Source organism: Amaricoccus macauensis (assembly GCF_049800915.1).
In the GTDB taxonomy this organism is placed as follows: Bacteria; Pseudomonadota; Alphaproteobacteria; order Rhodobacterales; family Rhodobacteraceae; genus Amaricoccus; species Amaricoccus macauensis_A.
Map to the genome: position 1 here is coordinate 170,183 of NZ_JBNAFY010000006.1, position 54,078 is coordinate 224,260.

General features: G+C 63.7%; 61 protein-coding genes and 1 tRNA gene (2 of these 62 only partly in view). 33 read left to right on the top strand and 29 right to left on the bottom strand.

What is annotated here, in order from left to right; genetic code table 11:
• The 3 genes from ACP15W_RS15930 to ACP15W_RS15940 all read left to right on the top strand — a co-directional run.
• A protein-coding gene (locus tag ACP15W_RS15930; protein ID WP_424933908.1) for an ABC transporter permease crosses the window boundary here: on the top strand, positions 1 to 145 show its final stretch. The gene continues 1,556 nt to the left of window position 1, outside the view; only the last 145 of its 1,701 coding nucleotides appear in the window; its start codon lies off the left edge, out of view; the stop codon is at positions 143 to 145.
• A complete protein-coding gene (locus ACP15W_RS15935) occupies positions 139 to 780 on the top strand; it encodes an ATP-binding cassette domain-containing protein (protein ID WP_424933909.1) in 642 nt (213 codons plus the stop codon). Before ACP15W_RS15930 ends, ACP15W_RS15935 begins: the two co-directional genes overlap by 7 nt.
• Before the next feature lie 125 nt (positions 781 to 905).
• The gene (locus tag ACP15W_RS15940) at positions 906 to 2,486 is read left to right on the top strand and encodes a Na/Pi cotransporter family protein (RefSeq protein WP_424933910.1); all 1,581 of its coding nucleotides are present in this window, start codon (positions 906 to 908) and stop codon (positions 2,484 to 2,486) included.
• Positions 2,487 to 2,622: 136 nt separating this feature from the next.
• Here the strand turns inward: ACP15W_RS15940 and map are convergent, their stop codons facing one another.
• Positions 2,623 to 3,438, bottom strand: coding sequence for a type I methionyl aminopeptidase (gene map / locus ACP15W_RS15945; protein WP_424934055.1), 816 nt, complete (start codon positions 3,436 to 3,438; stop codon positions 2,623 to 2,625).
• Between the two features lie 177 nt (positions 3,439 to 3,615).
• Between map and ACP15W_RS15950 the strand changes: the two genes are divergently transcribed.
• The 8 genes from ACP15W_RS15950 to ung all read left to right on the top strand — a co-directional run bounded on the left by ACP15W_RS15950 (position 3,616) and on the right by ung (position 10,829).
• Positions 3,616 to 4,434, top strand: a complete 819-nt coding sequence (locus ACP15W_RS15950) for an alpha/beta hydrolase family esterase (protein WP_424933911.1) — start codon at positions 3,616 to 3,618, stop codon at positions 4,432 to 4,434.
• Positions 4,435 to 4,480: 46 nt separating this feature from the next.
• Positions 4,481 to 5,161: a YdcF family protein gene (locus ACP15W_RS15955; protein WP_424933912.1), complete on the top strand. Its 681-nt coding sequence runs from the start codon at positions 4,481 to 4,483 to the stop codon at positions 5,159 to 5,161.
• 412 nt (positions 5,162 to 5,573) lie between these two features.
• Complete coding sequence (locus tag ACP15W_RS15960; protein ID WP_424933913.1) at positions 5,574 to 6,005, top strand: DUF1801 domain-containing protein; 432 nt, start codon at positions 5,574 to 5,576, stop codon at positions 6,003 to 6,005.
• 96 nt (positions 6,006 to 6,101) lie between these two features.
• Positions 6,102 to 6,716 (top strand): 3-isopropylmalate dehydratase small subunit, encoded by a 615-nt coding sequence (gene leuD, locus ACP15W_RS15965; protein WP_424933914.1) that lies wholly within the window; start codon positions 6,102 to 6,104, stop codon positions 6,714 to 6,716.
• A gap of 35 nt (positions 6,717 to 6,751) precedes the next feature.
• Entirely contained in the window at positions 6,752 to 7,888 is a 1,137-nt protein-coding gene (locus tag ACP15W_RS15970) for an endonuclease/exonuclease/phosphatase family protein (protein ID WP_424933915.1), read from the top strand.
• A 529-nt stretch (positions 7,889 to 8,417) separates the two neighbouring features.
• Positions 8,418 to 8,948 carry a PRC-barrel domain-containing protein gene (locus tag ACP15W_RS15975; RefSeq protein WP_424933916.1) on the top strand — a complete coding sequence of 177 codons (531 nt, stop codon included), beginning with the start codon at positions 8,418 to 8,420 and terminating at the stop codon, positions 8,946 to 8,948.
• A 112-nt stretch (positions 8,949 to 9,060) separates the two neighbouring features.
• Positions 9,061 to 10,167 carry a 3-isopropylmalate dehydrogenase gene (gene leuB / locus ACP15W_RS15980; protein ID WP_424933917.1) on the top strand — a complete coding sequence of 369 codons (1,107 nt, stop codon included), beginning with the start codon at positions 9,061 to 9,063 and terminating at the stop codon, positions 10,165 to 10,167.
• Positions 10,164 to 10,829 carry a uracil-DNA glycosylase gene (gene ung, locus ACP15W_RS15985; protein WP_424933918.1) on the top strand — a complete coding sequence of 222 codons (666 nt, stop codon included), beginning with the start codon at positions 10,164 to 10,166 and terminating at the stop codon, positions 10,827 to 10,829. The genes leuB and ung overlap by 4 nt, the downstream gene beginning before the upstream one ends.
• On the opposite strand, the gene ACP15W_RS15990 is transcribed toward ung, so the two are convergent.
• The 7 genes from ACP15W_RS15990 to ACP15W_RS16020 all read right to left on the bottom strand — a co-directional run bounded on the left by ACP15W_RS15990 (position 10,830) and on the right by ACP15W_RS16020 (position 16,011).
• Positions 10,830 to 11,774 carry a CAP domain-containing protein gene (locus ACP15W_RS15990; protein ID WP_424933919.1) on the bottom strand — a complete coding sequence of 315 codons (945 nt, stop codon included), beginning with the start codon at positions 11,772 to 11,774 and terminating at the stop codon, positions 10,830 to 10,832.
• Between the two features lie 75 nt (positions 11,775 to 11,849).
• The gene (locus tag ACP15W_RS15995; RefSeq protein ID WP_424933920.1) at positions 11,850 to 12,203 is read right to left on the bottom strand and encodes a hypothetical protein; all 354 of its coding nucleotides are present in this window, start codon (positions 12,201 to 12,203) and stop codon (positions 11,850 to 11,852) included.
• Positions 12,204 to 12,239: 36 nt separating this feature from the next.
• Entirely contained in the window at positions 12,240 to 12,716 is a 477-nt protein-coding gene (gene rnhA / locus ACP15W_RS16000; RefSeq protein WP_424933921.1) for a ribonuclease HI, read from the bottom strand.
• 64 nt (positions 12,717 to 12,780) lie between these two features.
• The gene (locus tag ACP15W_RS16005; protein WP_424933922.1) at positions 12,781 to 13,242 is read right to left on the bottom strand and encodes a DUF3429 domain-containing protein; all 462 of its coding nucleotides are present in this window, start codon (positions 13,240 to 13,242) and stop codon (positions 12,781 to 12,783) included.
• The gene (ispH, locus tag ACP15W_RS16010; protein WP_424933923.1) at positions 13,239 to 14,186 is read right to left on the bottom strand and encodes a 4-hydroxy-3-methylbut-2-enyl diphosphate reductase; all 948 of its coding nucleotides are present in this window, start codon (positions 14,184 to 14,186) and stop codon (positions 13,239 to 13,241) included. Before ispH ends, ACP15W_RS16005 begins: the two co-directional genes overlap by 4 nt.
• Before the next feature lie 134 nt (positions 14,187 to 14,320).
• Entirely contained in the window at positions 14,321 to 15,316 is a 996-nt protein-coding gene (locus ACP15W_RS16015; RefSeq protein WP_424933924.1) for a glycosyltransferase family 8 protein, read from the bottom strand.
• Between the two features lie 131 nt (positions 15,317 to 15,447).
• Positions 15,448 to 16,011 carry an NYN domain-containing protein gene (locus tag ACP15W_RS16020; RefSeq protein WP_424933925.1) on the bottom strand — a complete coding sequence of 188 codons (564 nt, stop codon included), beginning with the start codon at positions 16,009 to 16,011 and terminating at the stop codon, positions 15,448 to 15,450.
• 134 nt (positions 16,012 to 16,145) lie between these two features.
• Here ACP15W_RS16020 and folK point away from each other — a divergent pair, with 134 nt between their 5' ends.
• The 5 genes from folK (at position 16,146) to ACP15W_RS16045 (ending at position 21,086) form a co-directional block, all read left to right on the top strand.
• Complete coding sequence (folK, locus tag ACP15W_RS16025; RefSeq protein WP_424933926.1) at positions 16,146 to 16,715, top strand: 2-amino-4-hydroxy-6-hydroxymethyldihydropteridine diphosphokinase; 570 nt, start codon at positions 16,146 to 16,148, stop codon at positions 16,713 to 16,715.
• A gap of 273 nt (positions 16,716 to 16,988) precedes the next feature.
• Complete coding sequence (rpoZ, locus tag ACP15W_RS16030) at positions 16,989 to 17,339, top strand: DNA-directed RNA polymerase subunit omega (RefSeq protein WP_424933927.1); 351 nt, start codon at positions 16,989 to 16,991, stop codon at positions 17,337 to 17,339.
• 59 nt (positions 17,340 to 17,398) lie between these two features.
• On the top strand, positions 17,399 to 19,549 hold the full coding sequence (locus ACP15W_RS16035; RefSeq protein ID WP_424933928.1) for a RelA/SpoT family protein: 2,151 nt from the start codon (positions 17,399 to 17,401) through the stop codon (positions 19,547 to 19,549).
• 49 nt (positions 19,550 to 19,598) lie between these two features.
• On the top strand, positions 19,599 to 20,291 hold the full coding sequence (locus tag ACP15W_RS16040) for a DUF2062 domain-containing protein (RefSeq protein ID WP_424933929.1): 693 nt from the start codon (positions 19,599 to 19,601) through the stop codon (positions 20,289 to 20,291).
• A gap of 12 nt (positions 20,292 to 20,303) precedes the next feature.
• A complete protein-coding gene (locus ACP15W_RS16045) occupies positions 20,304 to 21,086 on the top strand; it encodes a pyridoxine 5'-phosphate synthase (RefSeq protein WP_424933930.1) in 783 nt (260 codons plus the stop codon).
• On the opposite strand, the gene ACP15W_RS16050 is transcribed toward ACP15W_RS16045, so the two are convergent.
• Positions 21,083 to 21,775, bottom strand: a complete 693-nt coding sequence (locus ACP15W_RS16050; RefSeq protein ID WP_424933931.1) for an ArsR/SmtB family transcription factor — start codon at positions 21,773 to 21,775, stop codon at positions 21,083 to 21,085. The two genes, ACP15W_RS16045 and ACP15W_RS16050, sit on opposite strands and share 4 nt — an antisense overlap.
• Before the next feature lie 157 nt (positions 21,776 to 21,932).
• Here ACP15W_RS16050 and ACP15W_RS16055 point away from each other — a divergent pair.
• From ACP15W_RS16055 to ACP15W_RS16070, 4 genes are all read left to right on the top strand, one after another.
• Positions 21,933 to 22,009: transfer RNA gene (locus tag ACP15W_RS16055), tRNA-Pro, on the top strand.
• A gap of 60 nt (positions 22,010 to 22,069) precedes the next feature.
• Positions 22,070 to 22,834: a glycosyltransferase family 2 protein gene (locus ACP15W_RS16060; protein ID WP_424933932.1), complete on the top strand. Its 765-nt coding sequence runs from the start codon at positions 22,070 to 22,072 to the stop codon at positions 22,832 to 22,834.
• Positions 22,831 to 23,142 (top strand): lipid-A-disaccharide synthase N-terminal domain-containing protein, encoded by a 312-nt coding sequence (locus ACP15W_RS16065; RefSeq protein ID WP_424933933.1) that lies wholly within the window; start codon positions 22,831 to 22,833, stop codon positions 23,140 to 23,142. Before ACP15W_RS16060 ends, ACP15W_RS16065 begins: the two co-directional genes overlap by 4 nt.
• Complete coding sequence (locus ACP15W_RS16070; protein ID WP_424933934.1) at positions 23,117 to 24,553, top strand: ArnT family glycosyltransferase; 1,437 nt, start codon at positions 23,117 to 23,119, stop codon at positions 24,551 to 24,553. Before ACP15W_RS16065 ends, ACP15W_RS16070 begins: the two co-directional genes overlap by 26 nt.
• Positions 24,554 to 24,623: 70 nt before the next feature.
• Here the strand turns inward: ACP15W_RS16070 and ACP15W_RS16075 are convergent, their stop codons facing one another.
• The 9 genes from ACP15W_RS16075 to ACP15W_RS16115 all read right to left on the bottom strand — a co-directional run bounded on the left by ACP15W_RS16075 (position 24,624) and on the right by ACP15W_RS16115 (position 32,189).
• The gene (locus ACP15W_RS16075; RefSeq protein WP_424933935.1) at positions 24,624 to 25,043 is read right to left on the bottom strand and encodes a DUF779 domain-containing protein; all 420 of its coding nucleotides are present in this window, start codon (positions 25,041 to 25,043) and stop codon (positions 24,624 to 24,626) included.
• Between the two features lie 117 nt (positions 25,044 to 25,160).
• Positions 25,161 to 26,702: an aldehyde dehydrogenase gene (adh, locus tag ACP15W_RS16080; RefSeq protein WP_424933936.1), complete on the bottom strand. Its 1,542-nt coding sequence runs from the start codon at positions 26,700 to 26,702 to the stop codon at positions 25,161 to 25,163.
• Positions 26,703 to 27,133: 431 nt separating this feature from the next.
• Positions 27,134 to 27,397, bottom strand: coding sequence for a hypothetical protein (locus tag ACP15W_RS16085; protein WP_424933937.1), 264 nt, complete (start codon positions 27,395 to 27,397; stop codon positions 27,134 to 27,136).
• A gap of 29 nt (positions 27,398 to 27,426) precedes the next feature.
• Positions 27,427 to 27,759 carry a DUF1491 family protein gene (locus ACP15W_RS16090; RefSeq protein WP_424933938.1) on the bottom strand — a complete coding sequence of 111 codons (333 nt, stop codon included), beginning with the start codon at positions 27,757 to 27,759 and terminating at the stop codon, positions 27,427 to 27,429.
• Positions 27,759 to 28,679 carry a GTPase Era gene (era, locus tag ACP15W_RS16095; RefSeq protein ID WP_424933939.1) on the bottom strand — a complete coding sequence of 307 codons (921 nt, stop codon included), beginning with the start codon at positions 28,677 to 28,679 and terminating at the stop codon, positions 27,759 to 27,761. Before era ends, ACP15W_RS16090 begins: the two co-directional genes overlap by 1 nt.
• A complete protein-coding gene (gene rnc, locus ACP15W_RS16100; protein WP_424933940.1) occupies positions 28,676 to 29,359 on the bottom strand; it encodes a ribonuclease III in 684 nt (227 codons plus the stop codon). The genes era and rnc overlap by 4 nt, the downstream gene beginning before the upstream one ends.
• On the bottom strand, positions 29,356 to 30,141 hold the full coding sequence (lepB, locus tag ACP15W_RS16105) for a signal peptidase I (RefSeq protein ID WP_424933941.1): 786 nt from the start codon (positions 30,139 to 30,141) through the stop codon (positions 29,356 to 29,358). Before lepB ends, rnc begins: the two co-directional genes overlap by 4 nt.
• Before the next feature lie 57 nt (positions 30,142 to 30,198).
• The gene (gene acpS, locus ACP15W_RS16110; protein WP_424933942.1) at positions 30,199 to 30,636 is read right to left on the bottom strand and encodes a holo-ACP synthase; all 438 of its coding nucleotides are present in this window, start codon (positions 30,634 to 30,636) and stop codon (positions 30,199 to 30,201) included.
• 68 nt (positions 30,637 to 30,704) lie between these two features.
• Positions 30,705 to 32,189 carry a pyruvate kinase gene (locus tag ACP15W_RS16115; protein WP_424933943.1) on the bottom strand — a complete coding sequence of 495 codons (1,485 nt, stop codon included), beginning with the start codon at positions 32,187 to 32,189 and terminating at the stop codon, positions 30,705 to 30,707.
• A 167-nt stretch (positions 32,190 to 32,356) separates the two neighbouring features.
• Between ACP15W_RS16115 and ACP15W_RS16120 the strand changes: the two genes are divergently transcribed.
• Both ACP15W_RS16120 and ACP15W_RS16125 read left to right on the top strand, forming a co-directional pair.
• Entirely contained in the window at positions 32,357 to 32,989 is a 633-nt protein-coding gene (locus tag ACP15W_RS16120; protein WP_424933944.1) for a LysE family translocator, read from the top strand.
• 7 nt (positions 32,990 to 32,996) lie between these two features.
• Complete coding sequence (locus tag ACP15W_RS16125) at positions 32,997 to 33,629, top strand: trimeric intracellular cation channel family protein (protein ID WP_424933945.1); 633 nt, start codon at positions 32,997 to 32,999, stop codon at positions 33,627 to 33,629.
• Here the strand turns inward: ACP15W_RS16125 and fmt are convergent.
• Both fmt and def read right to left on the bottom strand, forming a co-directional pair.
• Positions 33,622 to 34,530 (bottom strand): methionyl-tRNA formyltransferase, encoded by a 909-nt coding sequence (fmt, locus tag ACP15W_RS16130; protein WP_424933946.1) that lies wholly within the window; start codon positions 34,528 to 34,530, stop codon positions 33,622 to 33,624. The two genes, ACP15W_RS16125 and fmt, sit on opposite strands and share 8 nt — an antisense overlap.
• A 45-nt stretch (positions 34,531 to 34,575) precedes the next feature.
• Positions 34,576 to 35,094 (bottom strand): peptide deformylase, encoded by a 519-nt coding sequence (gene def / locus ACP15W_RS16135; protein WP_424933947.1) that lies wholly within the window; start codon positions 35,092 to 35,094, stop codon positions 34,576 to 34,578.
• Positions 35,095 to 35,197: 103 nt separating this feature from the next.
• On the opposite strand from def, the gene ACP15W_RS16140 reads away from it, so the two are divergent.
• The 4 genes from ACP15W_RS16140 to ACP15W_RS16155 all read left to right on the top strand — a co-directional run bounded on the left by ACP15W_RS16140 (position 35,198) and on the right by ACP15W_RS16155 (position 39,252).
• Positions 35,198 to 36,370 carry a MalY/PatB family protein gene (locus ACP15W_RS16140; RefSeq protein WP_424933948.1) on the top strand — a complete coding sequence of 391 codons (1,173 nt, stop codon included), beginning with the start codon at positions 35,198 to 35,200 and terminating at the stop codon, positions 36,368 to 36,370.
• A gap of 213 nt (positions 36,371 to 36,583) precedes the next feature.
• Positions 36,584 to 37,558 carry an HpcH/HpaI aldolase/citrate lyase family protein gene (locus tag ACP15W_RS16145; protein ID WP_424933949.1) on the top strand — a complete coding sequence of 325 codons (975 nt, stop codon included), beginning with the start codon at positions 36,584 to 36,586 and terminating at the stop codon, positions 37,556 to 37,558.
• Positions 37,559 to 37,791: 233 nt separating this feature from the next.
• Entirely contained in the window at positions 37,792 to 38,049 is a 258-nt protein-coding gene (locus ACP15W_RS16150; RefSeq protein ID WP_424933950.1) for a YjhX family toxin, read from the top strand.
• Between the two features lie 243 nt (positions 38,050 to 38,292).
• Positions 38,293 to 39,252, top strand: coding sequence for an acetyl-CoA carboxylase carboxyltransferase subunit alpha (locus ACP15W_RS16155; RefSeq protein WP_424933951.1), 960 nt, complete (start codon positions 38,293 to 38,295; stop codon positions 39,250 to 39,252).
• Here the strand turns inward: ACP15W_RS16155 and cueR are convergent.
• Together cueR and ACP15W_RS16165 are read right to left on the bottom strand one after the other, a co-directional pair.
• Positions 39,238 to 39,654: a Cu(I)-responsive transcriptional regulator gene (gene cueR, locus ACP15W_RS16160; RefSeq protein WP_424933952.1), complete on the bottom strand. Its 417-nt coding sequence runs from the start codon at positions 39,652 to 39,654 to the stop codon at positions 39,238 to 39,240. The two genes, ACP15W_RS16155 and cueR, sit on opposite strands and share 15 nt — an antisense overlap.
• Positions 39,651 to 41,903, bottom strand: a complete 2,253-nt coding sequence (locus ACP15W_RS16165; RefSeq protein ID WP_424933953.1) for a heavy metal translocating P-type ATPase — start codon at positions 41,901 to 41,903, stop codon at positions 39,651 to 39,653. Before ACP15W_RS16165 ends, cueR begins: the two co-directional genes overlap by 4 nt.
• A gap of 242 nt (positions 41,904 to 42,145) precedes the next feature.
• Here ACP15W_RS16165 and ACP15W_RS16170 point away from each other — a divergent pair, with 242 nt between their 5' ends.
• Positions 42,146 to 42,607 (top strand): nucleoside deaminase, encoded by a 462-nt coding sequence (locus tag ACP15W_RS16170; RefSeq protein WP_424933954.1) that lies wholly within the window; start codon positions 42,146 to 42,148, stop codon positions 42,605 to 42,607.
• A gap of 16 nt (positions 42,608 to 42,623) precedes the next feature.
• Complete coding sequence (gene codB, locus ACP15W_RS16175; protein ID WP_424933955.1) at positions 42,624 to 43,919, top strand: cytosine permease; 1,296 nt, start codon at positions 42,624 to 42,626, stop codon at positions 43,917 to 43,919.
• 39 nt (positions 43,920 to 43,958) lie between these two features.
• On the opposite strand, the gene pncB is transcribed toward codB, so the two are convergent.
• The 4 genes from pncB to ACP15W_RS16195 form a co-directional block, all read right to left on the bottom strand.
• The gene (pncB, locus tag ACP15W_RS16180; protein ID WP_424934056.1) at positions 43,959 to 45,248 is read right to left on the bottom strand and encodes a nicotinate phosphoribosyltransferase; all 1,290 of its coding nucleotides are present in this window, start codon (positions 45,246 to 45,248) and stop codon (positions 43,959 to 43,961) included.
• An 18-nt stretch (positions 45,249 to 45,266) separates the two neighbouring features.
• Complete coding sequence (gene pncA, locus ACP15W_RS16185; protein ID WP_424933956.1) at positions 45,267 to 45,899, bottom strand: bifunctional nicotinamidase/pyrazinamidase; 633 nt, start codon at positions 45,897 to 45,899, stop codon at positions 45,267 to 45,269.
• Between the two features lie 132 nt (positions 45,900 to 46,031).
• Positions 46,032 to 46,910: a phasin family protein gene (locus ACP15W_RS16190; RefSeq protein WP_424933957.1), complete on the bottom strand. Its 879-nt coding sequence runs from the start codon at positions 46,908 to 46,910 to the stop codon at positions 46,032 to 46,034.
• A gap of 89 nt (positions 46,911 to 46,999) precedes the next feature.
• On the bottom strand, positions 47,000 to 47,815 hold the full coding sequence (locus tag ACP15W_RS16195) for a ChaN family lipoprotein (protein ID WP_424933958.1): 816 nt from the start codon (positions 47,813 to 47,815) through the stop codon (positions 47,000 to 47,002).
• Between the two features lie 252 nt (positions 47,816 to 48,067).
• On the opposite strand from ACP15W_RS16195, the gene hemP reads away from it, so the two are divergent.
• Positions 48,068 to 48,247 (top strand): hemin uptake protein HemP, encoded by a 180-nt coding sequence (hemP, locus tag ACP15W_RS16200; protein ID WP_424933959.1) that lies wholly within the window; start codon positions 48,068 to 48,070, stop codon positions 48,245 to 48,247.
• A gap of 24 nt (positions 48,248 to 48,271) precedes the next feature.
• Here the strand turns inward: hemP and ACP15W_RS16205 are convergent, their stop codons facing one another.
• From ACP15W_RS16205 to ACP15W_RS16215, 3 genes are all read right to left on the bottom strand, one after another.
• Positions 48,272 to 49,141 (bottom strand): C40 family peptidase, encoded by an 870-nt coding sequence (locus tag ACP15W_RS16205; RefSeq protein ID WP_424933960.1) that lies wholly within the window; start codon positions 49,139 to 49,141, stop codon positions 48,272 to 48,274.
• Entirely contained in the window at positions 49,126 to 50,520 is a 1,395-nt protein-coding gene (locus tag ACP15W_RS16210) for a leucyl aminopeptidase family protein (RefSeq protein ID WP_424933961.1), read from the bottom strand. Before ACP15W_RS16210 ends, ACP15W_RS16205 begins: the two co-directional genes overlap by 16 nt.
• A gap of 202 nt (positions 50,521 to 50,722) precedes the next feature.
• Positions 50,723 to 51,112: a hypothetical protein gene (locus ACP15W_RS16215; protein WP_424933962.1), complete on the bottom strand. Its 390-nt coding sequence runs from the start codon at positions 51,110 to 51,112 to the stop codon at positions 50,723 to 50,725.
• Positions 51,113 to 51,260: 148 nt separating this feature from the next.
• Between ACP15W_RS16215 and ACP15W_RS16220 the strand changes: the two genes are divergently transcribed.
• The 4 genes from ACP15W_RS16220 to ACP15W_RS16235 form a co-directional block, all read left to right on the top strand.
• Positions 51,261 to 51,914 (top strand): carbonic anhydrase, encoded by a 654-nt coding sequence (locus ACP15W_RS16220; RefSeq protein ID WP_424933963.1) that lies wholly within the window; start codon positions 51,261 to 51,263, stop codon positions 51,912 to 51,914.
• 222 nt (positions 51,915 to 52,136) lie between these two features.
• The gene (locus tag ACP15W_RS16225; protein WP_424933964.1) at positions 52,137 to 52,583 is read left to right on the top strand and encodes a c-type cytochrome; all 447 of its coding nucleotides are present in this window, start codon (positions 52,137 to 52,139) and stop codon (positions 52,581 to 52,583) included.
• A gap of 9 nt (positions 52,584 to 52,592) precedes the next feature.
• Positions 52,593 to 53,510, top strand: a complete 918-nt coding sequence (locus tag ACP15W_RS16230; protein WP_424933965.1) for a c-type cytochrome — start codon at positions 52,593 to 52,595, stop codon at positions 53,508 to 53,510.
• Between the two features lie 191 nt (positions 53,511 to 53,701).
• On the top strand, positions 53,702 to 54,078 hold the beginning of the coding sequence (locus ACP15W_RS16235) for a DMT family transporter (protein ID WP_424933966.1). 523 nt of this gene lie beyond the right edge of the window; the window shows 377 of its 900 coding nt (coding positions 1-377); the start codon lies at positions 53,702 to 53,704; its stop codon lies beyond the right edge, outside the window.

Sequence of the window (54,078 nt, forward strand, 5' to 3'; positions counted from 1 at the left end):
CGCGCTGGCAGCGGGGGGCGACCGGCGCCTGATCGGGGTCTATGCCCTGCTGCAGGCGGCACTGCCTTTTCTGGGTTTCGCGCTGGCGCTCGGTCTGCCGGCGCTGATCTGGCGCAATCGCCGCGCAATGAGGGCCGGATGGTGACGGACGCTCTGATCTTCGAGAAGGTGCGTATCCACAGAGGCGATGCCTTGCTGATCGCGCTCGATGCCGAGGTTCCGCCCGGCGACGTGCTGACGATCATGGGACCATCGGGGTCCGGCAAGTCGACGCTCCTCGCCTTCGCCACCGGAACGCTGCCCCGCGGGTTCCGGGCGGAGGGGCGGGTTCTGCTTGGTGGCCGCGATATCACGGCCCTTTCCCCGCAGGAGCGACGCATCGGCATGATGTTCCAGGAGGACGTGCTGTTCCCGCATCTCTCCGTGGGGGGCAACCTGGCCTTCGGGCTTGCACCGGATGTCCGCGGGCGAAAGGCGAGGCGGGACGCCGTCGAGCGAGCCCTGGCGGAAGCCGGGCTCGAAGGCATGGCCGACCGTGATCCGGCGACGCTTTCGGGCGGGCAGCGCGCGCGCGTCGCGCTGATGCGGGCCCTGCTTTCCGCACCCCGGGCGCTCGCGCTCGACGAGCCGTTCTCCAAGCTCGATGCGAACCTTCGCGCCCAGATCCGGGATTTCGTCTTTGACCATGCCCGCGCGTTGGGCCTGCCCACGCTTCTGGTGACCCACGATCCAGAGGATGCAGCGGCGGCGGGCGGAGAGGTGATTCAGATCGCATCCTAGACGGGTTGGCCTTCGTTTTGGCCGCCATGGTGGGGGCTGGAACGATCACTGCGCCTCACGCAACCGTGTTGAGTCGAAAACATCGCTCGCTATGATCCTCTTCCTTGGCGGCGGAAGGAGAGCACATGCTGGGCCAGATACTTGGGGGCGTAGGGCTCTTTCTCATGGGCATGTGGCTCATGACGGACGGGCTGCGGGCGGCGGCCGGCAGCGCGCTGAAGCGCATTCTTGCAAGCTGGACGTCGACCGGCTTGCGCGGCTTCCTGACCGGGGCCGGCCTGACCACCCTTGTGCAATCCTCGAGCGCGGTCACAGTTGCGACCATCGGTTTCGCCAATGCCGGTTTCCTGACACTGACCCAGGCGGTCTGGGTCGTCTACGGCACCAATATCGGCACGACGCTCACCGGCTGGATCGTCTCGATCTTCGGGTTCAAGCTCGAAATCGCGGCCTTCTCCTTGCCGCTGATCGGGATCGGAATGCTTCTGCGCATGACCGGCGGGGCCCACCGGCGTGCCGATTTCGGCGTCGCGCTGGCGGGATTCGGCCTGCTATTTCTTGGCATCGACCTTCTCAAGGAGGGGTTCGAGGGGCTCAGCACCGAAATCGCGCTGCCGGGGATTGCCGGCGACACGGTTGCGGGCCGGCTGGTCTATACCGGCATCGGTGCGATTCTCTCGCTTCTCATGCAGTCCTCGAGCGCGGCGACGGTCGTGGCGCTGACCGCTGTGTCTTCGGGCCTGATCGAGCCGGTTCAGGCAGCGGCGCTCGTGGTCGGGGCCAATATCGGCACCACGACCACAGCGCTCCTGGCGGCCTGGGGCGCGACTTCGGTGGCCCGCCGGGTGGCACTCGTCCATGTGACCTTCAACCTGTTGGGCGCGTCTTTCGCGCTGGTGTTTCTCCCCCAACTCGTCGGGCTTGTGCATGGCCTGCTGGGATTGGTCGGAGCGCAAGCTGACGAAACGCTGGCTCTGGCGCTCTTTCATACGGTCTTCAACGTTATCGGCGTGCTCCTGATCTGGCCGATGACGCCTGCAATCGTGCGACACCTGAACCGGCGGTTCCGCAGCCGGGAGGAAGAGGCTGCGCGGCTGCACTATCTCGACAGCACGGTGCTGGCTGTGCCCTCCATGGCCGTGGAAGCCGCGATCAAAGAAAGCCGCAGGCTGGAGGCGATGGCCACGGATGCGGTGCGAAGCTGGCTTGATGACCCGGCAGCGACGGACAGGCTGCCCGAAGCTATCTCTGCGGCCCGCGCGGTCGGACGCGGGATCGCCGATTTCCTTGCCGATCTCACCACGCAACCGCTTGGGCCGGAAGAGGCGCGGCAGGCGCAGGATCTCATGCGCGCGATCCAGCATTGCGTGGCGGCGATCGAGGATGCCGAGACTGCGCGCCGCACGATGGAGGATGTGGACACGGTGCCGCCGCAGCGCATCGAGATGGAGAACCGCATCCGCGAAGTGATTGCCCACCCAGAGACCATGGGCGTGCCGGTGGAGGCGGAGCTTCTGGCGCATCGCGAGGAAATCAAGGATGAACTGGTGCGGTTGGTCTCGCGGCGGGCGCTGACCATCGACAGCCTCGATCACGCGCTGCGGGGGATGAATGCCGAGCTGCGGATGTTGCGCCACCTGCGCAAGGCTCGCGATCACCTGGCCGCCGAACAGGCCCCGGGCGGGAGCCCGGAGACGGCCGAATAGATCGGATCCGATCGACCAACTATTGATGCGCGGATCGCGAGCACCACGGGAGCGACCTGCCCCCGGATTCCGGTGGAGCAGAGCCGGCGTAAAGCCCGCGCCAATTCGGCGCCGGGCAGTGACCCGATGGGAAGACTCAGGCCTCCGCGCGGTCCCAGGTCGGGTGGAACGTGCCCGCAGGCGAGATGGTAAAGATCTCGACGCCCGTTTCGGTCACGCCCACCGAATGCTCGAACTGCGCCGAGAGCGAGCGGTCCTTGGTCACGGCGGTCCAGTCATCGGCGAGGATCTTCGTCTCGGGGCGGCCGAGATTGATCATCGGCTCGATGGTGAAGAACATGCCCGGCTCCAGAACCGGGCCCGACCCCCAGCGTCCATAGTGCAGCACGTTCGGGGCTGCGTGGAACACGCGACCGAGCCCATGGCCGCAGAAATCCCGCACAACGGAGCAACGATGCGCCTCGGCGTAGCGCTGGATGGCCGCGCCGATGTCGCCGAAGGTATTGCCCGGACGGACCTGCTCGATGCCCTTCATCAGGCAGTCATGGGTAATGTCGATCAGCCGCTCGGCTTTCCGGTTGGGCTGACCGGCCACATACATCCGGCTCGTGTCGCCGAACCAGCCATCGACGATGACCGTCACGTCGATATTCAGAATGTCGCCCGACTTGATCTTCTTGTCCGACGGAATGCCGTGGCAGACCACGTGGTTGATCGAGATGCAGCTCGCGTGCTGGTAGCCCTTGTAGCCGATCGTGGCTGATGTGGCACCTGCCTCCTTGATCATGTCGAGGATCGCGTTGTCGATGTCGATGGTCCTGACACCGGGCACGACATGAGCGGCAATGCGGTCGAGAATGTCAGCGGCAAGCTTGCCGGCTTCGCGCATCCCGGCAAAGTCCTCGGGCGAATAGATACGGATGCCGTCCTTGTTCAGGCGGCCGGGCAGCATGCTATCCAAGGCGGTTTCTCCGGAGCTCATCATGTTGGGGAATTAGTCCCTTGGGCAGGGATATGCAAATCGGTTGGCCCAGAATCTGCCTTCTCGCAAAGACGCTATTTGATCGACTGCCTCGAACATGCTGATTTCCGGCAGGTGAGACCACATTCGCATCGGAAGGAAGAGCGCATGGCCTTTGGCAAACTGGGGTTGCTCGGGATGGGGTGCGGCCTCGGCCTTCTGGCGGGGCTCACGGCACCGGACGCGGCATTGGCTTGCGGGCAGGAGAGCGACTGCGCACTGGGGGATCGCAGCTTTCGCATTCTTCTGCCCGACTCCGGGGAGCCGCGCGGTGCCATCATCTTCGCCCATGGCTATCGCGGGAGTGCAGCCGGCACCATGCGCAACGAGGGTCTCACGGGGCTGGTGGACCAGTTGAATGTCGCTCTCGTTGCGCTGGAGGGTGTGAACGGCATCTGGAACACGCCCAACAATCCCGGAGCCGGCGAGCGCGAAGGAGACGAATTCGCCTATGTGGACGCGCTCTCGGATCGGCTTGAAGAGGAATGGGGCATTCCCGCGGAGCGCACGGTCGTGTCGGGCTTTTCGGGCGGGGCGATGCTGGTCTGGAACATCGCTTGCGAGCGCGGTGACGAATACGCGGGTTTCGCGCCCTTGTCGGGGACGTTCTGGGACCCGATTCCCGAGAACTGCCCGACCGTGCCGAACAACCTGATCCATTTCCACGGCACGCAAGACGAGGTGGTGCCCCTGGAAGGCCGCATGATTCGCACCACGATGCAGGGCGACGTGCATGAAGCGCTGAAGATGCTGTTGGAAAAGAGCGATTTCGGCGCGGAGGAGGTTGTCGAGGAAGGCGGTGTGGAATGCCGGGCGCGGCGCGACAGCGAGGATCGCCTGCTCGAGTTCTGCACGTTCCCCGGCGGTCATGGCTACAGGCCGGAGTTCGTCGCCGAGGCCGTGGAGGAGTTCCTGCCGAAGGGTTGAGGGTCAACGGGCCTCTGACGAGGCTAGTTTCATTTGGGAGAGGAGCATGACCCGGCTTTCGGACTCGGACATTCGCGCGATCACCGACTATCTCCTGGTGCGCACGCGGCTCGAACCGGCGGATCTCTGTTTCGTGTTCGGATCGCGGCGCGGAGAGGCCGTGTTTCCGGCGGAAATCGCGAGGATGTGGCGGGAGAAGCTCTTCTCCCGCATCCTGATCTCCGGTGGCCTGACACCCGGCGGACATGCCCCAGAAGCGGCCATCATCAAAGACCTGGTCGTGTCGCAAGGCGTACCGGAGGACTCGATCCTGCTTGAAACCAGGGCCACAAACTCCGGCCAGAACGTGCAATTCGCGCTGCCGATCATCGACAAGGTGATGGGACTTGGAAACATCCGCTCGATCATCGCGGTCGGGCAACTTCAGACCTCGCGACGCTATCTCATGACGCTAGAGCGCTATTGGCCCGGGCCCGTTCGCAAGATGCTGGCGCCTGTCGCGACCTATCCGGTCACGCGCGACGCATGGCAATGCGATCTGGAGTTTCGGGCCGTGATGCTCGCGGAATGGGCGCGGATCGGCCCCTATCTCGCGGAGGGGTTGATTGCGGAGCTTACGCCCGAAACCTGCCCCCTGCTTGCGCCCAGGATCTGGTCAGCGCCGGTTGTCGATGCGAACGGGTACGGGGGTCCGGGCTTCGGTGCTTTCGCGGAGAAGATGAAATGAGGCCGCACTCACAAGCGTTACAAATGCAAGCCCGAGCAGCGGCTTGACGGCAATGAGGACGGTTCCGGCAGTGGCAATGGCGAACAGGGCAAAAACTCGCGGAACGATTTCTGCGAATTGTCTGCCGACAGGTCTTTCAAGCATGTTCTTCTCCCGACAAGTCTCGAATACACATATGATGGTGTTAACGAAAGTTTCAAGCACAATCGTGCGAGCGAAACTTTGTTGCGTTAGATTTGGGCATGGGTCAGTTCGCAGTGCCTGACTGCCTGCTCCCGCATGACGTTTCCCGCCTCTGTGAGACTGATGTGTGACGCGCGGGATCGGGATCAACCATGACCTCGATCAAACTTCTCCGCCAATGGCTAAAGTGGGCTATTTTGCCTGGCGGGAGCAGACGGAGGAGGGTCGGATGCAATCCAATGCTGCAACAGCCGAGGCCTATATCGACGAGGTCCCGGCTGAACGACGCGCGGATTTCGTGGCCGTGCTGGACGTTGTTCGAAGCCACATGCCCGATGGCTATGTGGAGGCGATGAACTGGGGCATGATCTGCTGGGAGGTGCCGCTCTCGGTTTCTGGAAAGACCTACAATGGCAAACCGCTGATGTATGTGGCGCTCGCCAGTCAGAAACGTCACATGGCGCTTTACCTCTGCGGTGCGAACTGCCTGCCCGGAGTGAAGGACAGGCTTGCCGCGGCATTCGATGCGGCCGGCAAGAAGCTCGACATGGGTGCTGCCTGCCTGCGGTTTCGCCGCAGCGCGGATCTGCCGCTCGATGCGGTTGGCGAAACGATCGCGGCGGTGTCGGTGGCGCGGTTTCTCGAGGCGTCGCGACGCTGACACAGCACTTGCTTGCCGTTTTGCCGGCGGGAGTCTAAAAGACGCGGCGGTGCCGGAGACAGCTTCGGACCGATGCTTCAGCCTGGGAACCTCGAGATGGACAAATTCAACAAGCTGACCGGAACCGCGGCGCCGCTGCCGCTGATCAATGTCGATACCGACATGATCATTCCAAAGCAGTTCCTGAAGACCATCAAGCGTTCGGGCCTGGGCAAGAACCTCTTCGACGAGATGCGCTTCGACGACCAGGGCAACGAGATCCCAGATTTCGTGCTGAACAAGCCCGCCTATCGCGACGCGCAGATCCTCGTGGCGGGCGAGAATTTCGGCTGCGGATCGAGCCGCGAGCACGCGCCCTGGGCCCTGCTCGATTTCGGCATCCGCTGCGTGATCGCGCCCTCCTTCGCGGACATCTTCTTCAACAACTGCTTCAAGAACGGCATCCTGCCCATCGTCCTGCCGCAAGAGGATGTGGACAAGCTGATGGATGACGCCGAGCGTGGCGCGAATGCGAAGATCACCGTCGATCTGGAAAACCAGGTGATCACCGGCCCCGATGGCGGCTCGATCGCCTTCGACGTGGACCCGTTCCGCAAGCATTGCCTGCTCAACGGGTTGGACGATATCGGCCTGACGCTTGAAAAGGCAGAGGAAATCGACACGTTCGAGGCAAAGATGGATGCGCAGACGCCCTGGCTGAAGGCCGGTTAACGAAGTCTTAATCCCGGCGGCGCAAGCGTGCCGCCATGCGCCTTCTGTTTCTCTTCATTCTCGCGTTTGTCTGCGCGCCGGCCATGGCGCAAGAGAGCTTTCGCGTCGCGACCTATGATGTGGGCATGACCCGCAACGGCGCGGGCGTGCTATTGCGCGATCTGCAAGAAAAGCCGGACGAGAAGATCGAGGCCGCTGTGGCCGTCATTCAGGCGGTGCGGCCCGATATCCTGCTTCTTACCGGGTTCGACCATGATGCGACGGGGCGCGCGCTCGACGCCTTCCGATCCTTGCTTGCGGGCGGAGATGCCGGAATAGACTACCCGCATAGCTATAACGGCCCGTTAAACGCGGGCGAACCCTCGGGGCTCGATCTCGATGGAGACGGGCTTGTGGCGGGCTGGGCGGACAACTGGGGCTGGGGCAAATTTCCCGGTCATGGGGGAATGGCGCTGCTCTCGCGATACCCCGTGGTGGCGGAGAATGTTCGCACATTCAACACGTTCCTCTGGCGCGACCTGCCCGGAGCAATCGAACCGGTGCAGGAGGACGGCACGCCCTGGCCCAGTGCGGAGGCGGCGGAGGCCCGCAGGCTCTCTTCCCTAGGGCACTGGCAGGTGGCGGTGCGCGTGCCGGGCGGTGTGATCACCTTGCTGGCGTCCAACCCGACCCCGCCGCTCTTCGACGGGCCGGAGGGCGCAAACGCGAAGCGCAACAGGGACGAGATCCGCTTCTGGGCCGAGTATCTCGCGGGCACTGCCTTCGCGGACGACGCGGGGAACGAGGCCGGGCTGCCGGACACCCCGCTGATATTGCTTGGAAATCTCAACAAGGATCCGGAGGATGGTGCGGGAGAGGCGGATGCCATCGCCGCTCTCGTGGAGACGGGACGACTGAACGATGTGAAACCCGCGTCACAAGGCGGGCGGGTGGCGGCCGAGGAACAGGGCGGCCGGAACATCGACCATGCGACACCCCCCGCGTTGGACACGGCCGATTGGCGCGACGACGAAGGGCCGGGGAACCTGCGGGTGGATTATGTTCTGCCTGACGTCCGGCTGAGGGTGCAGGATGCGGGTGTCTTCTGGCCCGAGCCGGGTCAGCCGCTTGCGCGGGAGGTCGAAACCGCCTCGCGGCACAGGCTGGTCTGGATCGACGTTGCGCTGCCATGAAGGGTTAACAGGACATTAGGCCGAGCCGGGCGGTTTGGCGGGTGTGCGCGAAAGGCCCAGTAAAACAGGGGCCGAATCGCTTCGAAGGCGGTTCGGGCAAATGCATATTTCATGCATATTCCGTGCATATTTCATGCAGAGGATTTCCCGCAACCGTTACCGAGACGTTGATTTTCCGGCAATCCGCCAATTTGACGAAACCGGTCAGAATACGCCGGGGTCACAAGCGTTGCGGGACATGGCGCTGCACCGCGCAGGCCGGACCGAGCGGGGCGCCATTCGAGACAATTGGGGTGGTTTGGCAACGCGCGTGCCGGCGCGCCGCGGGACTGGCCCGCCCTGGGCGGCATCACCACAAGGTGAATGAGCCGTGAGCGCGATCGGACACCAAGCCACTGAATTACAATGAAAAACCGCGGAGAACCTCTCCGACATCACGGAAGGCCGGCGGAACCGCGAACCTCGCCAGTCGTTAGATAGGCATGGAAACAATGGAGCACTTCTGCTCCGGATTGAGGAGGAAGAAACCATGTCAAAAGCCATATTGCTCGCGAGTTCGATCGGGATGCTCATGGCGACGAGCGCATTCGCCCAGACCGAGCCCGCAACCGGTGACGAACCGATGCCTTCAACCATGGAGCAGGAAGCGCCAGCGGCCGATGCACCGACCGCAGACGAGAACATGGGTGCGGACGGCATGACAGGCGACGTGGACCCGGCCGTCACGGAAGGCGACACGGCGCATTCCGACGGGGAGGCCATGCCCGTCGAAATCACGGAAGTGTCCGGCGAAGAGCTGATGGGTGCGGATATCCGCTCCGTGGACGGAGACACCATCGCGACCGTTTCGGATGTGGTTCTGAGCGGTGACGGGATGGTCGAGGGGATCGTCGCCCAGTTCGGCGGTGTGCTCGGCTTCGGCTCCAACCATGTGGAGCTTTCGCCGGACGAGGTGCAGATCTTGCGCGAAGAGGATGACACCATTTTCGTCGAAACCTCGATGACGCCGGAAGATCTCGAAGGTCGGCCGGAATACGAAGAGCCGAACTCCGACAGCTGATCCCTCGCTCTGCGGGGAAACCTCGCGGACGGGCCTTGCGGCCGGCCTGCCTTGACGCTCACGCGGCAAGCGGCTACCGCAAGGCCCGAATTCCGAGCGTGAGGACCCCGAAATGACCACCCCGACCCTTCTGATCCTGGCTGGCGACGGCATCGGCCCCGAAGTGATGGCCGAGGTGCGCAAGATCATCGACTGGTTCGGGGCCAAGCGCGACCTTGCCTTCAACGTCGAGGAAGACCTCGTGGGCGGCGCCTCCTATGATGCGCATGGCACGCCGCTCACCGATGCGGCCATGGAACGCGCGCAGGAAGCGGACGCGGTTCTGCTCGGTGCGGTCGGCGGGCCGAAATACGATACGCTCGATTTCTCCGTGAAGCCCGAGCGCGGCCTTCTGCGGCTGCGTAAGGAGATGGATCTTTTCGCCAACCTTCGCCCGGCGCAGTGCTTCGACGCGCTGGCGGATTTCTCCTCGCTCAAGCGCGACGTGGTTGCCGGGCTCGACATCATGATCGTGCGCGAGCTGACCTCGGGCATCTATTTCGGGGAGCCGCGCGGCATCATCACCGAGGGCAATGAGCGCGTCGGCATCAACACCCAGCGCTATACCGAGAGCGAGATCGACCGCGTGGCGCGGGTGGCCTTCGATCTGGCGCGCAAGCGCGACGGCAAGGTCTGCTCGATGGAGAAGGCCAACGTGATGGAGTCGGGCGTGCTTTGGCGCGAGGTGGTCACGAAGGTTCACGAGGCCGACTATGCCGATGTCGAGCTTTCGCACATGTACGCGGACGCGGGCGCGATGCAGCTTTGCCGCTGGCCCAAGCAGTTCGACGTGATCGTCACCGACAACCTCTTCGGCGATCTGCTGTCGGATGCCGCAGCCATGCTGACAGGCTCGCTCGGAATGCTGCCCTCCGCCTCGCTCGGCAGCCCGATGTCGAACGGTCGCCCCAAGGCGCTCTACGAGCCGGTGCATGGCTCCGCGCCCGATATCGCGGGACAGGGCAAGGCCAACCCGATCGCCTGCATCCTCTCCTTCGCCATGGCGCTGCGCTATTCCTTCGATCAGGGCGACGAAGCCACGCGGCTCGAGAACGCCATCGAAGCGGTGCTGGCGGATGGCGCGCGCACGGCGGATCTGCTCGGGCCCGAGGGCGGCAAGCCGATTTCGACCGGGGAGATGGGCGACGCGGTCATCAAGGCGCTCGACGCCTCCCTGTGAGGACAGCCTCACTTCCCGAGGCCTGGCGCGAACCGCTGGAGGCAGAAGGCGTCTGGCCTGAGCTTTCGCGCCTGGCGGATCGGGCACAAGCCACGGAAAACATTGCGCCTGCGCCCGAGCGGATCTTTCGGGCGCTGGAGATGGTGCCCCCCGAGGCCGTGCGCGTTGTGATCCTGGGCCAGGACCCCTATCCCACGCCGGGCCATGCCAACGGGCTCTCGTTCTCGGTGGAGCCGGGGGTTGCGCCGCCGCGTTCGCTGAAGAACATCTATCGTGAAATGCAGGACGATCTCGGTGTGAGCCCGGCCTCACATGGTGATCTCGGGGCCTGGGCGCGGCAGGGCGTGCTTCTGCTCAACACGGTGCTGACCGTGGAACTGGGGCAGGCCAACGCCCACGCGAAATGGGGCTGGCAAACGGTCACGGACGGGATCATTCGGGCGACTGCCGAGCTGCCGCAGCCGGTGGTCTACATGCTGTGGGGCAAATCGGCGGAGGCCAAGACCGCCCTGATCGGCGAGGGCCGCCATCTGATCCTCACGGCCCCCCACCCTTCGCCGCTTTCGGCGCGGCGCGGATTCTTCGGGTGCCGCCATTTCTCCAAGGCCAATGCCTGGCTGGCAGAGCAGGGGCAAAAGCCGATCGACTGGGCGCTCGCCTGATCAGACGAGATCGTCAGGCGTTCCGAAAACCTGGGTCCAGTAGTGGCCGAAGGGGGCGTCGCCGCCATCATTGTCGCGGAAGTAATAGCCGACGCCGATTTCGGTGAATTTCTCGCTCAGCAGGTTTTCCCGGTGGCCTTCGCTGTTGATCCAGCCCTCGACCACCTCTTCGGGGGTCGGGTAGCCGGCGGCGATGTTCTCGCCGAGGGATTGCCAGTCATAGCCCTCCTCCTCGACGATTTCGGGCGTATCGGAATGTTCGAAGAAGTCGCCCTGCGCCATCTCCTTGCTCCAGCCTTCGGCGGCGGCGGTGAGGGCGGCATTGGCCGCGAGCGGGTCGAGACCGTTTTCCTCCCGGAAGTCGTTGGTCAGTTCCAGAACCTCGGCCTCGAATTTGTCGAGTTCCACGCCCTCGGGATCGACATCGAGGCTGATCTCGTCGATCAGGATCTTCACCTTCTCGGTCTTGCTGGTCTTGGCGTTCATGAAGCCGCCGATGTCGAGCTCGTGCTTTCCGGCCTCCAGCGTTCCGAGCGAGATCGTCGCCTCCTGCCAGCCGGTCGACATCTGGCTGCCGCCCTCGCCATCGCCGCTGAGCTTCGCGAGGTAGTTCTTGCCGTCCACGCCATGGGCTTCGCCGTCGAGCGCGAGCCTGACCGCGCCGAATTCATCCTCCTCGAGATTGGCGTTGGCCGTGAGCTTGAAGCGCACCGTGATCTCGGCGACACCTTCCTCCTCGAGCTTGAAGGTCTTCTTCCAGCCGCCGGACAGATCCTCGACATCCTTGTCGTCCTGCCCGCCGAGGCGGATGAACAGGGCGCCATCCCTGCCGCTCTCTTCCTTGTAGGTTCCGCGGGCATATTTGCCGCTATCGCCATCGCCGAAGAGATCATCCTCGTAGGTGAAGCTGTTCTTGCCCCCGTCGAACGTCCATTCCTTGATCATCGGCCTGCCCTCGCATTCTTCAGCGGTGCAAGACCGCCCGTTCTGATCCTCTGTCGATGGAGACAGTTGCCCGGTTCAATCGGGAAGCACGAATTCCACCGGCTCGCCCCAGCCATGAACGCTGTCGCGGGCGCGAACGAGCACGCGGTCCACGCCTTCAGGTATGGCAACGCCGGACAGCGAGCGCGTGAAGGGCTGTTCGGTTTCGTGGGGGTGCAGCAGTTCGCGGGTGCCCAGGACCTCGCCTTCAGGGCTCGCGACCTCCCAGGCATCGGCGTAGTGATCCCAGCCCGCGTCGGCGTGGGACACGGTCACATCGAAACGCCAGCCGCCCGAGGCTTCGCTCGTGCGCACATTCTCGACCACCGGCATGTCCGCCAGGGCCGCGCTGCCCATCGTCAGGAGGGCCGTAAGAAACAGATATCGCATGGCCCTTTGACTAACACAGCAAAGGGCCCGCGTGGATCACGATTGCGCCTGTTTTGCAGGCTTTTTCTTGAAGGGCGCCATGCCTTCGCGGGCGAGTTCGTCGGCCCGCTCGTTTTCCGGGTGGCCCGCGTGGCCCTTGATCCACTCCCAGGTGACGTCATGCCGCGCGGCGGCGGAATCGAGGCGCTTCCAGAGGTCCTCGTTCTTCACCGGCTTCTTGGCGGCGGTCTTCCAGCCGTTGCGTTTCCAGCCGTGGATCCACTTGGTGACGCCATCGCGGACATAGACGCTGTCGGTGACCACGGTGATCGGAGAGGGGCGGCCCAGGACTTCGAGCGCGGAGATGGCCGCCATGAGCTCCATGCGATTGTTGGTGGTTTCGGGCTCGCCGCCGTTCAACTCGCGCGCCTTGACGACCTCATCGGCGTCCTTCGCCTGCAGAAGGACACCCCAGCCGCCCGGGCCGGGGTTCCCGGAGCAGGCGCCGTCGGTATAGGCGAAGAACTTGGGCATGGCGGGCTCGCATCGCAGTTGAGCCTTGCTGATAACGGCTCGGCGCGACCGCCGAAACCCCGGATCAGCCCATGAGGCCGATCACGAGGCACATGAGCACGAGGGAGGTGAGCACGATGCGCAGGCGCATCCACCACGGCGGGGTGAGACCCCAGGCCGAGAAGCGGTAATCGAGTGCGAGAAGCCCGAGATAGCCCGCGATCAGGAAGACGAGCGCCCGTTCAGCCCCGCCGCCCACGAAGAAGAAGGCCCAGAGCGCGGGCAGCGTGCTGAGCCCGTAGCCCAGGGCCGCACGGGACCCCTCGACCTTGGTGGCGAAGCCCCAGAGCACGCCGGACATGAAGGCGAGAATGATCGTGCCATAGAAAACAATGACATACGGACCCACGAACCGCGCGCCGAACACAGTTTGACCCAGATCGAACAATCCGTCGAAAACGCAGGTGAGCGCGCCCCAGAGGAAGGGTATGACGCCAGCAAGACCGAGCAGCAGGGCTGATTTCGGAATTGCCGGCGGGGCGGTCATGCGGGCACCCGCAGGACGCGCGGAACCTTGAACTCGATGTCTTCCTTGGCGGTTTCAACCTGACGCTCGGTGACATCGAAGCGGGCCCGGAAGGCATCGATCACCTCCTCGACCAGCACTTCCGGCGCGGAAGCGCCGGCGGTGATGCCCACGGAGCGGATGCCTTCCAGCGCCCGCCAGTCGATATCCGTCGCGCGCTGGACGAGCTGGGCGTATTTGCAGCCGGCCCGGCTGCCCACTTCCACCAGTCGCTTGGAATTCGAGGAGTTCGGCGCGCCGATCACGAGGAGCGCATCGATCATTGGCGCCATCGTCTTGACCGCATCCTGTCGGTTCGTGGTGGCGTAGCAGATGTCTTCCTTGCGCGGTCCGATGATCTTCGGGAACCGCTTCCGCAGCGCCTCGACCACGAGGGCGGTGTCATCGACGCTCAGGGTCGTCTGGGTGATGTAGGCCAGCTGTTCGGGATCGCGCGGTTCCAGCCCCTCGACGTCATCGGGGGTTTCCACCAGCATGACCTCGCCTTCGGGCAACTGGCCCATGGTGCCGATCACCTCCGGGTGGCCGGCATGGCCGATCATCACCATCTGCAGGCCCCTCTGGTGATGGCGTTCGGCCTCGATATGCACCTTGGACACCAGCGGGCAGGTGGCGTCGACGTAGAGCATCTGGCGTTGCTCGGCTTCTGCCGGGACGCATTTCGGCACGCCATGGGCGGAAAAGATCACCGGCCGATCCGTCGGGCACTGCTCGAGCTCCTCGACGAAGATCGCGCCCTGCTCGCGCAGGCTGTCGACCACATAGCGGTTGTGGACGATCTCGTGGCGGACATAGACGGGGGCGCCCCACTTCTCGAGGGCCATCTCGACGATCTTGATCGCCCTGTCCACGCCGGCGCAGAAGCCGCGCGGCGCGGCGAGATAGAGATCGAGTGGTTTGGTCATGATCGGTACTTTGCTTGCTACAGCCCCACATGTGGCCGCAGGGCCGTGCTCGTCAACCGCCCTGGTGCGACGAGATGGCCTTTCGGCCGCTGCCTGCCGTCGCCGGGCGGCCTCGGGGCAGCCTCGGGGCGCGTTCAGAGAAACATCGCGGTTCTGACCTGACGCAGCAGCCGGCTTGCCGCATGGGAGATCCGCAACCCGGCCGTTTCCAAGGCAGATGCAAGGGGCGAGGCCCAGCCGCTCTCGCGATAGGCCTCGAAGAAGGCCTCGTCGCAATAGCCGCGATAGCGCAGATGCCAGGGCTTGAAGGGCCCGGTGTAGTGCAGGATGCGGGCGTGATCGAGCATGTCGCGGCAGCACCGTTCGACATCTGCCGCGGGCAGGTGATCGCCGCAGATCCGGTCGACGGTGAGCAACTGGACGTTCCATTCCGGATCGAGCAGACCCCAGCCGCCCCGAAGGACGGCATTGAGCCCATCCTGATCCCCGAAGGTGATGTCATCGCCGTGCCGGGCCAGGAAATCGATGGCGATCCCGCTCAGACCCATTTCCCGCCAGCGCGGCATGTTCAGGAGCATGATGCCCGCGTTGCAGTAGAGCGTCGTCTCGGGAGCCGGATCGATGCGCGCGCGGATCTTTTGAAGGTTGTTGGAAAACAGGGACGGGTAGTAGTTGACCACGGCCCAGAACGGGTGGTCGCCCATCTCGAACTCCCAGAGTTTCGTGATGTCGTCCTGCACCACCACGTCGCTGTCGAGATAGAGAACGCGCTCGTGCTCCGCCGGGACGATGTATTCGATCAGGAACCGGAGATAGGTCGTGCGGGTGTGCCATTCGGGTTTCTTCAGACCCTCGATCAGCGAGAGATCCGGGTCGATCCACTCGATGGTCAGGTTTGACCGGGCGGCATGGAGCACCCGCAGCGTGCGCGCCCGATCTTCGGGACGAATTCCATCGTCGAGAACGTAGAGAATGACATCGCGATCCGCCGGAACATGCTTCAGGGCGGAATGGACCGCCACGCACATCGAACGGGCAAAGCAGGCGTTTGCCGCCGTGACGATGACAACGGGTGTGCCGACACCTTCGCCGGAACAGCCGGTCGAGAGGGAGATCGGTCGAATTTCCATGGCTCACAACCAGTTACAGACTGCTGCTATGCCAATGGTGTTCTGAAAAAGCCGCAGCGTCCATTCCCCTTAAGGGAGAATGGTTACGAGACAGCAAATACCGGAACGATCAGTTGGCAGACCTTTTCGGGTCAGCCTTCCTCGTTGTTGGCTGGGGGGGGGTCGTTGCGCGGCGGACGGCCGATCACTTCGCGAAGCTCGTCGAGCTCGATGAAGTTGTCCGCCTGGCGGCGCAGTTCATCGGCGATCATCGGCGGGTTCGTCCGGATGGTCGAGACCACGGAGACGCGAACGCCCTGGCGCTGAAGCGACTCGACCAGCGGCCGGAAGTCACCGTCGCCCGAGAAGAGGACGATGTGATCGACATGCGGCGCGATTTCCATCGCGTCCACCGCAAGCTCGATGTCCATGTTGCCCTTCACCTTGCGGCGACCGCTGGAATCCGTGAATTCCTTCGCCGGCTTGGTGACCATCGAGAAGCCGTTGTAGTGCAACCAGTCGACCAGCGGGCGGATCGGGGAATATTCCTCGGTTTCCAGGAGCGCGGTGTAGTAGAATGCCCGCAAGAGCTTGCCACGACGCATGAATTCCGTACGCAGCAATTTGTAATCTATATCGAAACCCAAAGCGCGCGCTGCGGCATACAGATTGGCGCCGTCGATGAACAACGCGAGTCGTTCGTCACGATAAAACATGCGCCAACTCCTTTTTTACCCTGTTTGAATGACACTGAAGCCGACAAGAAACTTCGCCTAGCGGAGAGCGCCTTATAATTGCACTCATCCGACAGGGGAAGTTAAAAAACATTGCAATATGCAACCAAAAAAATGTGGGTCTCACTCTTTTGTATCACTTTCTAGCTCTCGGCTCCAACCTGTCCAGCAAAATCGGCGGATCTCTACATACACTCGAATCAGCAATAGACAAGTTGAAGGCGTGCGGTTTGGAAGTCACTTCAACCAGCAAGTGGTACTCGACGCCCGCATTTCCAGTCGGAAAAGGACCCGATTTCGTGAATGGGGCCATATCGGTCAAATCCCGCCGGACGCCCAAAGATGTGCTTGAAATCATTCATTCTGTCGAGGATGAACTCGGGCGTGTCAGACGCGAACGCTGGGCGCCGCGGGTTTGCGATATCGATCTTATTGCAAGCGGCGGGATGATCTGCCCGTCCGTCGAGATCTGGCGACACTGGGCCGATCTGCCCCTTGAGCGCCAACTCGAGGAGCAGCCATCACAGCTGATCCTTCCGCATCCCCGGCTGCATGAGCGCGGATTTGTCCTGAAACCGCTTGCAGATATTGCTCCCGACTGGGTCCATCCGGTTCTTAACCTTACGGTGGAAAAGATGCTGGAAGCGCTTCCCGGAGAGGCTCTCGCGGATGTTCGCGAGATTTGACATGGTTAAAAACCCGCTAAGGGGGTCCACGGGGATCCAGCGTGGGGTGGCGAAGATCCGATATCACGGCCCGAAGAAGAAGCGCGGTGATCCGGGCAAGACCTGCCGCTCGGGAACGGCGCGGTTTGGTCAAAGCGGCCAGAGGGCCCACGACCCCCGGAAAACGCTACGATTGTGGGTGAAGGCAAACTGAAGACGCCCCGAAGTGGGCTTGCACCTCAGGGCAGGAACGGGTAGTTATGCACAGATCGGCACAAATAGCTAGAGGCATATATGGCCCGCGTTACCGTTGAAGATTGCGTCGACAAGGTACCGAATCGCTTTGAACTCGTGATGCTCGCAGCACATCGTGCGCGCTCACTGTCTTCGGGCGCTCCGCTGACCGTCGAACGCGACAACGACAAGAACCCGGTGGTCGCCCTGCGCGAAATCGCCGAAGAAACCCTTTCCGCAGAAGAGTTGCGGGAATCCGCGATCGAAAGCTTCCAGCGTCAGATCGAGGTCGACGAGCCCGAAGAGGACGTCATGACCCTGCTGGCCGGCAACGCCGATGCGCCCGCCGAGGACGACATGTCCGAGGAGCGGCTCCTGCGTGCGCTGATGGAAGCACAGGGCGAGCGCTGAACCTGCCCCACCACCCGCCTCCCACCACTGCGATCGCCCAGACCGCGGTGGCAGGAGGGTTGGTTCCGGCAGAAATACTTGCCAACCAGGTCAAGGCCTATAATCCGCACTCGAATTCGGGCCTGATCGCCGCCGCCTACGAGTATGGCGAGCGGATGCATGACGGCCAGCTGCGGCGGAGCGGTGAGCCCTACTTCACCCATCCCGTCGCTGTCGCCTTCCTGCTCGCGGAGCAGCGGCTCGACGATGCGACCATCATCACCGCGCTCCTGCACGACACGATAGAAGACACCAAGAGCACCTATACCGAGATCGCGCTTCGGTTTGGGGATGAGATCGCGCAACTCGTCAACGGCGTGACCAAGCTCACCAACCTGGAACTTTCCTCGAACCAGAACGCCCAGGCCGAGAACTTCCGCAAGCTTCTCATGGCGATGTCGAAGGACGTGCGTGTCCTGCTCGTCAAGCTGGCCGACCGGCTGCACAACATGCGCACGATCCGGCACCTGCGCTACGAGAAGCAGGTGCGCAAGGCGCGCGAGACCATGGACATCTACGCGCCGCTTGCCGGGCGCATGGGCATGCAGTGGATGCGCGACGAGCTGGAAGACATCTCCTTCCGCATCCTGAACCCGGAAGCGCGCAAGTCCATCATCCGGCGATTCGTGACGCTTCGGCGCGAGACCGGGGACGTGATCCCGAAGATCACCGACGACATCCGGGCCGTGCTTGCACAGGCGAAGGTGGATGCCGAGGTGTTCGGCCGGGAAAAGAAGCCCTACTCCATCTGGCGCAAGATGCAGGAGAAGGGCGAGGGCTTTTCGCGCCTCTCGGACATCTACGGTTTTCGCATCATCACCGCGAGCGCCGTCGACTGCTACGTGGCGCTCGGCGCGGTGCACAAACGCTGGGCGGCGGTGCCGGGGCGGTTCAAGGACTATATCTCCGCGCCGAAATCGAACGGTTACCGCTCCATTCACACGACGGTTTCTGGGCGCGACGGCAAGCAGGTCGAGGTGCAGATCCGCACCCAGCAGATGCACACCGTGGCCGAAACCGGCGTTGCGGCCCATTGGTCCTATCGCGATGGCGAGCGGTTCGAGAACCCCTTCGCGGTCGATCCGTTCCGCTGGCTTTCGACCATCACGGCCGGGTTCGAGGGCGCCGAGGACAGCGATGATTTCCTCGAGCACGTGAAGCTCGAGATGTTCACCGACCAGGTGTTCTGCTTCACGCCGAAGGGCGAAGTGGTGAAGCTTCCCAAAGGCGCGACCCCCATCGACTTCGCCTATGCGATCCATACCCGCATCGGAGACAGCTGCGTCGGCGCCAAGGTGGACGGGCGACGCGTTCCGCTCTGGACCAAGCTCAAGAACGGCCAGTCCGTGACCATCATCCGGGCGGAAGGGCAGCGACCGCAGCCCTCCTGGGAGGACATGGTGGTGACGGGGCGGGCCAAATCCGCGATTCGCCGCTCGCTCCGGGGTGAGCGGCGCGCGACGCAGATCCGGCTCGGGCGCGAGATCGCGCGCGTGGCGCTCGAACGGGTCGGAAAGAAGGCGACGGACAAGGCGCTTGCCACCGCTGCGAAACGCATGGGCGAGGACGATCTCGAGGACGTGCTGGCCAAGCTCGGTGCGGCGGAGATCACCGGACGCGATCTGATCGGGGCGCTTTATCCCGAGATCATCCGCCATTCCGCCGATGGACCGGAAGAGCGCGATCCCTCCAGCCCCATCGTCATCGGCCTCGGCTCCGGTCAGGAGGGTCGGCCAGCGCCCTGCTGCAGCCCGATACCGGGAGAGCGGATCGTCGGCATCGCGGTGCGCGGAAAGGGCGTGATGATCCACGCGATCGACTGCGCGGAACTGACCAACTACGAAGACCAGCCGGATCGCTGGATCGACCTGAGATGGGCCGATTCGCACTCCACACCGGATCACGAGGTCAAGATCGAGCTGGTCATGGCGAATGACACCGGCGTCTTGGGCCGAATCTGCACACTTATCGGTGAGCAGCGCTCGAATATCACGAATATACAGTTTACCGACCGGAAGCCGGATTATTATCGTATGCTCGTGGATATAGAAGTGCGCGACATGGAGCACCTGACCCATGTGCTCACGGCAATTGATGCGGATTCGGACATCGCCGAGGTTCGCAGACACCGAAACGTTTCCTCTGGCGGACTGAGCACCACGACAAGTTAGGATTTCGGTGCCATAGAGGGTGCTCCGCAGACTGGAAACGCCAGAATCGATGGTCTTCAAGAGACGAGACAAGCTGCCGTTCTTCTCCCGACTGAGGGAGGTGGTGTATCCTCAGAAGGGATGGCGCCGGGGGATCGAGTATCTCGGGCACCGGGTGCGGCGCCTGCCCGACACGCCTCATCGGATCTCGCTGGGCGTGGCCTGCGGTGTCTTTGCCTCCTTCACCCCGCTTTTCGGGCTGCATTTCATCCTTGCCGCCGGCCTCGCGCGGGTCGTGCGTGCCAATATTCTTGCGTCCCTGATCGGCACGGCCTTCGGCAATCCGCTCACCTTCCCGTTCATCGCCTCGGTTTCGCTCAAGACCGGCCGGACGATCGTCGGGCACGGCCCGACGGGCAGCAATTTCCAGTTGCTGATCGAGGCCTTCAAGGATTTCTTCAGCGGACTTTGGCAGAGCCTGCTCAGCCTCGTCGGCATCGGGGAACCGCAGTGGACCAAGCTGACGGATTTCCTCCAGGATGTGTTCTGGCCCTATCTTGTCGGCGGATTGATCCCCGGCCTCCTTTCAGCACTTGCCTGCTATCTCCTTTGCCGGCCCATCGTGTCGGCCTATCAGGTGAGGCGACGCGCGAAGCTTCTGGAACGAATTTCCGCCCTTGAAGCGAAAGCCGAGGCCAACGGAAAAAGTGACGCCTCGAAAAAGACGTCCTATATTGCGACGAAGAAAACGGCGACGAATTGAGGTCCCCCAAATATGACCAAGTCCGAACCGCTGGGGCGACTGCGCCTCGGCGTGAATATCGACCATGTGGCCACGGTGCGGAATGCCCGTGGCGGCCCCTATCCTGACCCGGTTCGGGCGGCGCGGCTTGCGGAAACCGCCGGTGCTGACGGGATCACCGCCCATCTGCGTGAAGATCGACGTCACATCACCGATGCGGACATCGAAGCCCTTTCGAAGGGTATCGAGATCCCGCTGAACCTTGAAATGGCAGCGACCGACGAGATGCAGGCCATTGCCCTGCGCCACAAGCCCCATGCGGTCTGCCTCGTGCCGGAGCGGCGTCAGGAACGGACGACGGAAGGCGGCCTCGAGGTTGCGCGCGACGAGAACCGGCTCGCGCATTTCATCGCCCCGCTGAGGGATGCCGGTTGCCGGGTCTCGATCTTCATTGCGGCCGACAGGCGCCAGATCGAAGCCGCGCACCGCATCGGCGCTCCGGTCATCGAGCTTCATACCGGCGCCTACTGCGAGCATGACATCGCGGGAGATGTCGCCGCACGGGATGCCGAATGCGAGCGTCTGCGCGAGATGGCGCAGTTCGCCCATGAGCTGGGCCTCGAAGTTCATGCAGGTCATGGCCTCACGTTCGAGAACGTGAAGCCGATTGCGGCCTTCCCCGAGGTCATGGAGCTGAACATCGGGCATTTCCTCGTCGGCGAGGCGATCTTCTCCGGGCTCGACAGTTCGATCCGCCGGATGCGCTCGCTGATGGATGAGGCGCGGCGCGAGGCCTTCGGAGAGGGCGTGGCCTAAAGGCTTTGCGCGAGGGGGAAGGTCCGGGCGAAGAGTTCCTCGCCGCGGGGTGAAAACCGGACGATACGGGTCGATTCGACCCGTTCGGCCCAACCCAGTGTTTCGAATCGCGCGAGAAACGCCCGACCGAGACTGCCGGCGAGGTGGATCTTGCGTTCGCTCCAGTCGAGACATTCTCGGCAGAGCGGCGCGCGGGCCTCTTCGAGCGCGGCCACGTCGATCCCGAACCCGTGGACGAAGGATCGGCCCGCATCCGTCAGGTGCAGGCCCTCATCTTCGCCCGCAAGAAAGCCCCGGCTACGAAGGCTTTCGAACAGTTGCACGCCCAGATCGCCCGCGAGGTGATTGTAGCAGACGCGCGCATGGCGAAGTGCAGGGTCCTGCGGGCCGGGCCTGGTTCTTGGCTCGGTTTCGTCGGCGGCGAGCCCCATCAGGCCTTCGAGCACCTCCGCGACGTTCCGGCCCGCGAGATTGAAATACTTGTGCCGCCCCTGCTTTCGGACGGCGATCAAGCCGCTCCGGTTCAGCTTGGAGAGATGCGAACTCGCGGTCTGAAGCGTCACGCCCGCCTCGCCCGCCAGTTCCGTCGCCGTGAGAGCCCGTCCGGACAGAAGTGCGGCCAGCATGTTTGCCCGCGCGGGATCACCGATCAGCGCTGCAATCTTTGCAAAATCCGGGGCTTCACTCATGCTTCGACGATACCCGAACAATGTGGTGTTGCCAAACCTTCCCTTGGCTGCGGGGGCGGAGAATTAACCGCATTTCCCATCATGGGCGGATCGGAGCGCTGCATGAGCGAATCGGCGTTGCACTAGCGCGAATGGTGTATTATTAGCCCGCCGGTGTCGGAGTGTAGCGCAGCCTGGTAGCGCACCTGCTTCGGGAGCAGGGGGTCGGAGGTTCGAATCCTCTCACTCCGACCAGTCCGGTCTTCGCGCCGGAGCATGACGCTAGGACGATCTGCGAAGCGAGGCCTGACTGACATGGCGACAGAGACCCGGTTGCCAGATGAGCACCCATGGCTCTCGATCGTGATTCCCGCCAAGAACGAATCCGGAAACATCGAACTTGTCGTCGAAGGGATCGTGGCCGCCTGCGCGGCGCATGCGCCCTACGAAATCATCTATGTCGATGACGGCTCAACGGACGACACGGCCGCGAAGGTCCGGGAGATGGCCGCGATATACCCGTTCGTGCGGCTCATTCAGCACGAGACGAGCGGCGGGCAATCCGCGGCGGTGCATTCCGGTGTACTGGCGGCGCGTGGCACGGTGATCGCGACGCTCGATGCGGATGGCCAGAACCCCCCGTCCGAGATCCCGAAGCTGATCGAGAAGATCGACGGGCGGGCCTTCCCGGAAGATGTCGCGCTTGTGGCCGGCCAGCGCGTCGGGCGACAGGATACCGCCTCCAAGCGTTGGGCCTCGAAGGCCGCCAATGCCATCCGCGCCCGGCTTCTGAAGGACGGCACGCGGGATACGGGCTGCGGATTGAAGCTCTTCCGGCGGGATGCCTTTCTTGCCTTTCCCTATTTCGACCACATGCATCGCTACCTTCCCGCACTGGCGGCGCGCGACGGCTGGACGGTTCTCCATGCCGATGTGTCCCATGCGCCACGCCACGCGGGATCCTCGCAATATTCCAACCTCGGGCGCGCGATTGTTGGTGTATACGACCTCGTCGGCGTCGTCTGGCTGCTCAAGCGACGCAAGAAGGTCCGGGGTGTGGAGATGCGGGGCGAAGGATGAGTTTCGAAGGACTGATGAATTTCCTGCGTGTTCACAGCTGGGGTGAATTCTGGTGGGTCGCCGTGGGCCTTGCCGGGCAGCTCATGTTCTCCATGCGCTTTCTTATCCAGTGGATCAGTTCGGAACGGGCCGGCAAATCGGTCATGCCAATCGCATTCTGGTATTTCTCCATAGCGGGCGGGCTGATTCTCTTTGCCTATGCGGTCTATCGGGAAGACCCGGTCTTCATCCTGGGTCAGGCGACCGGGATCATCATCTATTCGCGCAACCTCTACCTGATCTATGCCGAAAAACGATCCGCAGCCTGACAGGCGCCTCCTGCAGCTTTGCCTCGCGGGGATTGCGGCGATCACGCTCTGGCGGATTGCGCTGCTGCCGTTTTCCACGGCCGAGCTTTTCGTCGACGAAGCGCAATACTGGTTCTGGGGGCAGGAGCTTGACTGGGGATACTACTCGAAGCCGCCCCTGATCGGCTGGCTGTTGCGGCTTTCCACCACGATCGGGACCGATTCGCCCTTCTGGATCCATGTCCCGCTCGCGATCATCCATGCCGGAACCGCGCTTCTGGTCATGGCAACGGGGCGGCAGCTGCTCGGTGCGCGGGTCGGGTCGCTGGCCGGACTCGCCTTCGCCACCCTGCCCGGTGTGGCGCTCGCGAGCCTCCTGGTTTCGACCGATACCCCCATGCTCTTCTTCTTCGCGCTTGCGCTTCTGGCCTTCGTAAAGCTTGGCAAGAAACCCTCGACCGCATGGGCGGTTGCCATGGGTGCGGCGATCGGGCTGGGACTCATGTCGAAATATGCCATGATCTATTTCCCGGTGTCCGCCGCCCTTTGCGCGTTCCTGCTGCCGAGCGCGCGGATCTCCTGGCGCGATGCGGGCATCGCGGCGGTGGTGGCGCTGATCGTGATTTCCCCGAACATCTGGTGGAACCTGAGCAACGATCTCACCACGTTGCAGCACACAGCCGACAATGCGGACTACAGGGGGCTGCAACTCGAGTTCGGCAAGCTGCTCGAATTCTGGGGCGGACAGTTCGCGGTTTCCGGCCCGGTGCTGTTCGCGGCCTTCCTGGTTGCACTGCGCACGGCATCGCGGCGGCCCGAAACCGCGTTTCTTGCACTCATGGCCCTGCCCACGCTGGTGATTGTCAGTGTTCAGGCGGTTCTTTCCGGGGCGAATGCCAACTGGGCCGCTGCGGGCCATATCGCCGCCGTGCTTCTTGGCATGTCGCTGCTCGTGCGCTTCCCCGCCTGGTTGAAGGCTTCTTTTGCGGTGAACGGGGTGTTGTGCATCGCCCTGCCCGTTCTGGTCATTTTCGCGGACAGCCTGCGAATCGGCTCGGGCAACCTGCTGATGGACCGCTATATCGGCATGAGGGCCGTGAGCGAGCGCGCCGCGACGATAGCGGAGCGCGAGGGGCTCGACACGCTGGTCTCGGAAAACCGGGCGATCCTTGCCGACTTCTTCTACACGCTGAAGGGGTCGGATCTCGCCCTCTACTCGGAGCCGCCCGAGGGGTTTCCGAAGCACCATTACGCGCAATCCCACCCCTTGCCGCGCGAAGGAGGCGAGGTCCTCTACATCAGCAAGAAGGCAAAGCCGCCCGCTCGCTGCGCCGAGGCCGAGCCCATCGAGACCTGGGAAGCGACGGAAGGATTCTTCGTCGGTACGCTTGGCGCCTTCCGGCTTCCGCGAAGCTGCTGGTTCGACGAATAGACCGGGGCGGACAAGGTTAACCTTCCCAATATCTTGTGGCGCCGCGTTTCACGTGAAGCAATTGTGGCGGCTATCCGGCGCCATCGAGGTGTTCGAGTTCCTCATCGCGCAGGAGCCGCGAGCGGGTGAGGAATCGTTTCTCCCGGCCATTGTCGAGGCTGAACATCCCGCCCCGCCCTGGCACCACGTCGAGTATGAGCTGGGTGTGCTTCCAGACCTCGAACTGCGGCCCGGAGATCCAGACCTTTGTCCCGTCGATCTCGCCGAGGCAGACGTCGGTGTCGCCGACCTGGAAGTCATTGACCGGGTAGCACATGGGTGATGAGCCGTCGCAGCAGCCACCGGACTGGTGAAACAGCACCTCGCCGTGATCGGCGCGGATCGCCGCCAGAAGTTGCCGTGCGGCCTGCGTCGCCGTCACGCGGGTGAACTCTTCCGTTCCCGCCAAGGGAGCGTCATCCGTGACGCATGTGATGCCGGTTTCGGTCATGGCGCGCTTTCCTTCAGTTCAGGTATCCGCGGATGGAGCGGGATCGGGCCTGCCATCCCGCATCAAAAGAGGGGCCCGCGACGCGGACCCCCTCAAGTTGCTCAGGTCGGGAGGAAATCAGAAGAACCCGAGCTTCGATGTGGAGTAGCTCACCAGCATGTTCTTGGTCTGCTGGTAGTGGTCGAGCATCATGCGGTGGTTTTCGCGGCCGATACCGGACTGCTTGTAGCCGCCGAAGGCCGCGTGGGCCGGATAGGCGTGGTAGCAGTTGGTCCAGACACGGCCCGCCTCGATCGCGCGGCCAAAGCGGTAGCAGGTGTTGGCATCGCGGGACCAGACGCCGGCGCCGAGGCCATAGAGCGTGTCGTTGGCGATCTCGAGCGCCTCTTCGGCGGTCTTGAAGGTCGTGACCGACAGGACCGGTCCGAAGATCTCTTCCTGGAAGATCCGCATCTTGTTGTTGCCGCGGAAAACGGTCGGCTTGACGTAGTAACCGCCTTCGAGATCACCGCCGAAGCTGTTCCGGCCGCCACCGGTCAGAAGCTCCGCGCCTTCCTGCTTGCCGATGTCGATGTAGGACAGAATCTTCTCAAGCTGCTCGGAGGAAGCCTGCGCACCGATCATGGTCTCGGCCACCCGCGGGTCGCCCTGCACGATGGCCTCGGTGCGGGCAATCGCGCGCTCCATGAAGCGGTCATAGATGCTTTCGTGGATGATCGCGCGCGAGGGGCAGGTGCAGACCTCGCCCTGGTTGAGTGCGAACATCACGAAGCCTTCGATCGCCTTGTCGAAGAACTCGTCGTCTTCGCGGGCCACATCCTCGAAGAAGATGTTGGGGGACTTGCCGCCAAGCTCCAGCGTCACCGGGATCAGGTTCTGGCTGGCATACTGCATGATAAGCCGGCCGGTGGTCGTCTCGCCGGTGAAGGCGATCTTGGCGATCCGGTTCGAGGAGGCGAGCGGCTTGCCGGCTTCGAGGCCGAAACCGTTGACGATATTGAGCACGCCGGCGGGCAGCAGGTCACCGATCAGTTCGGCCCAGAGCATGATGGTGGCGGGCGTCTGCTCGGCAGGCTTGAGGACCACGCAGTTGCCTGCGGCCAGCGCCGGTGCAAGCTTCCAGGCCGCCATCAGGAGCGGGAAGTTCCAGGGGATGATCTGGCCCACCACGCCGAGCGGTTCGTGGAAGTGATAGGCGATCATGTCGTCGTCGATCTCGCCCATCGAGCCTTCCTGGGCGCGGATGCAGCTGGCGAAATAGCGGAAGTGGTCGATGGCGAGCGGCACGTCGGCGGCGGTCGTTTCGCGGATCGGCTTGCCGTTGTCCCAGGTCTCGGCGAGCGCGAGCAGGTCGAGGTTCTGCTCCATGCGATCGGCGATCTTCAGCAGGATGTTCGAACGCTCGGTCGGCGAGGTCTTGCCCCACTTCTCGCGGATCGCATGGGCGGCATCGAGCGCGTCGTTGATGTCGCTCTCATCGGACCGGGCAATTTCGCCGATGCCCTTGCCTGTCACCGGCGAGGTATTCTCGAAGTAGCGGCCCGCGTTCGGTGCCTTGAAGGTGCCGCCGATGAAATTGTCGTAGCGGTTCTTGAACGGGCAGGCGGTTGCCGGATTTGCGGCGGCTTCGCGGACTTTCTCGAGCTGTTCAGTGGACATGCGTCCTCCCCTTGTGACTGCGGCCATTTCCGACCGATGAAATTCACGACTGGCCGCCACGCCGGACCGGCATGAACGGACATGAGACATCCCTCCCCGCCGAGCATGGCGGGACGGAACCCATTCGGGTGCGGCCCCCGGGGTTATCGGCGGGCCGGAATTTTCGCTGGCGTCAGGCTGGCGACCGGGGCTTCAGAAACGAAAGCCCGAAGGCAGATACGTTCCGGTTCGAAGCCACATCCAGAAAGCCTCCTTGCAACTCTTGAAACGATAAGCGTTTGCTGAGGACTTTATTGCACAGCACACGTCTGCGGTGCATCTGCACCATGGTCGTACTGCCAAGGGAGGAGATCGGGGCTCGGGCGCAGGTTTCGCCCCAAGCGCGGATTGGCCCGACAACGCACTGATTCAATTGCGAAATGATGGGAGCCTCAGACGGGCTCGAGGTCCGTGACATGCCCGTCATGGGTTGCGGTGCAGTTCCACATGCCCCGACTGTCCTGCAGGGTGACGAGGCTGTCCTGATCGAAGCGGCGGGTTCTCACGAACGTAATCTCCTCTTCGAAGGCATGGGTATTCGCGAGCGCGTTGTAGCACGCGCGTTCGGCAGGACCGGACGTGTGTGCTCGCCCATCACCTTCTGCACATGCGGCCAGAAAGAGCGCCGCACCTGCCATCCCAAACATCGGCTTCATGACCTCACCCTCCGATACCGAGGCAGAGCCTAGCCCGACAATCCCGGCTCGTCGAGAAGCGTGCGGCCTGCCCGATCCTCAACTTCGATCAGCCAGAGATCGGGGTCGAACCCGCGCTGGCGCGCGAGAGCGGCATCGACGTCGGGCTCGGCACCCTCCGCGAGGACGGTCCAGACGCGTTTGCCCTCCATGTCGAAGCTGCGGGCAAAGGCCTGCGCCCGGCCATCGAGCGTGTTGAGCTTCACGATCACCGCGCCGGCGGTTTCATCGCCGCGGCGCACCACGAAGGCCGGAATATCGGCGAAGCGGAGCCGGGCAAGGTAGGCCTGAACCCAGAATTCCGCGGTGAGCCGCGGCTCCATCAGCTGTCGCCGTCCTTGAACTCCAGCCCCATCTCGGAATAGCGCTCGGCCTCTTCGAGCCAGCCCGGCCGGACCTTGACCTGCAGGAAGAGATGGACCTCGCGACCAAGGAACTCCTTGATGTCCGCCCGCGCCGCCTGCCCGACCGCCTTGATCGTCTCGCCCTTCGGACCCAGCGCGATCCCCTTGTGACCATCGCGGGCCACGTAGATGATCTGGTCGATGCGGACCGAGCCGTCCTTGCGCTCTTCCCAGGATTCGGTTTCGACCGTGAGCTGGTAGGGAAGCTCCTGATGCAGGCGCAGGGTGAGTTTCTCGCGGGTCATTTCGGCCGCGATCTGGCGCTGTGCCACATCCGCGATCTGATCCTCGGGATAGAGCCACGGCCCTTCGGGCACTGCCTCGCCGAGCCAGCGGCGCAGTCCGTCGACACCCTTGCCCCGCTCCGCGGAGATCATGAAGGTCGCGGCAAAATCGCGCAGCTCGTTCATTTCGGCGCTGAGGGCGAGCAGCTTCTCCGCCTTCACCCGGTCGATCTTGTTGATGGCAAGCGCCACCGTCCGGCCCTGGGGCATCTGATCGGCCAACCGCTCGAGGATCTCGCGGACACCATCGGTGATCCCGCGATGGGCCTCGATCAGGAGGACGACGACATCGGCATCGAGCGCACCGCCCCAGGCGGCAGTGACCATCGCGCGGTCGAGCCTGCGGCGCGGCCGGAACAGGCCCGGAGTGTCGATGAAGACGAACTGCGCATTGCCCTCTGTCGCGATGCCGCGGATCCGGGTGCGCGTGGTCTGCACCTTGTGCGTGACGATCGAGACCTTCGCCCCGACCATCCGGTTCATGAGCGTGGACTTGCCCGCGTTCGGCTCCCCGATCAGGGCCACGAGACCGCACCGGCTCGGCTGAGTGTTCAAGATTGCTCCTCCAGTCGCATGAGCAGGGCTTCGGCGGCCTGTTGCTGGGCGCCGCGTTTCGAGGCAGCCCGCCCTCGGGCACTCTCCCCGTTCTTGAGCCGCACCTCGACCGTGAAGATCGGTGCATGATCCGGACCGGACCGTTCGAGATCGACATAGACAGGGGGTTGCTGTCCCCGCGCCTGCGCCCATTCCTGAAGCGTCGTCTTGGCATCGACAGTCTGTGCGTCCTTGGCCTTCGCGATCCGGTCGGCCCAATGTGCCAGGATGCAGGACCGCGCCGCCTCGAGACCGCCATCGAGATAGACTGCCGCGATGACGGCTTCCATGGCATCGCCCAGGATCGCCATCTTGCGCCGGCCACCCGAGAGCATTTCCGAGCGGCCCATGCGCAGAACCTCGCCAAGACCGATTTCCGTCGCCACTTCGGCACAGGTTTCCTTGCGCACGAGCGCGTTCAGGCGGGGCGCGAGCTTGCCCTCGTCCGCATCCTGGTCCTGTGCGAGCAGTTCCTCGGAAATCACCAGCCCGAGCACCCGGTCACCCAGGAATTCGAGGCGCTGGTTGTTGGGCCGCGTGCTCATCGACGGATGGGTCAGGGCCTCGATCAGCAGGGCAGGATCGGTAAAGCCATGCCCCAGCCGCTTGGCTGCGTCCGAAAGCGCCCGGCTGAGCTTCAATCGATCCTCGCGAAGAAGCGATCCGGCCGCCAGGTCCAGAAGGCCAGCATCGACGATCCGGCAGAGGAGAAGATCACGCGATCGGCGCGGCCCACGAGATTTTCGAAGGGCACGGTACCGACGCCGCCGGCACTGCGCGGAAAGCGCGAGTCCATGGAGTTGTCGCGATTGTCGCCCATGAAGAAGTATTCTCCTTCCGGCACGACGAAGACGGGCGTGTTGTCGCCAAAGCTCGGCTCGATGTCGAGCACGGCATGCTGAAGGCCCTCGGGCAGCGTCTCGATCGCTTCCTGCTTGATGCACTCGCCGCCGTCAGCGGCTGGGCGGTTTTCGCACCGGGGCATGGAACGCATCGGGCCCTGACGCTCGTAGGGTTCCACGAATACGCCATCGGGTTCCTGCGGCAGCGCTTCCCCGTTGATATAGAGGATCCCCTCCTTCATCTGAACGGTATCGCCCGGCAGGCCGACAAGCCGCTTGATGTAGTCCGACCCGTTGGCCGGGTGCTTGAAGACCACCACATCGCCGCGATCGGGTTCCGAGCCCAGGATGCGCCCCGAGAACGGGCAGATCGAGAACGGGCAGGAATGCTGCGAATAGCCGTAGGCCATCTTGTTGACGAAGAGGAAATCGCCGATCAGCAGCGTTGGCTTCATCGAGCCGGACGGGATCCAGAACGGCTGGAAGAACAGCGTGCGGATCACACCTGCGAGAAGAAGCGCGTAGACGATCGTCTTTATCAGTTCGACGATACCGCCCTTAGCTTTCGTTTTGGTCGCCATCAACAGATTCCACGGGGCCCAGGCAGAAACGCCTTGTGACGGCTGGCCCTCAGCCTGTCAAGGCAGGCGCCGGGGCGGATGACGCGCTGGTGACTCCATGTCGGGCAGGGCTTCGATCACCACGAAGGCCTGCGCCCAGGGGTGGTCGTCGGTGAGCGTCACATGGACGAAGGCCTTGTGCCCGTCGGGTGTCAGTTCCTTCAGCCGTTCGGCCGCCCAGCCGGTGAGGCGCATGGTCGGCTGGCCCGTCTGGATATTCAGCACGCCCATGTCCTTCCAGGCAATTCCCATCCGGAGCCCTGTTCCAAGCGCCTTGGAACACGCCTCCTTTGCCGCCCATCGCTTGGCATAGGTCGCAACGCGCTGCGCCCGGCGCTCGGCCGTGGCCTTTTCGCGTTCGGTGAAGACGCGGTTGAGAAACCGGTCGCCGAAGCGCTCGATCGTTCCCTCGATCCGCTCGATATTGGCCAGGTCCGTCCCGATCCCGATGATCATCCGCGCCGCGCTTCCATTCTAGCAAGGGGAGGTTTCGGATAGCACCCTCCCCCGCAGGCGGCCAGACCTCACCAGGATTTCAGCGCCCGGAGTTGCGGCGTCTTCTTGAACATGTGGGCATCCATGCGTGCGAGCAGGCCGTCGAGCATCCCGATGGTCTCCACCACCGCCGGTCCCTTGTTCAGCATCACGCATTCCGCCCGCGCCGCCATGGCCGCATCCGTCATCTCACCGCGCGAGGGGAGGCCCGTCTTCATCAGGTCCTCGAGCACCTGGGTCGCCCAGATCGCCGGCACGCTGGCGGCTTCGCAGATCCAGAGGAGCTCTTCCTGCATTTCCGCCACCCGGTCGAAGCCGAGTTCCGCCGCCAGATCGCCCCGCGCGATCATCACGCCGAACGGCCGCCGTCCGCCGACGCGGGCAATGAGGGCGGGCAGGTTGCGCACGGCTTCGGGAAGCTCGATCTTCGCCACGACGCCCAGGGGCGAGCCTTGCCGATCGTGGCGGGCGAGCACCTCCTCGAGGAGATCGATGTCATCGGCCCGGCTTACGAAGGAATAGCCGATCATGTCGGCGCATTCGACCACCGTGGCGAGATCACCCTCGTCCTTGGCGGTCAGCGGTGACAGGCCAAGCTCGGTATCGGGGAGGTTCAACCCCTTCTCGGGCTTCAGCTTTGTTCCGCCGGTCTTGGCATGGGTCACACGCACGATCGCCTCGCCACCGACGACCGTTTCGACCACCCCTTCGAGCTTGCCGTCGTCATAGCGGATCCGATCGCCATGGGAGAGCCGTGTCACAATCTCCGGCAGCGAGACCTGTGCGGAAAAGCGCGCCCGTTCGTCCACCCAAGGTTCGTCATCGGCCACCAGCCGCAGCGCCTCGCCGGGCAGGAGTTTGGCCTTCCCGGTCGAGCTTTTCACCGCGCCCGTGCGGATCTTGGGACCGGCGACATCCATGAAGATGGCGATCTCGCGCCCGACCACCCTTGCCGCGGCACGGATATTGGCAACCATCGCCCGCCAGGTCATTGCATCGTCATGGGCGCAGTTGATCCGGGCCACGTTCATGCCCGCGCGGGCACAGGCCAGAACCATCTCCGGGTCCGTGGCGGCGGTGCTCGGCATGGTGACCATGATGCGAGCGCGGCGATTGGCCGGGGGTATCCCAAAAAGCGCGTCCGTCGCCTGGTGGAGCGCGGCTTCGCCGGCAAAGAATGCCTGCTCCGACGGCGCGGGAACCGCCGAGACCTGCCCCGCCAGGGCCGAGATGTTCGCGATCACCGCATCGAGCGTCGGGACCACGCGGCTTTCGAGCCGACCGAGGGACGAATAGCCGCGCCACATCAGTTCCCGTTGCAGCGGGCGGAGATCATGCTGACGAATGGCGAGATAGGCCGCGAGGTTGCGCAATTCCGGGGTTGCCTCGCCATCCGAAAGGCCGAAACGCTCAAGAATGCCGCGTGCCGTCACGGCGACATCCGCGCGAAATCCGATCATCCGCTCGAGGAGGTCCGCATGACCCGTGTCGAGAGGTAATTCGTTGCCCATCATGGCGATTCCATCCCCTGGCCAAACATGCGCCTGTTGACCGGCGCGCCATCCCTTTTCATAGCCCATGGCAGGTGCCCTGTGTGGGAACTTCTTGTGACCCCATGCTTTGCTTGCACTCGGGCGGCATTTCGGGCTCTAGGAGACATGACCACGTTCGGGAGGTTCCCATGGACCTGCATCTCTGGCTCGCTTTTGTCGCCGCTTCCACGGTTCTCGTTATCATTCCGGGACCGACCGTGCTTCTCGTGCTCAGCTACGCGCTGTCCAAGGGGCGCCGGGTGGCACTGGCCACCGCCGCGGGTGTCGCGGTTGGCGATTTCGTGGCGATGACGGCTTCGGTCGCAGGGCTCGGGGCGCTCGTGCTGGCTTCCGCCACGCTTTTCACGGTGCTGAAATGGATCGGTGCGGCCTATCTCGTCTGGCTGGGGGTGCGGCTCTTTAGGAGCGCCAAGAATGCCGAGAGCGTGGTCCTTCCCGGCCAGGAAACAGGTGGTGCCGGGCGCGACGTGTTCTGGCATGCGGCCGCGGTGACCGCGCTCAACCCGAAGTCCATTGCCTTCTTCATCGCCTTCGTGCCGCAGTTCGTGCGGCCCGAGGCCCCGCTTGTGCCGCAGTTCGCGGTTCTGATCGCCACCTTCGTTGCGCTCGGTGCGGGAAATGCGCTGGCCTATGCGCTGCTTGCCGATCGGCTGCGCGCCCGGATCACCCGCCCGCGGGTCATCACCGGCCTCACCCGGACGGGTGGCGGCACACTGGTCGCGATGGGGCTCGCCACCGCCGCGATGCAGCGCACCGCCTGAGGCTCGAATGACACTTCCAGCGTTTCTCGATTTCGCTTCCGTTTTCGTCTTCGCGTTGACCGGGGGGCTTGTCGCGAGCCGGGCCCAACTCGATCTCGTCGGCTTTACCTTCCTTGCGGCACTGACCGGGATCGGCGGCGGCACGACGCGCGACCTGATACTCGGGCGGGACCAGGTCTTCTGGGTCGCGGAGCCGGTCTATCTCTCGATCATCTGCGTCGCCGCCGTGCTCACCTTCTTCGGCGCGCATCTCATCCACCGGCGCTACTCCGTTCTGGTCTGGCTCGATGCCGTGGCGCTTTGCATCGCGGTATCGGCCGGAATGCTCACGGCGCGGACGCTCGGGGCGAGCTGGCCCATCGAGATCGTTATGGGGGTGATGACAGGTTGCCTCGGCGGGCTCCTGCGTGACGTGGTCTGCAACGAGGTTCCGCTCGTGCTCAAGCAGGGCGAGCTTTACGTCACGGCTGCTTTGGCGGGCGTCGTTACCAGCGTTGTGCTGATCGCCATCGGCGTGAACGATCAGCTTTCCATAGCTGCTTGCGTGGGAGTTACCTTTGCACTGCGCGCTGGCGCCATCGCTCTTGGCTGGCGTCTGCCCACCTACAAGCACCAGCCGCCGCAGAACGTCGTCAAGTGAGGCGGTCGCCGGTCTTGATGGCGAAGCCGCGCAGGAAATCACGCGCGTCCATCGGGCCTTTCCCGGCGCGCTGAAGGCGAAGAAGTCGCACCGCACCCTCGCCGCAGGCGATCTTCAGTCCATCATCGAGCACGTCGCCCGGTTCGCCCTGTCCATCGGCGGGTTCACTGAGGAGCAGCTTCACCCGCTCGCCGCCGACTTCCGCCCAGGCCCCCGGAAAGGGAGAGAGACCCCGGATCTGCCGGTCGATCTCGACAGCTGGCCGTGTCCAGTCCACCCGCGCCTCTGCCTTGTCGATCTTTTCGGCATAGGTCACGCCTGTCTCCGGCTGCACCTGCGGGGCAAGCTGGTCGATCTGCGCAATCGCATCGACGATCAGCCGCGCACCGAGCTCCGACAGCCGGTCATGGAGCGTTCCGGCCGTATCCGCCGGTCCGATTTCCACCGCTTCCCGGAGCAGGACAGGCCCTGTATCAAGCCCCGCCTCCATCTGCATGATGCAGACCCCGGTTTCGGCGTCACCCGCCATGATCGCGCGCTGAATGGGCGCAGCCCCCCGCCAGCGCGGGAGGAGCGATGCGTGGATGTTGAAGCACCCCCGTGCCGTGGCATCGAGAACAGCTTGCGGCAGGATGAGCCCATAGGCCACCACGACCGCAGCCTCGGCGCCAAGCGCACGGAACGCCGCCTGTTCCTCGGCCGATTTCAGGGAAACGGGATGTCGCACGGGCAGACCCAGCGCTTCCGCTCGCGCCTGCACCGGACTGGGGCGGGGCTTCTTTCCGCGCCCCGCAGGACGTGGCGGCTGCGTGTAGACACAGGCGATCTCGTGACCGGCCTCGCGCAGGGCGTCGAGCGCGGAAACGGAAAAATCGGGCGTTCCCATGAAGATCAGACGCATGACACCCCCCTCAACCCCTCAAGTGGCGACGGCACGATGCCCTGTTCAGGCCCGTCCCCGCTCCTTCTTGAGCTTTTTCATCTTGGAAACGATCATTCGGCGCTTCACCGGCCCGAGATAGTCGATGAACAGCTTGCCATCGAGGTGATCGAGCTCGTGCTGGATGCAGACCGCCCAGCGATCGCCGAACTCCTGTTCGTGCGTCTCACCATCGAGGCCGAGCCACCGCATCCGGACCCGCTCGTGCCGTGTCACTTCCTCGTAAACATCCGGGATCGAGAGGCAGCCTTCCTCGCTTGTCTCAGGCTCTTCGGAGGTCCAGAGGATCTCGGGATTGACGATCGTCATCGGCTGCGGCGGATCGTCTGGCGGGGCGCAATCCATCACGAAGATCCGCTTCATGATACCGAGCTGGGTTGCCGCAAGCCCGATGCCCGGCGCATCATACATCGTCTCGAGCATGTCCACGGACAGCGCGCGGATCGTGTCGTCGATTTCGGCCACGGGTTCCGCCACCTTCCTCAGGCGCGGATCTGGCAGGATGAGAATTGGTCGGATCGCCATCCCTGCGATCTAGGCGATGCTCCGAGGCTTGACAAGACGCCTTCGAGCAACTCCAACACCGGGGCGCCGAGGACCGGTGACAGTTCAGTGCTTGAGGAGTGGCATGTTCGATTTCGACGAGGTGATTGACCGGCGCGGGACCCATAGCAGCAAATGGGACACGATCGAGCAGGGCTTTGGCGTCTCGCCGGATGACGGGCTGGCCATGTGGGTTGCGGACATGGATTTCCGCGCGCCCCCGGCGGTGAACGAGGCGCTGCACGAATTGGCCGCGCACGGCGTTCACGGCTACTATGGCGACGACGCATCCTACACCGCCGCGATTGCCGGATGGATGAAGCGCCGGCACGACTGGCATGTGGAGCCGGAGTGGATCGCGACCGCCCATGGCATCGTCGCAGGGCTCGCGGTCTGCCTTCAGGCCTTCAGCCAGCCGGGCGAGGGCGTCGTCCTTTTCACGCCCGTTTACCATGCCTTCGCCAAGATCATCAAAGCCAACGGTCGGCGGGTCCACGAATGCCCGCTCAAGCTCGAAGAGGGCCGTTTCGAGATGGACCTCGACGCCCTTGCCGCGTCGCTCACGGGGCAGGAGAAGATCGTCGTCTTCTGTTCGCCGCACAATCCCGGCGGTCGGATCTGGTCTGTCGAGGAGCAACGGGCGCTGGCGGATTTCTGCGCAGAGCATGGTCTTCTGCTCATCTCCGACGAGATCCACCATGATATCGTCATGCCCGGTCGCAAGCACGTCGTGATGCCAAACGCCGCCCCCGAGCATGTCGGCAATACCGTCATGCTCACCGGCGCGACGAAGGTGTTCAACATTGCCGGGTGCCTCACCGGCAACGTGATCATCGCCGATCCGGGCCTGCGCGAGCGCTTCCATCGTGCGCATATGGCCGTGGGCACCTCGGTCAACCGGCTTGGCGCGGTGATGGTCGAAGCGGCCTATTCCAAAGGCGATGCCTGGTGCGACGCGCTTTGCGCCTATATCGACGAGAATTTCCGCGTCTTCGCCGAAGGTGTAAACGCGATCCCGGGCCTCTGGGCCATGCCGCTCGATTCGACCTACCTCGCTTGGGTGGATTTCAACAACACGGGCATGAGCCAGGCCGAGATCACCGAGCGGGTGCGGAAGGAAGCGGGTATTGCCGCCAATGACGGCCCCCTCTTCGGGACGGGGGGCGAGGGCCACATGCGGTTCAATATCGCGACACCGCGCGTGCGGATCGAGGATGCGGTCGCGCGGCTTCAGCGCGCCTTCGGCGATCTTCAATAGCTCTACTGGGGCAGGCCACCGGCGCTCTGCGCATCCGTGGCGAGCCTGCCGGTTTTCCCATTCTAAAACCTTGTAGCGGTTCCGGGCCCAAGCCCGGTGCCGCTCTTGTGCTTTTGGATCATGTCGCAAGTGCGAAATGCATTTGACGTGAGCGCTGCGACATATCATATCACTGCGGGATAGGATTTCGAAACAAACTTGCACGAGGACCCGATGAGTTTCACCGTTCCGCCGTCGCCACCTGCCCGTCCGAACCGCTGCCAGCTCTTCGCGCCCGGCTCGCGGCCCGAGATCTTCGCGAAGGCGGCCGCCTCGGCTGCCGATGTGATCAACCTCGACCTCGAAGACAGTGTCTCACCGGCGGACAAGCCCGCAGCACGGGCCAACATCATCAAGGCGATCAACGAGATCGACTGGGGCACCAAGACGCTCTCGGTGCGGATCAACGGCCTCGACACAGAGTTCTGGTATCGCGACGTGGTGGAGGTTCTGGAACAGGCGGGCGACCGGATCGACCTTTTCATGATCCCGAAGGCGGGTAACGCAAAGGACATCTACGCGGTGGATGCGCTCTGCTCCGCCATCGAATGGGCCAAGGGACGCCAGAAGAGAGTCGGTTTCGAGGTCATCATCGAGACTGCCGCCGGCTTCGCCCATGCGGAAGAGATTGCCGCCTCGAGCCCACGGATGCAGGCCATGAGCCTCGGCGCGGCCGATTTCGCGGCCTCCATGGGAATGGCAACCACCGGCATCGGCGGCACGCAGGCCAATTACTACATGCTGCCTCCGAAGGACGGCGATGCCGCCCGCGAACCAGTTTTCGGCGATCCCTGGCACGGTGTCACGGCGGCCATCGTCTCGGCCTGCCGCACCCATGGCATCCTGCCGGTGGATGGACCCTTCGGCGATTTCTCCGACGACGACGGCTATGTCGCGCAGGCGCGGCGCTCGGCGACCATGGGGATGGTCGGCAAATGGGCGATCCATCCCAAGCAGGTGGCGCTTGCCAACCAGGTCTTCACTCCCTCCGAAGAAGCCGTTTCCGAGGCGCGGGAGATCCTCGCCGCCATGAAGGAGGCCGAAGCGAAGGGCCAGGGCGCCGCCGTATACAAGGGCCGGCTGGTGGACATCGCCTCCGTGCGCCAGGCACAGGTGATCGTCAAACAGTCCGAGATGATCGCGGGCTGAAGGCCGGGATTGCCAGTCCTGTGCGACAATCACGCGCAGGACACGAAACCCTTGTCTGAAACCACGGCAGGGCCTATTTTCGGCCCTATCCGGCGCGTTTTGCGCCCGATGGAGTGTGGATGTCCGAGATTGTGTGATCGCCGTTCTTCGCGGCAGCGAAGAACAGAGTGAGCCTGAACGACGCGCCCGTATGAGGCCGCGCCGACCGATCACACCTGCTCCGGACCAAGATATTGAACATCTCCAGACCCGAACAGCGAGTGCTGCACGTACTCGCCCAGGGCGGCACGATCCGCCATGAACGCAACGACAGCCGCAAGATCACGGATGTGCTTTGCGTCACCCGCGACGGTGCGATCCTTTCGGATTGCACCCTCGACATCTTCTCACGGCTGAAACGAAAACGGCTCATCGCCTCGCGTAGCGGAGAGCCCTACCGGATCTCCCGACGCGGGCTCTGCACCGTTCGCGCGCAACTCGACAACCGGTGAGCAATCGGGGGCCGCGAAATGCGGCCCTCTTCCACGGGATTGGCCTGACATGCACAACAGAGTTCCAGCCGCGCCGCATCCCCCGGTTTCATGTGCCTTTGCGTCAGCAAACGTCGCCTGCGGTCGGGCGCGGTCGGCGGTTGTTCCGCCGCCCGCGACCCATCTCCGGCCCGATCCGTTCGGGTCCAGTTGCAAAGCCCTGTCTCCAAAGGCATATAGAGCACGACCATAGCAGGGGTGCAGATGACCTACCTCGATTTCGAGAAGGGCCTCGCCGAGATCGAAGGCAAGGCCGAGGAACTGCGGGCGCTCGCGCGCTCGAACTCGGAAATGGACGTTGAGCAGGAGGCCGCCGCGCTGGACGCGAAGGCTTCGGCCTTGCTCGATGAACTCTACCGAAACCTGAACCCCTGGCGGAAATGCCAGGTCGCGCGCCACCCGGATCGGCCGCATTGCAAAGACTATATCGACGCGCTGTTCACCGAGTGGACGCCGCTCGCGGGAGATCGGAACTTCGCGGATGACCAGGCCATCATGGGTGGTGTGGCCCGGTTCGACGACCGCCCGGTGGTGGTGATCGGCCATGAGAAGGGCAATGACACCAAGAGCCGGATCGAACGCAATTTCGGCATGGCGCGACCCGAGGGCTACCGCAAGGCCATCCGGCTGATGGATCTGGCGGACCGCTTCAATCTCCCGGTCGTCACCTTGGTGGACACGCCCGGCGCCTATCCGGGCAAGGGCGCGGAAGAGCGCGGGCAGGCAGAAGCCATTGCGCGCTCGACCGAGAAATGCCTCGCGCTCGGCGTGCCGCTCGTCTCGGTGATCATCGGCGAAGGCGGATCCGGCGGCGCAGTCGCTTTCGCCACGGCCGACCGCCTGGCGATGCTCGAGCACTCCATTTACTCCGTGATTTCGCCCGAGGGCTGCGCCTCCATCCTCTGGAAAGATGCCGAGAAGATGCGCGAGGCCGCCGAAGCCTTGAAGCTCACGGCGCAGGATCTTTTCGCGCTCGGCGTCTGCGACCGCATCATTCCCGAACCGATCGGCGGTGCACAGCGCCATCGGCTTGCAGCCGTCGACGGGGTGCGGATCGCGATATCCGGAATGCTCGCCGAGGTTCAGGGCATGGATCGCGAATCGCTTCGCATTGCCCGACGGCAGAAATACCTCACGATGGGGTCGCGCTCACTCGTCGAGTGAGGTGCCTCCCTTCAAGTTACCGGCCAGATCGTCGATGATCGGGCAATCCGGCCGGTCATTCCCCTGACACGCGCGGGTCAGGTGCTCCAGCGCGCCACGCATTGCCTCGAGTTCCTCGATCCGGGCGGCAAGCTCCGCGATATGGCCTTCCGCGATCACCTTGACCTCGTGGCTGGCGCGCCCCTTGTCCTGCCAGAGGCGCAGGAGGTCCCTGATCTGCGAGATGGAAAAGCCCAGCCGCCGAGCACGCCGGATGAAGCTCAGCGTGTGGATGTCTTCCTCAGCGTAGGTCCGGTAGCCGTTCTCGCTGCGTCGCACGTGAGGAATCAGCTCGATCTCCTCGTAGTGGCGAATCATCTTGGAAGAGACGCCGGATGCCTTTGCCGCTTCCCCGATATTCATGCGCCGCCTCCCAGTCGCACCCGGCGCAGTCTCAGGGCATTCGACACGACGCAGACACTTGAGGCGGCCATCGCGCCCGCGGCAAAGACCGGGGACATCAGAATGCCCGCAACCGGGTAGAGCACGCCCGCTGCCACCGGGATCAGGGCGACATTGTATCCGAACGCCCAGAACAGGTTCTGGCGGATGTTGCTCAAGGTCGCCCGGCTCAGCGCCACGGCATCGGCCACATGCGCGATTTCATCGGCCATCAGCACGGCATCCGCAGTCTCTATCGCGATGTCCGTGCCGGTTCCGATCGCGATCCCGACATCCGCCTGCGCCAGTGCCGGCGCGTCGTTGATCCCGTCTCCCACGAATGTCACGGCGCCCTTCTCCTGCAGGGCCTTGACCGCATCGGCCTTGCCACCCGGAAGCACGTCCGCCTGGATCAGATCAATGCCGAGCGCCGAACCGACCGTGTGCGCCACGGCTGCGCCATCGCCGGTGATCATCGCGATTTCGAACCCCATGCCGCGCAGGCGGTGGATCGCATCGCGCGTTCCGGGCCGGATCTCGTCCGCCACGGCGAGAATCCCTTCGAGTTTCCCGTCCACGGCCACGAGGATCGGGCTCTTCCCGTCTGCTTCGAGACGCAGGAGGACGTCCTTGCCGGATTCCGTCGCGATGCCCGTATCCCGGAAGAACGCGACATTGCCCAGCAAGATCTCGTGGTTCGAGACATGCGCCCGAACCCCCTGGCCCGAAACGGCCTCGAATTCCGCCGCTTCCGGGATCGACAGTTCTTCGGCCTTTGCAGCATCCAGAATGGCACGCGCAATCGGGTGCTCGGACCCGGCCTCGGCCCCGGCGACCAGCGCGAGCAATTCGTCGCGGTCGAGGTTTCCGACGGTTTCCAGATCCGTGAGCTTCGGCTTGCCGAGCGTCAATGTGCCGGTCTTGTCGAAGGCGACGACTTTCGCATCCGCCAGCCTCTGAAGCCCAGCACCGCGCCGGAACAGGATGCCGGCTTCGGCGCCGCGCCCCGTTCCCACGAGGATTGATGTCGGCGTGGCCAGACCCATGGCGCAGGGACAGGCGACGATCAAAACACAGACCGCGCTCACGATTGCCATTGGCAACGCGGGAGCGGGCCCAAAGATCATCCAGCCAATGAATGTCAGCGCGGAAATGACCATGATCGCGGGAACGAACCAGGCAATGACGCGATCCGCCTGTTCCTGGATCGGAAGCTTGTCGGCCTGGGCCTCCTCGACCATCCGCACGATCCGCGCGAGCAGCGTGTCCTCCCCCGTCTGGGTGACACGGAAGGTGAAACTCCCGTTGCCGTTCACCGTGCCGCCGATCAGCGCGTCCCCGGGCGCTTTCCTGACCGGCTCCGGCTCTCCGGTGACCATGGCTTCGTCCACCCAGGACGCCCCGTCGATCAGAACACCATCGAGTGGAATGCGCTCACCCGGCCGCACGCGCAGCTCCGCGCCCCGACGCACCTCATCCACCGGCACATCGCGCTCGGTCCCATTTGAGATGAGCCGCGCCATGGGCGGTTGCAGATCCACAAGCTTCTCGATGGCGGCACTCATCTGTCCGCGCGCGCGGGCTTCGAGGTAGCGACCGAGCAGGATCAGGGTGACGATCAGTGCGGCGGATTCGAAATAGATGTGAGCCGTGTTCTCGGGCAGCGCAGCGGGTGCAAATTCCGCGACCGTCGAATAGGCCCAGGCCGCTCCGGCTCCGAGCATGACCAGCGTGTTCATGTCCGGCGCGGCCTTGGCCAGCGCGTTCCATCCCATCTCGAAGAACACCCGCCCCGGCCAAAAGAGCACCGCCGAGGTCAGCGCGAAAAGGAGCAGGTTGATCCCCAGGGTGCCGAAAGCTCCGACCAGCGCGTGGTGGAATGCCGGGAAAACATGCCCCCCCATTTCGATGACAAAGACCGGCAGGGTCAGCGCCCCGGCGATCCAGACATTGCGCCGGAGCAGGTCCGCCTCGTCCCGCCTTTCCGCCTGGGGCCGTCTCGGCCCTTCATCGGCAATGCGCGCCGGATAACCGGCCTGCGTCACACGGTCCGCAAGGTCTGCGGGGGCGCCTTGGACACCTTCCACGCGGGCGCGACCGGTTGCGAAATTCACGCTCGCGGACGCGACACCGGGAGCTGCAAGCAATTCCTTCTCCACCCGGCCCGCACATCCGGCACAGGACATTCCCTCGACAATCAGATCACAGGTGTAGTGTTGCTCGTCCAGCATCCGAACCTCCTCGATTGCGGCTGATATGGGGCTTCCCATCATGGGAAGGTCAAGAGGGTGAGGCCCGGCTTTATTCGCCGATTGCCTATCGCGCGGGCCGGAATGTCCAGAGTTTGAGCAGGAAGGGGCCTTCGGTCCGTCGGGGCGTTCCGGCACGGAGCGGATGCGTTGCCAGACGGGTTTTCTGCCGCCTAGCCTTGCCGCTCGGCCAGATGGCCACGAATTTGCTTGCCGGAGTGACCATGTCGCAGGACATCGAGACCCACCGCCATTTCATGGCCCTTGCCCTCGCCGAAGCCGAACAGGGCATGGCCGAGGGTGGCCTGCCCATCGGGGCCGTCCTGGTGCGCGGAAATGAAATCGTCGCCGCCGGGCATAACCAGCGTGTCCAGCAGGGCGACCCGATCGCCCATGGCGAAATGGACTGCCTGCGCAAGGCGGGGCGTCAGCGGACCTACCGCGACACGGTACTCTACACCACGCTCAGCCCCTGCATGATGTGCGGCGGCACAATCGTGCAATTCGGCATTCCGCGCGTCGTGGTCGGCGAGGCGGAAAACTTCGAGGGCAACATCCCGTTCCTGCGCGAACGGGGCGTCGATGTGGTGCTGCTCGATGACGAAGGCTGCAAGGACGCCATGCGCCGGTTTCTCTCCAAGCCCGAGAACGTGACGCTCTGGCACGAGGACATCGCGGAAGACTGAACCGAAGGGAAACAGGATGGACGACATGAAGGCGAACCCGGTGGACACCGCTGCCGAGGACTATCCCCTCTCCGAGGTGCCGCAATCGGCGCGAAAGAGCCTGCTGTCGCTCTGTGTCGTGCTCCTGGGTTTCACCTTCTTTACCGCGACGATGTTCGGCGGTGGCCGGATCGGACCGGCCTTCCCGCTCTGGCCTGACCTCGTCAGCGTGATCGTGATCGGCAACCTGCTTCTCGGTATCTATGTCGCGATCCTGAGCTATGTCGGCTGCAAGACCGGGCTAAACACCGCGCTCCTGAGCCGCTTCGGCTTCGGTCGGATCGGTGCACGGCTGCCGGATGCCGTGCTCGGTTTCACCCAGATCGGCTGGTATGGCTGGGGCACTGCCACGATTGCCATTGTTCTCCTGAAACTCGTGGGCGTTGATGGCGAAGCGAACCCGGTCCTGATGTACACGCTGATGATCATCTTCGGTCTCGCCTTCTGCTGGACCGCCTATATCGGCTATCGCGGCCTCGAGATCCTCTCCATCGTCTCGGTCCCGCTGATGGCGCTTCTTCTGCTCGTGTCGCTCTGGATCGCTCTGGGCGACGCGGGCGGTTGGACCGGGCTGGCCGGAATCGAACCGACGGCAGCGCTCGGGGTCGGAACCGCGATCACCATCGTCTTCGGAACATTCGTTTCGGGTGGGACGCAGGCCACCAACTGGACGCGCTTCGCGATGAAGCCAAACCATGCCGTTTTCGGGGCGCTGGCCGCTTTCTTCATCGGCAACGGCTTGATGATCGCAACCGGCGCCATCGGTGCGCTGGTCTATGCCCAGCCCGACGTGGTGGATGTTCTGGTTCTGCAGGGGCTGACAGTTCTTGGCATCCTGATGCTGTTTCTCAATCTCTGGACCACGCAGGACAACACGATCTACAATTTTTCGGCCGTCGGCTGCACCGCGCTTGCGACCAACCGGCGCAAACTTGTCACGATCATCGGTGCCGTCATCGGGACGGGGCTTGGCCTGATGCGCATCGACCTCCATCTCATCCCGTTCCTGCTGATGCTCGGCACCTTCATCCCGCCCATTGGCGGCGTGATCATGGCCGATTTCTTCTACAAGCATCGCAGCCAGTATCCGAAGATCGGCACCGCGGATATCCCGGCGATCAACCCCGCCGGTTTTGCAGGCTATCTGGTGGGCTGCCTTGCGGGCTATTTCTCGCCCGGCATTCCGCCGATCAACGGAATTATCGCCGCAATTGCCGCCTATATCATCGCGGACAAGCTGCTGGCACGGCGAGAGACGGCTGCAGTCTCGTGAACCATGCGGGTGGTGGCGCGGGCGCCACCACCCACTGCTTCACACGACGACAGGCATGGCTTTCTGTGCCCCAACGCCGAAGACGCGCTTGTAGCGCTCGATCTCGTCCGCCGGTCCCATTGCCTTGGCCGGGTTGTCCGAGAGCTTGACCGTCGGGCGGCCATTCGCGCTCACGGCCTTGCAGACAAGACTGAATGGCGCGAGCGCATCGTCGGGGGCGAGCCCGCGGAAATCGTTCGTCAGCAAGGTTCCCCAGCCGAAGCCGAGCTTCACGCGGCCCTCGAACCGCGCGTGAAGCTCCTCGATCCGCGCGACATCCAGTCCATCGGAGAAGATCACCAGCTTCTCCTCGGGGTTCTGCCCCCGCCGCTTCCACCAGTCGATCGCGGCCTCCGCCCCTGCCTCTGGATCTCCCGAATCGATCCGGATGCCTGTCCAGTCGGAGAGCCAATCCGGCGCGCGCTCCAGGAACCCTTGCGTTCCGTAGGTATCGGGGAGGATGATGAGCAGGTTTCCGTCATAGTCCCGCTGCCAGTTTTCCAGCACCCGATACGGCGCTTCTCGCAATTCGGCGTCCGTTTCGGCGAGCGCGGCATAGACCATCGGCAACTCGTGAGCGTTGGTGCCGATCGCCTCGATGTCGTGGTGCATGGCGATGAGACAGTTCGAGGAACCGGTGAATTTCGGCCCCAGCCCCTCGATCATCGCTTCCACGCACCAGTCCTGCCAGAGAAACCCGTGGCGCCGCCGCGTGCCGAAATCGGAGATGCGCAGATCCTCGATCTTGTTCAGCCGCTCGATCTTCTCCCATACGCGCGTCATCGCCTGGGCGTAGAGAATCTGCAGTTCGAAACGGCCCATTCCGTTGAGCACGGCGCGCGAGCGCAGCTCCATGAGGATTGCCAGCGCGGGGATTTCCCACATCATCACCTCGGGCCACGAACCCCGAAACGTGAGCTCATACTGGTCGCCGCGCCGGGTGAGCTCGTATTCGGGCAACCGGAACGCCTCGAGCCAGGACATGAAGTCCGGACCGAACATCCACCGCTTGCCGTAGAAGGTGTTCCCGCGCAGCCAGGTGCTCTCGCCGCGCGACAGGCTCAAACTTCGAGCGTGATCGAGCTGTTCGCGCAGCTCGCCCTCGTCGATCAGTTTGGCCAACGGAACATGGGTCGATCGGTTGATGAGGCTGAATTCGACGGTGACGTCCGCGTGCCGCTTGTAGACCGTCTGCAGCATCAGAAGCTTGTAGAAGTCGGTATCGATCACCGAACGCACGATCGGGTCGATCCGCCAGGCATGGTCATAGACGCGCTTTGCGATATCAATCGTTGCCATGGCGGGATCCTACGCTTCGAGATCGGCGACGGAGACCAGATCGACCCCCGCCTTGCTCATGTTCGACATCGCCGCATCCAGCGAGCCGTCGAGATCGATGGCCCGGCAGGCATCGGTGACGACCGCGACCTCGAACCCCTGCTTCACGGCATCAAGCGCGGACCAGGCGACGCAGAAATCGGTGGCAAGCCCCGCGAAACAGAGCTTGGTGACACCCCGTTCGCGCAGGTAGCCGGCGAGCCCCGTCGCGGTCTCGTGGTCGTTCTCGAAGAATGCCGAATAGCTGTCGATACCGGAGCGAAACCCCTTGCGTATCACCAGATCGGCTGCGGTGGTCTCGAGCTTTGCGTGAAAGGCCGCGCCCTCGGTGCCCTGGATGCAATGGGCCGGCCAGAGAACCTGGGTGCCATAGGGCATTTCCACGGTCGAGAATGGCGTTGCGCCGGGATGATTGTCGGCGAAGGAGGAGTGATCTGCGGGATGCCAGTCCTGCGTGAGAACTCGAACCCCGAATTTCGGCAGAAGCCGGTTGATCGGCGCAACCACACTGTCGCCATCTCCGACGGCGAGTGCGCCCCCCGGACAGAAATCGTTCTGGACGTCGATGACGACGAGAGCCCTGTCTTCCAGTGATACCGCCATTTGCTCCTCTTTCGCCGCAGCACGTCAGCACAGGGAGCAACCTGTCAGGTGTGGTGCACCAATTCAACACCGCCAAACGAAAGCGCGCGGCAGACGATCCCACCGCGCGCAACCCGGTTCGAAGGGGTCAGCCTACTTCTTGTCGTCAGACAGATAGTTCTTCGGCGAGAACGCCTCGGTCATGGTCATGAAGCGCGCGCTAAGTGCGGCGTAATCCTTCATCGCGGTATCAAGAAACTCCTTCTGAACCGCGCGGAAATCCTCCAGCGACCGACAGCTCATCAGCTTGCTCTGCGCTTCCATGTCCTGACGGATCCGGCTGGAGACGAACTCGGACACATCGGCCTGCGCCTTGGTCAGCCCGCCAAAGAGCGCGCTCCCGGCGGCCTCCGCCCCCTTGTAGGCCTTCTGCTGCACTTCGTTCGCGCGGGCCTTGGCGGCCTTGGTGTTTTCTTCGGCCTGCGCCTTGAACTTGGCCATGTTGGCTTCGGCGGCCGACATCTGGTCGGAGAAGAGCTGCTGCATCCGCTGCGCTGCCTTCTCGTTTGCCTCCTCCGCGGCCTTCATCTGCTTGGTCATCATCTCCTGGAACTTGGCAAAGGCATCCTCGGCGGCCTTCATGTTCGCCTTGGACTGCTCGGTGATCTTTTCGAGCTTCTCTTCGGCGGCCTTGACCTGCTCCTGTGCTTTCGCGATTGCGTCCTCGGTCGATTTCACCGTCGACGCCGCGATCTCCTTCATCTGTTCGGTCGCCTTGGTCGCGGCCGCCTCGGCAGTTTTTGCAGCCTCTTCCGTCTTTGCGGTTACATCTTCCGCGACTGCTTCAGGGTTTTGGGCGGTCTTCCTGGTGGTGGTTCTGGTAGTCGAAGAGGACTTCGCGGTCGTGCCGGTCGTCTTCCGCGTTGTGCGCCGCCGCGGCTTGGCGGGAGCCGGAGCCGATGCGCCTTCAGCCGCTGCTTCCGGGGTTGCATCTTGAGGGGCTGCATTATCGGGATTCGGCGTATCGGACATGAGCTTTGACCTCACTTTGGCTCGGTTTACCTGAATGATCGTAGACACACTCTCATCAATCATAAACCCGCTCCGGCAAGAAAAGCGCGTCATAAATGCGTCGGCGATGTCCGAAGATGCGCTTTTCCGCCAGAAGCGAAGACCAGATCCGCGATCTTTCCCTCGCCGCTGCTTTCGCGGTGCGGCAAGGCAACTGCAACTTTCTCAATACCGAGTGAGGTAAGCTGGGCATACACGCCAAGGTGGTATTCAAGATGCCCCCGGCCAATGATGCCCGCCACGCAGCCGGCGCCGTCTTGCTCGAGCGCATGGGCAATCGCGCAGGCGAAGGCACGATCCCAGACCTGCTGCGCCCGCACAAAATTGTCGAACGCGGGATCTTCGGGTGACTGCGCCTTGCGCCCGGGCCGCACTCCGCCCGTGACCTCGAAGAGATAGCGCCGGTAGGCTGGTGTCGCGGGCACCGCCGGCGTCATCCAACTTCGATACTCCTCTGGCAGCGCTTCCCAACCTTCCCGACCGATGATGGATACGACCGGTCGCTCGACATTCATGGCGATCATCGGCAACGAAAGGTCGCGGCAGATCCGGAAGAGCGGCAAATAGAGTTCCGGCGGAAAACCCCAGACCTTCTCCCAGCCGACCTCCCGAAGGAACCCGGCCTCGCTCATCTGTCCCTCTACCCAGACATCGAGCACCGGCTGCAGGTGACGGGGAAACATCTCGAACCCGATCTGAAGCCCTTCGACCTGTGCGGCGAGCCCCGCAATCGAAAGCTCCTGGAAGCGATGGTCCTCCGCCCGGTCATGCTGTTCACCCAGAAGCACGGCCCGGCAATTTGCCATGCACGCAACGGCCTGGGGGTGGGTAAGACCCTCACCAGATCCCGGATCTATCCACGACATGCCCGTCTCCCTCATCCACTGAACGGCCAGAGGAGAGCGCGGAATCCGCCGAAAGCACAAGGGTCTGAAAATGATGCTTGATTAACCCGACTAATTTAGTCATGTTCTTTTTACCAGCCAGCTTCACGAGCCAGCCGCCACGTCAACCGTTGAACCGGGAAGAGGAGCTCCCAGAGAGCATCGTCACGCGCCAGTGGGTGTCGTGTCGCCTCGGGTCCGGAACCTGAAATTAGGCCCCATGGAGGATCAGCCGTGAACGCACCAGTCCATTCTCAGACGTTCCGCCGTGAACAGACCCGCCTCGCCGAACCCCGCCCCGTGCATGATGCACGCGTGCTGACCCGCGGCAACCGCGAAGCCGAGGTTCTGCTCGACGGAATGCGCTACGTTCTGCGCATCACCCGGCAGGGAAAACTCATTCTGACCAAGTGACGCCCGGCACCCGGATTCCCATCATCATCCGACGGGCGGGCGCCGAAGACTCGTGACAGGCCCCCCGCCCGTATCGAGAATCCGCTGAACCGCGCCCTCAAGGGCCTCTTCGGCAACCGCCATGTGGTGGGCGTTGGCATGGATGATCGTGCCTTCGCCCGTACACATCGCGACATGCCCCTTCCAGAACAGCAGATCCCCCCGCGCCGGTGCGTCGCCCTCCGCGAGCTTCGTTCCGAACAGCGCCTCCTGCATGTCCGAATCGCGCGGGCAGTCCATCTGTCCGGCCGCACGGAAGGCGAGCTGGACCAATGCGGAACAGTCCAGACCCCGCGCGCTGCGCCCGCCCCATAGGTACGGTGCGCCCAGGAATCGCCTTGCGTGGTCGACCGCATCGCCAGGGCGCGCTTCGAAATGGACACGAGGCACGTATCCCCCGCGCGCCAGACGGTAGAATGCCCCCTCTTCCGCCACGGTGGCGACCTCGGCCAGGTAGGGTATCGACCTGAAGACCGGCGCCTTGATGTCCGGCCGCGTATAGATGTGGCTCGAAAGTGCGGTGACCGTGCGATGCTGTGTCGGCACCGATACACCCAGCGTCGCCAAACCGGCCGAGGCGACGAACCCGACATAGCCGTCCCAACCGGATTGCCCCCAGGCAAGCCCGTCGCCGCGATCCTCGTAGACCGTGAAGCTCTCGCCATAAAGAAGCTGTGTCGCAAGGCCGGCATTCGGCTCCGGCGAAAGCGCCAGGTCGAGAATCGGTGCCGTCACCACGCAGGACACGCCCTGCTCGAAACGTTCCGCGGCGACCTGGCCCTTCAGGTATTCGGCGGCGAGATCGGGCCGACGCGGCACGAGCCGGCCGGCAAAAGGGGTCAGGTCCGCTTCCATGCCCGCGCCTCCAGCACGTCGAGCAGCGCTCTTGCCGCCTGATAGGCCCCGCCCTTGGGTCGACCGGGTTTCGGGCTAGGTGTCCAACCGTAAATGTCGAAATGCGCGTAGGACCGATCGCTACCGACGAAGCGGCGCAGGAACAGCGCCGCCGTGATGGAACCGGCCATTCCACCCTTGGGTGCGTTATCAAGATCGGCGATACCCGGCTCGATCATCGGCTCGTAAGGGTCCCAGAACGGCAATCGCCACAGCGGATCAGCGACCCGACGCGCGGCGGCAGCAAGCGCCGCCGCCAGATCCTCGTCATCTGTGAAGAAGGGCGGCACATCCGGCCCGAGGGCCACCCGTGCCGCACCCGTCAGCGTGGCGAGGCTGATCATCAGATCAGGATTCTCCTCATCGGCCAGCGCCAGAGCATCGGCCAGCACGAGCCTGCCCTCAGCATCGGTATTGTTGACCTCGACCGACAACCCCTTTCGGCTTGGAAGGATGTCACCCGGGCGGAACGCCGGCGCGGAGATCGCGTTCTCCACCGCCGGGATCAGCACCCGAAGCCGCAGATCGAGCCCCAGTTCCATGATCGTCTGCGCGAGCCCGAGCGCAGTTGCAGCGCCGCCCATGTCCTTTTTCATCAGGCCCATGGATGCACCGGGCTTGATGTTGAGCCCGCCCGTGTCGAAGCAGACCCCCTTCCCGACAAGCGTGACCGTGGGCGCATCCGGCCGCCCCCAGCGCATGTCGAGAAGCCGGGGTTCCTGCGTGGCGGCAGCGCCCACCGCGGCTATCATCGGGAAGTTCTCGGCCTCAAGAGCGGCGTGACCGGAGAGCACGGTCGCTTCCGCGCCGCACGCAGTGGCGACCTTTCGGAAAGCCTGTTCGAGCGCCTCCGGCCCCATGTCCCGCGCGGGTGTGTTGATCAGATCGAAACAGAGCGAGGCGCCGCGCTCGATGGCCGCAAGCCGCGTGGTATCCACCGTATCGGGACAGGTAAGCACGGGCTGAGGGGCGTCGGAGGCCTTGTAGCGCTGGAAACGGTACTGGCCAAGGTGCCAGCCCAGCGTTTCGAGAGCAGGGTCGATTTCGAGATCGGGCGGCAGGACAAGCTGGTAGTGATGTGGCGGAAGCCTGTCCGCGGCAGCGGCGAGATGAAACCTGTCGCGCGCACGCGCCTCCGGCGTTCCCCAGCCAACCAGAGCCGCTGCGATCCCGCCCTCTTCGTCCGGCAGACAGACCACTTCACCGAGGCCCGCCCGGAAACCCATTGCCTCCACCCAGGCTCGAGGCCGCGCATCGGCAGCGTCGAGCCAGGCGTCAAGACTGCGTGCCTCGATCACATGGAGCGGGATTGTCGGGGTGTTGGGCGGTGGTAGGGGCATCGGGCGGTTCCGCGTGGTTTCCTGCCCGATGAACCCTAGCTTTCACACTCCGCCAACCACAAGACCGCAGCACGGTCTTGCACAGAATTCCCGCAGTTCGGGTTCTGAGCAGGGCCAGAACCCGAAAAGGAAATCTTGCCCTCCGGGTCGGGATTCGGCTTCGGCATGGTCAGGCCCGACCGCCAGAAGGCGCAAGCCAGTCCTAGAGCGCCGCCTGATCCGCGTAGAGCATGACCGACAGGATGGACTCGTCGCCCAACCGAAGCAGCCGCGCAGCCACGGCACCCGTCGCAATCGGGTCTTCCGCGTCGATGCACTGGCACAGATCGCGCGACACGCGGGCGAAATCGGCAAGCCCGACCTGCTCGCTGAGGCTCGCCAGCCGCGAGGCCAGCGCACGCATCTCCGCGCCATCCCATTCGTGAAGTGCGGTCTCAAGCTTGGTCAACCGCTCGGAGAGGTGATATACGACCTCCTCGATGATTTCCCGGCAGCGCTCATCGCCGACAGACTGGCGCAGAACCAGAATTCGCGACGTGTCGATGTTTGCCACTTCTTGCGGCAAGAACTGAATCGGATCGTGTTGAAGCATACTCGTCCCCTGTCCACCCACGGACTGAGATGCCATGTTTCGTTGAAACAAGCGTTAAGGGCGAGGTTTTCATGGGGCCGAAAGCGCATTAATGTCGTGCGTTGTTTAGGTAAATGCAGTGTCGTTTCGCCAGTTCGAGGATTAGCCGATGAAAGAAGCACGCCCGCTTCCAAAGTTCCTTGTCGACCGCCACCATGGCTGGCGGAAGGAACTCGAACCGGCGACGCGCATGCGCCTGTCGCAGCTGGCAGCGGATGGCCAGTCTCCGGCCGCGATGATCGTCGCCTGCTGCGACAGCCGCGTGATGGCCTCGGACGTGTTCGGTGCCGAAGCTGGCGAGTTCTTCGTTCACCGCAACATCGCCAACCTCGTGCCCCCCTACCAGCCGGACGGCGAACCCCACGGAACCTCGGCCACGATCGAGTTCGCCGTGAACGTCCTGGGCGTCCGACATCTTATCGTCATGGGCCATTACGGCTGCGGCGGTGTCGCGGGCTGCATCAAGCAGCATCAGGACCCGTCCGTGAAGGAACAGGACAAGACCGCCTTCGTCAGCCAGTGGCTTGAAGTGCTCGAACCGCGAGTTCCCGGCGTTCTCAAAAAGGGGCTCGACGAAACGCACACCCAGCGCGCGCTCGAACATGACGGGGTCGTTCTGAGCCTCGAGAACCTGGCCACCTTCCCCTTCGTCAAGGAAGCGATGGCTGCTGGCAAGCTGGAGCTTCACGGCATCTGGTACGACATCCAGGGCGGTGTGCTCGAGTATTACGACGCCGAGGAAGGCGAGTTCCGCACGGTCTGAGAAGGCGCGCACCGTGACCGACGGAACGCCACTTGCCGGATCACAAACCGGTGATCCCATGGCGCCCTTCGCTTCGCAGGCTTGACCACTCGCCGAGGCCGCGGGGAGGATGCGCCCGACGGATGTGCCGATAGCGTTTCCGCCACGGGAGCGCGGGCGTCCGGTCCGAAAGTCAATTGATCTCCGCAAAGCGGGCGGTCAGATAGCCATTTGGAGGCATTCATGAAGGCCAGTGTTCTGTTCGCCGGCGTGCTCGCACTGAGCGCGCTGCCTGTTTTCGCAGCCGATGATCCGATCGCGGTGCGCAAGGCACTGATGGGTGGCATGGGCGGCGCAGCCGGGCTGACCGCTGGTGTCATGAAGGGCGAGCTGGACTACAGCCCTGCGATCGGAAAGGCCGCCATCTCCACTGCCGCTGCGGTTGCCGCCGCCTATCCCGACTTCTTCCCGGAAGGAAGTGGCGAAGGAGATACCACCGCGGCACCAGCGATCTGGGAGGATCCCGAGGGTTTTGCCGAGGAAATCGGCAAGCTTCAGGAGGCCACGACTGCAGCGCTCGAAGTGTCCGGGCGCAATGGCCCGGCGGATGCCGAAAGCTTCACCGAAGCGATGAAACCGGTTCTGGGCACCTGCAAGGGCTGCCACGAGAACTACCGGATCGAGAAGTAAGACGAATCCATGGCCAAGCGCATTCTGATCGCACTCGCGGTTGTCGGTGGCGCGGCTGCCGTGGCGGCCTATGCTGCCACGGGGCCCAACCGGCTCAGCGAAACCGAACTGGCTGAACTGCCCGAGGGCGATGCAGAGCGCGGGGAGCTCGTGTTCTGGGCAGGGGGCTGTGCCTCCTGCCATGCGGCCAAGGATGCCGAAGGAGACGAGAAGCTCGCCCTAGGCGGCGGGTTGGTCCTGCAGACCGATTTTGGCGATTTCGTCGTTCCCAACATCTCAATGGATCCGCAGGACGGGATCGGGGCATGGTCGGAGGAAGATTTCGCCAATGCCATGCTTCGGGGAGTCTCCCCCGAAGGCAGCCACTATTATCCGTCCTTTCCCTACACGTCCTTTGCCCGCATGGAGATGTCCGACATCGCCGATCTCTGGGCCTTCTGGCAGACGCTGCCGAGCGTGGAAGGGGCCACGCAAGACCATTCCCTGACCTTCCCCTTCAACATGCGGCGCGGTCTTGGCCTCTGGAAACAGGCGTTTCTTTCGGACGCTCCGGCTGTCGAGCTTCAGGACCCGAGCGCGGAAGTCGCCCGCGGACAATATCTTGTCGAAGGGCCCGGACATTGCGGCGAATGCCATTCGCCGCGCGATACCGCCGGCGCAATCAACTATGATCTCTGGCTCGCGGGCGCACCCAATCCCGACGGTGAGGGCCGCATCCCGAACATCACGGGTGGCGAGGGCGGTATCGGCTCATGGTCCGCATCCGATGTGGCCTATTATCTGGAAAGCGGGTTCACGCCCGATTTCGACTCCGTCGGCGGCTCCATGGTCGGCGTGCAGGAAAGTCTCGCGCATCTTCCTTCCGAGGATCTCGAGGCGATCGGCGCCTATCTCAAGGCCGTGCCCGAGCACGCAACGTCACCCTAGAGTGAAAAACGACGTAGAAGCCGATCTCCGGTGCTCGGAGAGATGCGAGATCCGCCCTGTAAGGCTCGGGGCTGCGCTTTCCGGCATTGGCAGCAACGCTGATCCTCATGTCGGCGGGCTGCAAGCATGCCCGATCGGTTGCGTCTCCCACATTGTTCCTTGCCTGATCCCGCGTTAGTGGCTGAGACATCATGAGCGAACGTGCCGCCATCCTGGCCACTTCAATCGTCTTTGCCACAGGCGCATTCTGGGGCTTCTACTGGCTCCCGGTTCGCGCCCTGACGGAGATGGGATTGACGGGTGCATGGGGAACAGCCGCCATTACCGGCGCGGCTGTCGTTCTCCTGCTTCCCGTGGCGTTGCGGAACTGGGCGGCGATCCGAGGTGCAGGTTCGGTTGCCCTGATCTCGATAGCTCTGGGAGGCGCGGCCTTCGCCCTCTACTCCGTTGCCTTCGTTTATGGCCGCGTTGCAATCGTCATCCTGCTCTACTTCCTGACGCCCGTCTGGAGCACCCTCATCGGCCGATATGTCATGGGTTGGAATACGCCTAACATGCGTATGGTGGC

Bases quoted from the DNA above. Each gene is read 5' to 3' on its own strand.
- ACP15W_RS15935 (WP_424933909.1), top strand. From the start codon at position 139: ATGGTGACGGACGCTCTGATCTTCGAGAAGGTGCGTATCCACAGAGGC.
- ACP15W_RS15940 (WP_424933910.1), top strand. From the start codon at position 906: ATGCTGGGCCAGATACTTGGGGGCGTAGGGCTCTTTCTCATGGGCATG.
- map (WP_424934055.1), bottom strand. From the start codon at position 3,438: ATGCTGCCCGGCCGCCTGAACAAGGACGGCATCCGTATCTATTCGCCC.
- ACP15W_RS15950 (WP_424933911.1), top strand. From the start codon at position 3,616: ATGGCCTTTGGCAAACTGGGGTTGCTCGGGATGGGGTGCGGCCTCGGC.
- ACP15W_RS15955 (WP_424933912.1), top strand. From the start codon at position 4,481: ATGACCCGGCTTTCGGACTCGGACATTCGCGCGATCACCGACTATCTC.
- ACP15W_RS15960 (WP_424933913.1), top strand. From the start codon at position 5,574: ATGCAATCCAATGCTGCAACAGCCGAGGCCTATATCGACGAGGTCCCG.
- leuD (WP_424933914.1), top strand. From the start codon at position 6,102: ATGGACAAATTCAACAAGCTGACCGGAACCGCGGCGCCGCTGCCGCTG.
- ACP15W_RS15970 (WP_424933915.1), top strand. From the start codon at position 6,752: ATGCGCCTTCTGTTTCTCTTCATTCTCGCGTTTGTCTGCGCGCCGGCC.
- ACP15W_RS15975 (WP_424933916.1), top strand. From the start codon at position 8,418: ATGTCAAAAGCCATATTGCTCGCGAGTTCGATCGGGATGCTCATGGCG.
- leuB (WP_424933917.1), top strand. From the start codon at position 9,061: ATGACCACCCCGACCCTTCTGATCCTGGCTGGCGACGGCATCGGCCCC.
- ACP15W_RS15990 (WP_424933919.1), bottom strand. From the start codon at position 11,774: ATGATCAAGGAATGGACGTTCGACGGGGGCAAGAACAGCTTCACCTAC.
- ACP15W_RS15995 (WP_424933920.1), bottom strand. From the start codon at position 12,203: ATGCGATATCTGTTTCTTACGGCCCTCCTGACGATGGGCAGCGCGGCC.
- rnhA (WP_424933921.1), bottom strand. From the start codon at position 12,716: ATGCCCAAGTTCTTCGCCTATACCGACGGCGCCTGCTCCGGGAACCCC.
- ACP15W_RS16005 (WP_424933922.1), bottom strand. From the start codon at position 13,242: ATGACCGCCCCGCCGGCAATTCCGAAATCAGCCCTGCTGCTCGGTCTT.
- ispH (WP_424933923.1), bottom strand. From the start codon at position 14,186: ATGACCAAACCACTCGATCTCTATCTCGCCGCGCCGCGCGGCTTCTGC.
- ACP15W_RS16015 (WP_424933924.1), bottom strand. From the start codon at position 15,316: ATGGAAATTCGACCGATCTCCCTCTCGACCGGCTGTTCCGGCGAAGGT.
- ACP15W_RS16020 (WP_424933925.1), bottom strand. From the start codon at position 16,011: ATGTTTTATCGTGACGAACGACTCGCGTTGTTCATCGACGGCGCCAAT.
- rpoZ (WP_424933927.1), top strand. From the start codon at position 16,989: ATGGCCCGCGTTACCGTTGAAGATTGCGTCGACAAGGTACCGAATCGC.
- ACP15W_RS16040 (WP_424933929.1), top strand. From the start codon at position 19,599: ATGGTCTTCAAGAGACGAGACAAGCTGCCGTTCTTCTCCCGACTGAGG.
- ACP15W_RS16045 (WP_424933930.1), top strand. From the start codon at position 20,304: ATGACCAAGTCCGAACCGCTGGGGCGACTGCGCCTCGGCGTGAATATC.
- ACP15W_RS16050 (WP_424933931.1), bottom strand. From the start codon at position 21,775: ATGAGTGAAGCCCCGGATTTTGCAAAGATTGCAGCGCTGATCGGTGAT.
- ACP15W_RS16060 (WP_424933932.1), top strand. From the start codon at position 22,070: ATGGCGACAGAGACCCGGTTGCCAGATGAGCACCCATGGCTCTCGATC.
- ACP15W_RS16065 (WP_424933933.1), top strand. From the start codon at position 22,831: ATGAGTTTCGAAGGACTGATGAATTTCCTGCGTGTTCACAGCTGGGGT.
- ACP15W_RS16070 (WP_424933934.1), top strand. From the start codon at position 23,117: ATGCCGAAAAACGATCCGCAGCCTGACAGGCGCCTCCTGCAGCTTTGC.
- ACP15W_RS16075 (WP_424933935.1), bottom strand. From the start codon at position 25,043: ATGACCGAAACCGGCATCACATGCGTCACGGATGACGCTCCCTTGGCG.
- adh (WP_424933936.1), bottom strand. From the start codon at position 26,702: ATGTCCACTGAACAGCTCGAGAAAGTCCGCGAAGCCGCCGCAAATCCG.
- ACP15W_RS16085 (WP_424933937.1), bottom strand. From the start codon at position 27,397: ATGAAGCCGATGTTTGGGATGGCAGGTGCGGCGCTCTTTCTGGCCGCA.
- ACP15W_RS16090 (WP_424933938.1), bottom strand. From the start codon at position 27,759: ATGGAGCCGCGGCTCACCGCGGAATTCTGGGTTCAGGCCTACCTTGCC.
- lepB (WP_424933941.1), bottom strand. From the start codon at position 30,141: ATGGCGACCAAAACGAAAGCTAAGGGCGGTATCGTCGAACTGATAAAG.
- acpS (WP_424933942.1), bottom strand. From the start codon at position 30,636: ATGATCATCGGGATCGGGACGGACCTGGCCAATATCGAGCGGATCGAG.
- ACP15W_RS16115 (WP_424933943.1), bottom strand. From the start codon at position 32,189: ATGATGGGCAACGAATTACCTCTCGACACGGGTCATGCGGACCTCCTC.
- ACP15W_RS16120 (WP_424933944.1), top strand. From the start codon at position 32,357: ATGGACCTGCATCTCTGGCTCGCTTTTGTCGCCGCTTCCACGGTTCTC.
- ACP15W_RS16125 (WP_424933945.1), top strand. From the start codon at position 32,997: ATGACACTTCCAGCGTTTCTCGATTTCGCTTCCGTTTTCGTCTTCGCG.
- fmt (WP_424933946.1), bottom strand. From the start codon at position 34,530: ATGCGTCTGATCTTCATGGGAACGCCCGATTTTTCCGTTTCCGCGCTC.
- def (WP_424933947.1), bottom strand. From the start codon at position 35,094: ATGGCGATCCGACCAATTCTCATCCTGCCAGATCCGCGCCTGAGGAAG.
- ACP15W_RS16140 (WP_424933948.1), top strand. From the start codon at position 35,198: ATGTTCGATTTCGACGAGGTGATTGACCGGCGCGGGACCCATAGCAGC.
- ACP15W_RS16145 (WP_424933949.1), top strand. From the start codon at position 36,584: ATGAGTTTCACCGTTCCGCCGTCGCCACCTGCCCGTCCGAACCGCTGC.
- ACP15W_RS16155 (WP_424933951.1), top strand. From the start codon at position 38,293: ATGACCTACCTCGATTTCGAGAAGGGCCTCGCCGAGATCGAAGGCAAG.
- cueR (WP_424933952.1), bottom strand. From the start codon at position 39,654: ATGAATATCGGGGAAGCGGCAAAGGCATCCGGCGTCTCTTCCAAGATG.
- ACP15W_RS16165 (WP_424933953.1), bottom strand. From the start codon at position 41,903: ATGCTGGACGAGCAACACTACACCTGTGATCTGATTGTCGAGGGAATG.
- ACP15W_RS16170 (WP_424933954.1), top strand. From the start codon at position 42,146: ATGTCGCAGGACATCGAGACCCACCGCCATTTCATGGCCCTTGCCCTC.
- codB (WP_424933955.1), top strand. From the start codon at position 42,624: ATGGACGACATGAAGGCGAACCCGGTGGACACCGCTGCCGAGGACTAT.
- pncA (WP_424933956.1), bottom strand. From the start codon at position 45,899: ATGGCGGTATCACTGGAAGACAGGGCTCTCGTCGTCATCGACGTCCAG.
- ACP15W_RS16190 (WP_424933957.1), bottom strand. From the start codon at position 46,910: ATGTCCGATACGCCGAATCCCGATAATGCAGCCCCTCAAGATGCAACC.
- ACP15W_RS16195 (WP_424933958.1), bottom strand. From the start codon at position 47,815: ATGTCGTGGATAGATCCGGGATCTGGTGAGGGTCTTACCCACCCCCAG.
- ACP15W_RS16205 (WP_424933960.1), bottom strand. From the start codon at position 49,141: ATGGAAGCGGACCTGACCCCTTTTGCCGGCCGGCTCGTGCCGCGTCGG.
- ACP15W_RS16210 (WP_424933961.1), bottom strand. From the start codon at position 50,520: ATGCCCCTACCACCGCCCAACACCCCGACAATCCCGCTCCATGTGATC.
- ACP15W_RS16215 (WP_424933962.1), bottom strand. From the start codon at position 51,112: ATGCTTCAACACGATCCGATTCAGTTCTTGCCGCAAGAAGTGGCAAAC.
- ACP15W_RS16220 (WP_424933963.1), top strand. From the start codon at position 51,261: ATGAAAGAAGCACGCCCGCTTCCAAAGTTCCTTGTCGACCGCCACCAT.
- ACP15W_RS16225 (WP_424933964.1), top strand. From the start codon at position 52,137: ATGAAGGCCAGTGTTCTGTTCGCCGGCGTGCTCGCACTGAGCGCGCTG.
- ACP15W_RS16230 (WP_424933965.1), top strand. From the start codon at position 52,593: ATGGCCAAGCGCATTCTGATCGCACTCGCGGTTGTCGGTGGCGCGGCT.